This window comes from Thermostichus sp. OS-CIW-30, from assembly GCF_054060215.1.
On sequence record NZ_JBSSCZ010000002.1, the window covers coordinates 1 to 54,886 of the forward strand.

56 protein-coding genes, 1 pseudogene and 1 CRISPR repeat array (1 of these 58 cut by a window edge) are annotated in these 54,886 nt (G+C 58.5%); of the genes and pseudogenes, 33 read left to right on the forward strand and 24 right to left on the reverse strand.

The features are described from left to right. From ACVWZF_RS00890 to folD, 3 genes are all read left to right on the forward strand, one after another. On the forward strand, positions 1-573 hold a 573-nt coding region (locus tag ACVWZF_RS00890), incomplete at its 5' end, for an RNA-guided endonuclease TnpB family protein (protein ID WP_457410597.1). Between the two features lie 189 nt (positions 574-762). After that, positions 763-999, forward strand: coding sequence for an exodeoxyribonuclease VII small subunit (gene xseB, locus ACVWZF_RS00895; protein WP_414357481.1), 237 nt, complete (start codon positions 763-765; stop codon positions 997-999). 92 nt (positions 1,000-1,091) lie between these two features. Then, positions 1,092-1,973: a bifunctional methylenetetrahydrofolate dehydrogenase/methenyltetrahydrofolate cyclohydrolase FolD gene (folD, locus tag ACVWZF_RS00900; RefSeq protein ID WP_457410598.1), complete on the forward strand. Its 882-nt coding sequence runs from the start codon at positions 1,092-1,094 to the stop codon at positions 1,971-1,973. Positions 1,974-2,515: 542 nt separating this feature from the next. Here the strand turns inward: folD and ACVWZF_RS00905 are convergent. The 4 genes from ACVWZF_RS00905 to ACVWZF_RS00920 all read right to left on the reverse strand — a co-directional run bounded on the left by ACVWZF_RS00905 (position 2,516) and on the right by ACVWZF_RS00920 (position 6,159). After that, positions 2,516-2,920, reverse strand: coding sequence for a hypothetical protein (locus ACVWZF_RS00905; protein ID WP_457396255.1), 405 nt, complete (start codon positions 2,918-2,920; stop codon positions 2,516-2,518). Positions 2,921-3,329: 409 nt separating this feature from the next. Then, positions 3,330-3,947 carry an Npun_F5749 family FMN-dependent PPOX-type flavoprotein gene (locus tag ACVWZF_RS00910; protein ID WP_011431764.1) on the reverse strand — a complete coding sequence of 206 codons (618 nt, stop codon included), beginning with the start codon at positions 3,945-3,947 and terminating at the stop codon, positions 3,330-3,332. Between the two features lie 56 nt (positions 3,948-4,003). Continuing rightward, positions 4,004-5,305 carry a GNAT family N-acetyltransferase gene (locus ACVWZF_RS00915; RefSeq protein ID WP_457396257.1) on the reverse strand — a complete coding sequence of 434 codons (1,302 nt, stop codon included), beginning with the start codon at positions 5,303-5,305 and terminating at the stop codon, positions 4,004-4,006. 200 nt (positions 5,306-5,505) lie between these two features. Beyond that, the gene (locus ACVWZF_RS00920) at positions 5,506-6,159 is read right to left on the reverse strand and encodes a DUF3386 domain-containing protein (RefSeq protein WP_011431766.1); all 654 of its coding nucleotides are present in this window, start codon (positions 6,157-6,159) and stop codon (positions 5,506-5,508) included. Between the two features lie 345 nt (positions 6,160-6,504). Here ACVWZF_RS00920 and murA point away from each other — a divergent pair, with 345 nt between their 5' ends. From murA to sixA, 3 genes are all read left to right on the forward strand, one after another. Further along, the gene (murA, locus tag ACVWZF_RS00925; protein WP_202943714.1) at positions 6,505-7,827 is read left to right on the forward strand and encodes a UDP-N-acetylglucosamine 1-carboxyvinyltransferase; all 1,323 of its coding nucleotides are present in this window, start codon (positions 6,505-6,507) and stop codon (positions 7,825-7,827) included. A 193-nt stretch (positions 7,828-8,020) separates the two neighbouring features. Continuing rightward, positions 8,021-10,156, forward strand: coding sequence for a lytic transglycosylase domain-containing protein (locus tag ACVWZF_RS00930; RefSeq protein ID WP_011431768.1), 2,136 nt, complete (start codon positions 8,021-8,023; stop codon positions 10,154-10,156). 143 nt (positions 10,157-10,299) lie between these two features. Next, a complete protein-coding gene (gene sixA, locus ACVWZF_RS00935) occupies positions 10,300-10,887 on the forward strand; it encodes a phosphohistidine phosphatase SixA (protein WP_011431769.1) in 588 nt (195 codons plus the stop codon). Positions 10,888-10,948: 61 nt separating this feature from the next. Here the strand turns inward: sixA and ACVWZF_RS00940 are convergent, their stop codons facing one another. Beyond that, entirely contained in the window at positions 10,949-11,242 is a 294-nt protein-coding gene (locus ACVWZF_RS00940) for a DUF3082 domain-containing protein (protein WP_457410599.1), read from the reverse strand. 84 nt (positions 11,243-11,326) lie between these two features. Between ACVWZF_RS00940 and ACVWZF_RS00945 the strand changes: the two genes are divergently transcribed. After that, positions 11,327-12,019, forward strand: a complete 693-nt coding sequence (locus tag ACVWZF_RS00945; protein WP_457410600.1) for a J domain-containing protein — start codon at positions 11,327-11,329, stop codon at positions 12,017-12,019. On the opposite strand, the gene ACVWZF_RS00950 is transcribed toward ACVWZF_RS00945, so the two are convergent. From ACVWZF_RS00950 to ACVWZF_RS00960, 3 genes are all read right to left on the reverse strand, one after another. After that, positions 12,011-12,880, reverse strand: a complete 870-nt coding sequence (locus ACVWZF_RS00950) for an SDH family Clp fold serine proteinase (RefSeq protein WP_414350282.1) — start codon at positions 12,878-12,880, stop codon at positions 12,011-12,013. The genes ACVWZF_RS00945 and ACVWZF_RS00950 overlap by 9 nt on opposite strands. Before the next feature lie 70 nt (positions 12,881-12,950). Next, a complete protein-coding gene (locus ACVWZF_RS00955) occupies positions 12,951-13,832 on the reverse strand; it encodes a hypothetical protein (RefSeq protein WP_011431773.1) in 882 nt (293 codons plus the stop codon). Position 13,833: 1 nt separating this feature from the next. Then, positions 13,834-14,805: a fatty acid desaturase gene (locus tag ACVWZF_RS00960; protein ID WP_011431774.1), complete on the reverse strand. Its 972-nt coding sequence runs from the start codon at positions 14,803-14,805 to the stop codon at positions 13,834-13,836. A gap of 357 nt (positions 14,806-15,162) precedes the next feature. Between ACVWZF_RS00960 and psaK the strand changes: the two genes are divergently transcribed. Both psaK and ACVWZF_RS00970 read left to right on the forward strand, forming a co-directional pair. After that, complete coding sequence (gene psaK, locus ACVWZF_RS00965) at positions 15,163-15,408, forward strand: photosystem I reaction center subunit PsaK (RefSeq protein WP_011431775.1); 246 nt, start codon at positions 15,163-15,165, stop codon at positions 15,406-15,408. Between the two features lie 121 nt (positions 15,409-15,529). Continuing rightward, entirely contained in the window at positions 15,530-15,667 is a 138-nt protein-coding gene (locus tag ACVWZF_RS00970) for a photosystem II reaction center protein K (protein ID WP_041436063.1), read from the forward strand. A 338-nt stretch (positions 15,668-16,005) separates the two neighbouring features. Here the strand turns inward: ACVWZF_RS00970 and ACVWZF_RS00975 are convergent, their stop codons facing one another. Beyond that, positions 16,006-16,545 (reverse strand): DUF3611 family protein, encoded by a 540-nt coding sequence (locus ACVWZF_RS00975; RefSeq protein ID WP_414332564.1) that lies wholly within the window; start codon positions 16,543-16,545, stop codon positions 16,006-16,008. A gap of 88 nt (positions 16,546-16,633) precedes the next feature. Continuing rightward, positions 16,634-16,978 carry a DUF4168 domain-containing protein gene (locus ACVWZF_RS00980; protein WP_414418490.1) on the reverse strand — a complete coding sequence of 115 codons (345 nt, stop codon included), beginning with the start codon at positions 16,976-16,978 and terminating at the stop codon, positions 16,634-16,636. 388 nt (positions 16,979-17,366) lie between these two features. On the opposite strand from ACVWZF_RS00980, the gene bchI reads away from it, so the two are divergent. Then, the gene (bchI, locus tag ACVWZF_RS00985) at positions 17,367-18,425 is read left to right on the forward strand and encodes a magnesium chelatase ATPase subunit I (RefSeq protein ID WP_011431779.1); all 1,059 of its coding nucleotides are present in this window, start codon (positions 17,367-17,369) and stop codon (positions 18,423-18,425) included. A 3-nt stretch (positions 18,426-18,428) separates the two neighbouring features. Here bchI and ACVWZF_RS00990 read toward each other — a convergent pair whose 3' ends face one another. The 3 genes from ACVWZF_RS00990 to ACVWZF_RS01000 all read right to left on the reverse strand — a co-directional run bounded on the left by ACVWZF_RS00990 (position 18,429) and on the right by ACVWZF_RS01000 (position 20,097). Continuing rightward, positions 18,429-19,127 carry a cofactor assembly of complex C subunit B gene (locus ACVWZF_RS00990; protein WP_457396265.1) on the reverse strand — a complete coding sequence of 233 codons (699 nt, stop codon included), beginning with the start codon at positions 19,125-19,127 and terminating at the stop codon, positions 18,429-18,431. Positions 19,128-19,232: 105 nt separating this feature from the next. Continuing rightward, complete coding sequence (locus ACVWZF_RS00995; protein WP_457384643.1) at positions 19,233-19,766, reverse strand: thermonuclease family protein; 534 nt, start codon at positions 19,764-19,766, stop codon at positions 19,233-19,235. Positions 19,767-19,968: 202 nt separating this feature from the next. Further along, positions 19,969-20,097: a hypothetical protein gene (locus ACVWZF_RS01000; RefSeq protein WP_414328685.1), complete on the reverse strand. Its 129-nt coding sequence runs from the start codon at positions 20,095-20,097 to the stop codon at positions 19,969-19,971. Positions 20,098-20,589: 492 nt separating this feature from the next. Here ACVWZF_RS01000 and ACVWZF_RS01005 point away from each other — a divergent pair, with 492 nt between their 5' ends. The 3 genes from ACVWZF_RS01005 to ACVWZF_RS01015 all read left to right on the forward strand — a co-directional run bounded on the left by ACVWZF_RS01005 (position 20,590) and on the right by ACVWZF_RS01015 (position 22,941). Further along, positions 20,590-21,177, forward strand: coding sequence for a CPBP family intramembrane glutamic endopeptidase (locus tag ACVWZF_RS01005; protein ID WP_457410601.1), 588 nt, complete (start codon positions 20,590-20,592; stop codon positions 21,175-21,177). Positions 21,178-21,297: 120 nt separating this feature from the next. Beyond that, complete coding sequence (locus tag ACVWZF_RS01010; RefSeq protein WP_457410603.1) at positions 21,298-22,146, forward strand: alpha/beta hydrolase; 849 nt, start codon at positions 21,298-21,300, stop codon at positions 22,144-22,146. A 144-nt stretch (positions 22,147-22,290) separates the two neighbouring features. Continuing rightward, positions 22,291-22,941: a peroxiredoxin gene (locus ACVWZF_RS01015; RefSeq protein ID WP_457410605.1), complete on the forward strand. Its 651-nt coding sequence runs from the start codon at positions 22,291-22,293 to the stop codon at positions 22,939-22,941. Positions 22,942-23,125: 184 nt separating this feature from the next. Here the strand turns inward: ACVWZF_RS01015 and scpB are convergent, their stop codons facing one another. Together scpB and ACVWZF_RS01025 are read right to left on the reverse strand one after the other, a co-directional pair. Then, a complete protein-coding gene (scpB, locus tag ACVWZF_RS01020) occupies positions 23,126-23,623 on the reverse strand; it encodes an SMC-Scp complex subunit ScpB (protein ID WP_414399267.1) in 498 nt (165 codons plus the stop codon). Between the two features lie 171 nt (positions 23,624-23,794). Next, on the reverse strand, positions 23,795-25,951 hold the full coding sequence (locus ACVWZF_RS01025) for an NAD(P)H-quinone oxidoreductase subunit 5 (protein ID WP_457410606.1): 2,157 nt from the start codon (positions 25,949-25,951) through the stop codon (positions 23,795-23,797). A 350-nt stretch (positions 25,952-26,301) separates the two neighbouring features. Here ACVWZF_RS01025 and ACVWZF_RS01030 point away from each other — a divergent pair, with 350 nt between their 5' ends. Beyond that, the gene (locus ACVWZF_RS01030; protein ID WP_414355416.1) at positions 26,302-26,658 is read left to right on the forward strand and encodes a single-stranded DNA-binding protein; all 357 of its coding nucleotides are present in this window, start codon (positions 26,302-26,304) and stop codon (positions 26,656-26,658) included. A 25-nt stretch (positions 26,659-26,683) separates the two neighbouring features. On the opposite strand, the gene ACVWZF_RS01035 is transcribed toward ACVWZF_RS01030, so the two are convergent. After that, positions 26,684-27,532 carry a cobalt-precorrin-6A reductase gene (locus tag ACVWZF_RS01035; protein WP_457410608.1) on the reverse strand — a complete coding sequence of 283 codons (849 nt, stop codon included), beginning with the start codon at positions 27,530-27,532 and terminating at the stop codon, positions 26,684-26,686. Between ACVWZF_RS01035 and ACVWZF_RS01040 the strand changes: the two genes are divergently transcribed. The 3 genes from ACVWZF_RS01040 to ispG are packed head-to-tail and all read left to right on the forward strand — an operon-like array spanning position 27,531 to position 30,192. Beyond that, positions 27,531-28,046 (forward strand): bifunctional nuclease family protein, encoded by a 516-nt coding sequence (locus tag ACVWZF_RS01040; RefSeq protein WP_011431791.1) that lies wholly within the window; start codon positions 27,531-27,533, stop codon positions 28,044-28,046. The two genes, ACVWZF_RS01035 and ACVWZF_RS01040, sit on opposite strands and share 2 nt — an antisense overlap. 45 nt (positions 28,047-28,091) lie before the next feature. After that, positions 28,092-28,913 carry an MOSC domain-containing protein gene (locus ACVWZF_RS01045; RefSeq protein ID WP_457410609.1) on the forward strand — a complete coding sequence of 274 codons (822 nt, stop codon included), beginning with the start codon at positions 28,092-28,094 and terminating at the stop codon, positions 28,911-28,913. Between the two features lie 49 nt (positions 28,914-28,962). Continuing rightward, complete coding sequence (gene ispG / locus ACVWZF_RS01050) at positions 28,963-30,192, forward strand: (E)-4-hydroxy-3-methylbut-2-enyl-diphosphate synthase (protein WP_011431793.1); 1,230 nt, start codon at positions 28,963-28,965, stop codon at positions 30,190-30,192. Positions 30,193-30,261: 69 nt separating this feature from the next. Here the strand turns inward: ispG and ACVWZF_RS01055 are convergent, their stop codons facing one another. After that, complete coding sequence (locus tag ACVWZF_RS01055; protein ID WP_011431794.1) at positions 30,262-30,690, reverse strand: hypothetical protein; 429 nt, start codon at positions 30,688-30,690, stop codon at positions 30,262-30,264. A gap of 87 nt (positions 30,691-30,777) precedes the next feature. Between ACVWZF_RS01055 and ACVWZF_RS01060 the strand changes: the two genes are divergently transcribed. Next, positions 30,778-31,449: a transporter permease gene (locus tag ACVWZF_RS01060; RefSeq protein ID WP_011431795.1), complete on the forward strand. Its 672-nt coding sequence runs from the start codon at positions 30,778-30,780 to the stop codon at positions 31,447-31,449. A 205-nt stretch (positions 31,450-31,654) separates the two neighbouring features. Continuing rightward, positions 31,655-31,951: a DUF2470 domain-containing protein gene (locus ACVWZF_RS01065; protein WP_011431796.1), complete on the forward strand. Its 297-nt coding sequence runs from the start codon at positions 31,655-31,657 to the stop codon at positions 31,949-31,951. A 19-nt stretch (positions 31,952-31,970) separates the two neighbouring features. On the opposite strand, the gene grxC is transcribed toward ACVWZF_RS01065, so the two are convergent. Together grxC and polA are read right to left on the reverse strand one after the other, a co-directional pair. Further along, a complete protein-coding gene (gene grxC, locus ACVWZF_RS01070; protein WP_011431797.1) occupies positions 31,971-32,231 on the reverse strand; it encodes a glutaredoxin 3 in 261 nt (86 codons plus the stop codon). 92 nt (positions 32,232-32,323) lie between these two features. After that, positions 32,324-35,119 (reverse strand): DNA polymerase I, encoded by a 2,796-nt coding sequence (polA, locus tag ACVWZF_RS01075; RefSeq protein WP_011431798.1) that lies wholly within the window; start codon positions 35,117-35,119, stop codon positions 32,324-32,326. Positions 35,120-35,442: 323 nt separating this feature from the next. Here polA and ACVWZF_RS01080 point away from each other — a divergent pair, with 323 nt between their 5' ends. The 4 genes from ACVWZF_RS01080 (at position 35,443) to cpdA (ending at position 38,847) form a co-directional block, all read left to right on the forward strand. Further along, positions 35,443-36,126, forward strand: coding sequence for a polysaccharide deacetylase family protein (locus ACVWZF_RS01080; protein ID WP_011431799.1), 684 nt, complete (start codon positions 35,443-35,445; stop codon positions 36,124-36,126). Between the two features lie 64 nt (positions 36,127-36,190). Next, complete coding sequence (locus ACVWZF_RS01085) at positions 36,191-36,949, forward strand: PspA/IM30 family protein (RefSeq protein ID WP_011431800.1); 759 nt, start codon at positions 36,191-36,193, stop codon at positions 36,947-36,949. Positions 36,950-37,212: 263 nt separating this feature from the next. Continuing rightward, positions 37,213-37,737 carry a photosystem II reaction center PsbP gene (gene psbP / locus ACVWZF_RS01090; RefSeq protein ID WP_011431801.1) on the forward strand — a complete coding sequence of 175 codons (525 nt, stop codon included), beginning with the start codon at positions 37,213-37,215 and terminating at the stop codon, positions 37,735-37,737. A 315-nt stretch (positions 37,738-38,052) separates the two neighbouring features. Further along, positions 38,053-38,847 (forward strand): 3',5'-cyclic-AMP phosphodiesterase, encoded by a 795-nt coding sequence (cpdA, locus tag ACVWZF_RS01095; protein WP_011431802.1) that lies wholly within the window; start codon positions 38,053-38,055, stop codon positions 38,845-38,847. Here cpdA and ACVWZF_RS01100 read toward each other — a convergent pair. Continuing rightward, positions 38,844-39,668: an ABC transporter permease gene (locus ACVWZF_RS01100; RefSeq protein WP_011431803.1), complete on the reverse strand. Its 825-nt coding sequence runs from the start codon at positions 39,666-39,668 to the stop codon at positions 38,844-38,846. The two genes, cpdA and ACVWZF_RS01100, sit on opposite strands and share 4 nt — an antisense overlap. Next, positions 39,665-40,594 (reverse strand): ABC transporter permease, encoded by a 930-nt coding sequence (locus tag ACVWZF_RS01105; RefSeq protein WP_011431804.1) that lies wholly within the window; start codon positions 40,592-40,594, stop codon positions 39,665-39,667. Before ACVWZF_RS01105 ends, ACVWZF_RS01100 begins: the two co-directional genes overlap by 4 nt. Before the next feature lie 129 nt (positions 40,595-40,723). On the opposite strand from ACVWZF_RS01105, the gene ACVWZF_RS01110 reads away from it, so the two are divergent. Beyond that, entirely contained in the window at positions 40,724-41,878 is a 1,155-nt protein-coding gene (locus ACVWZF_RS01110; RefSeq protein ID WP_414329883.1) for a homocysteine biosynthesis protein, read from the forward strand. 155 nt (positions 41,879-42,033) lie between these two features. Here the strand turns inward: ACVWZF_RS01110 and csaB are convergent, their stop codons facing one another. The 3 genes from csaB to psbU form a co-directional block, all read right to left on the reverse strand. Beyond that, positions 42,034-43,119 carry a polysaccharide pyruvyl transferase CsaB gene (gene csaB, locus ACVWZF_RS01115; RefSeq protein WP_457410611.1) on the reverse strand — a complete coding sequence of 362 codons (1,086 nt, stop codon included), beginning with the start codon at positions 43,117-43,119 and terminating at the stop codon, positions 42,034-42,036. A gap of 77 nt (positions 43,120-43,196) precedes the next feature. After that, positions 43,197-44,090: an Rpn family recombination-promoting nuclease/putative transposase gene (locus ACVWZF_RS01120; protein ID WP_457410613.1), complete on the reverse strand. Its 894-nt coding sequence runs from the start codon at positions 44,088-44,090 to the stop codon at positions 43,197-43,199. A gap of 51 nt (positions 44,091-44,141) precedes the next feature. Beyond that, on the reverse strand, positions 44,142-44,510 hold the full coding sequence (psbU, locus tag ACVWZF_RS01125; RefSeq protein ID WP_041436072.1) for a photosystem II complex extrinsic protein PsbU: 369 nt from the start codon (positions 44,508-44,510) through the stop codon (positions 44,142-44,144). A 193-nt stretch (positions 44,511-44,703) separates the two neighbouring features. On the opposite strand from psbU, the gene gcvP reads away from it, so the two are divergent. The 9 genes and pseudogenes from gcvP to ACVWZF_RS01170 all read left to right on the forward strand — a co-directional run. Next, positions 44,704-47,670: an aminomethyl-transferring glycine dehydrogenase gene (gcvP, locus tag ACVWZF_RS01130; protein WP_457410615.1), complete on the forward strand. Its 2,967-nt coding sequence runs from the start codon at positions 44,704-44,706 to the stop codon at positions 47,668-47,670. Between the two features lie 141 nt (positions 47,671-47,811). Then, positions 47,812-48,375 (forward strand): hypothetical protein, encoded by a 564-nt coding sequence (locus ACVWZF_RS01135; RefSeq protein WP_457398072.1) that lies wholly within the window; start codon positions 47,812-47,814, stop codon positions 48,373-48,375. Between the two features lie 2 nt (positions 48,376-48,377). Continuing rightward, positions 48,378-48,815, forward strand: coding sequence for an SRPBCC family protein (locus ACVWZF_RS01140; protein WP_457410616.1), 438 nt, complete (start codon positions 48,378-48,380; stop codon positions 48,813-48,815). Between the two features lie 37 nt (positions 48,816-48,852). After that, complete coding sequence (locus ACVWZF_RS01145; RefSeq protein ID WP_414332206.1) at positions 48,853-49,434, forward strand: peroxiredoxin family protein; 582 nt, start codon at positions 48,853-48,855, stop codon at positions 49,432-49,434. 45 nt (positions 49,435-49,479) lie between these two features. Further along, positions 49,480-51,135, forward strand: coding sequence for an ABC1 kinase family protein (locus ACVWZF_RS01150; protein WP_414374385.1), 1,656 nt, complete (start codon positions 49,480-49,482; stop codon positions 51,133-51,135). Positions 51,136-51,413: 278 nt separating this feature from the next. Continuing rightward, positions 51,414-52,192: a CRISPR direct-repeat array (repeat unit 36 nt; unit sequence GTTCCCCCTTCGGGGGGATCCCTAGAAATTGGAAAC). 11 nt (positions 52,193-52,203) lie between these two features. Continuing rightward, positions 52,204-52,713: pseudogene (locus ACVWZF_RS01155) on the forward strand (class I SAM-dependent methyltransferase); the annotation flags it as partial. A 97-nt stretch (positions 52,714-52,810) separates the two neighbouring features. Beyond that, complete coding sequence (locus ACVWZF_RS01160) at positions 52,811-53,254, forward strand: SufE family protein (protein WP_457410618.1); 444 nt, start codon at positions 52,811-52,813, stop codon at positions 53,252-53,254. Positions 53,255-53,267: 13 nt separating this feature from the next. Continuing rightward, entirely contained in the window at positions 53,268-54,413 is a 1,146-nt protein-coding gene (locus ACVWZF_RS01165; RefSeq protein WP_457410620.1) for a metal ABC transporter solute-binding protein, Zn/Mn family, read from the forward strand. Next, positions 54,410-54,886, forward strand: partial view of a metal ABC transporter ATP-binding protein gene (locus ACVWZF_RS01170; protein WP_011431817.1) — the 5' portion only. It continues 324 nt past the right edge of the window; only the first 477 of its 801 coding nucleotides appear in the window; the start codon lies at positions 54,410-54,412; the stop codon falls past the right edge of the window. The genes ACVWZF_RS01165 and ACVWZF_RS01170 overlap by 4 nt, the downstream gene beginning before the upstream one ends.

The window sequence follows — 54,886 nt, forward strand, 5'->3', positions numbered from 1 at the left end:
AGTAAGGGCACACGCAGTTCGCGGCGCAGATGCCGTCAACTGCTGCAACGGCTGTCTGGCAAGGAGAGGCGCTTTCAGGCGTGGGTCAATCATCGAATCTCCAAAGCTATTGTCTCTAGGGCAAAGACCACAAACAGCGCTATTGCCCTGGAAGACTTGACAGGGATACGGGAAAGGGTCAATCAACAGCCACGCAACAAAGCCGAGCGGCGCAGGGCCAACAGTTGGGCGTTCTACCAGCTCAGGATGTTTGTGGCCTACAAGGCTGCCATCGCCGGAGTGTCTGTAGTACTGGTCCCGCCTGCCTACACGTCGCAGACCTGCCACCGGTGTTTGCATATCCATCCCGACCCTGCGCAATCCTACCGCAATGGGAAGCAGTTTAAGTGTGGGCACTGTGGATGGGAAGGGGATGCGGACTGGAATGGGGCCAACATGATTGCCAAACTTGGGGCTGTCGTAAACCAGCCTAGAGGTCCGTGGTTGGCTTGCCAACTGCAGGGCTACCGTTCGCGCCAGCGGGCCGGAGGCCTTAAGCCCGCCCTGTACTGCGAAGTAGTCAGGGTCGGGTAGTTTACAAGTGACTTTAGCCGCCCGCAGCAGTGGGATGGAGTTTTTGCTCACGGATGAAGCTCCCCTGCTCTCGGTGGGGGGAGTGTCCCGTTATTTGAAATCGCTGCTGGCCGGGGATCCCTACTTGGTCAGGCTGTGGGTGAGCGGGACTGGCCTCGGGAAGCCTATGGGTACGAGTAGAGGAGAGCCATGAGCCGCCGCAAACGTGAGGAGCCGTGGCGCTATGAAGCAGCCATTGCCGAGGTGGAAACTTTGATTGCCCAGATTGAATCGGGGGAACTGGATCTGGCAGAAGTGGTGGAGCGCTTTCAACAGGCCGCCCAAACCCTGAAAACCTGCGCGGACTTTTTAGAGCAAAAGCGGCAGCAGGTGGAGATCATCATCGAGCAATTGGGCCAAGAGGAAGAAGACTCGCAGGCGTTCTAGGGATCCCACCTGATCATTCCCCCTGCACTGCTGTCGCCATTCTGCTTCACTATGGATGGTCGTTGGATGGTTGTCTTTATCCTTGCGCCCCCATGCCCGCAAAGATCCTCGATGGCAAAGCCTTAGCCGCCCGCTTGCAAGCGGAGATGGCCGCCCAAGTGCAAGCTTGGATACCTCAGGTGGGGCGTCCACCGGGATTGGCGGTGTTGCGGGTTGGAGAGGATCCCGCCAGTGCGGCTTACGTGCGTGGCAAAGAGCGGGCCTGTGAGCGGTTGGGCATTGCTTCTTTTGGCCGACATTTTTCCGCCCAAGACTCCCCTGCCCATTTGCTCGACACCATCGACCAACTCAATCAGGACGAGCGGGTGGATGGCATCCTCGTCCAACTGCCCCTGCCCCTCGGCTGGGATCCCATCCCCCCCCTTCTGGCCATCAATCCCGACAAAGATGTGGATGGACTCCATCCCCTCAACCTGGGCCGGCTGTTGCGCGGCGAGCCCGGCCTACGCAGTTGTACCCCCTTGGGCGTGATGCGCCTGTTGCAAGCAGAAGGGATCCCGATTGCAGGCCGAAAGGCAGTGGTGGTTGGTCGCAGCATCTTGGTGGGCAAGCCCTTGAGCTTGATGTTGTTGGCCGCCGATGCGACGGTCACCCTAGCCCACTCCCGCACCCCCGACTTGGCAGAAGTGACCCGCGCCGCCGACATTGTGGTGATGGCCGTGGGCCGCCCCCGCCTATTGAGGGCAGACATGGTGAAACCCGGCGCGGTGGTCATCGACGTTGGCATCAACCGCATCGAGACCCCCACCGGAGCCGAGCAATTGGTGGGAGATGTGGACTATGAAGCGGTCAAAGAGTTGGCCGCTGCCATCACGCCCGTACCGGGAGGCGTAGGGCCGATGACGGTAACGATGCTGCTGGCCAACACCCTACAGAGCTATAAACTGCGCAGCCACTTGTGTAGTCATTATTAAACAGGAATGAAACATTTCTGTTGCATTGTTCCCTAACTTCCCTCTCTCTCTGGGAGAAGAGCTGGGGTTGGTCGCGGCAGCGGCACAGAGCGCTTGGGGAGTGTCTCAATCTAGCTTGAAATGACTATGGTTTGGAGACTGTTCTCAAAATGTTCTGTTGCTTGGATCCTGATACATTTACGCTGAACACTGCTGAACATCACTGTTCAACTATGCAGCGATAGCATTCTGTTTGTTTCCAAACAGAATGGCGGTATCCCGCAAAGCTTTGAGTAGAATACCCAAAGCGCAGTTTCCGTGTCGTCTTACTACCAATTTTCTGCTTTGCTTTGGCTACCATGTTGGCAGACTCGAAAGTAAACAGAAAGATCAACTGGTAGTAATCCGTACTGAACATATTATACATTATTTTCAGTATAGTTGAGCTTATTATTGACTAGAGTCATGCTCCGCGCGCAGCTTGGACATTTGCAGCGGTCACCTCAAACTCCTCTGGGGCAACTTCTCCATTCCTCACTCTTCTGGGCCAAAGGGGGAGCACCCTAAGGCTGCAAGATCATCGACCAGGAGCCGCTCTCCCCATCCCAAAACGGGGCCAGAGACTCTCCCACCACATTGGGCCCCCAATAGCGGCGGGTTCCATCCAGGGCGAAAGCCACCACAATGTCTCCGGGGCCGATTTGCAGCGGTTCCTCTCCCAAGCTCAGCAGCAATCCCTCGCTCCCCCCCTCTCCAGGGGCAAAGTCCCAGTGGGCCGTTTCCGGATTGATCATCCGTTCGCCGCTGCGCATCAAGATCACCAGCCGAACCGGATGGGGCGTGCGATTGCCGACCCGAAAGGGTCCCGTACGGGCGGAGGTGGGGACAGCCTGGGGGGGCAAGGCAGGTTCTGAGTGCAGAACAGGGACAACATTCCCCTCAACAGAATCTTCCAAGGCTTCCAGCATCGGTTTCTCCAGAGTTTGTGCTCTCAATCCCTGCACAAGAACCCCTACCCCAACCAAAGCGACAGACAACACTAGGGATCCCTTGCCCCTCAAAGCTCTGTTCAGCAATGGGCCGCCGGCGAAAAAAGAGGCAACAGCCTGAGCGAATGAGCAGATCAAGACGCACATCGAGACCACTGCAAGCCAAAGTGATACGTGTCGAGTTAGACAAAAGGCATCAACTGCTGCCCTACCCCTGATAGACCAGCCATACGCGTACAGAGTTCCATCAGAGGATAACGCCCCCACCGTGCAGAACACGATCGTTCAGCTACGTTAACACGTCCATTCCTCTATTCCCTGTGCTTTGGAGGAACAAGGAATAAGGGATCCCCCACTCCAGACCAGGCTAAGCAAGTTTGGATCGCCTTCAGGGATTCACGGCCCGACGCTGCCACCCTTTGGAAGTGCGCTCGTACACCGTCCGCAATTGGGGATAGATCTGATCCCCCTTAAGCTGTAGGTGATCCACCTCCGTTGGCTCCAGCAGTAAAGCCACAAAGGTCTGCGGAGGCAGCAGATCTTTCTCTTTGGGCAACTCCTGGATAAAAGCCTCTGGCGGGGCGAGCGGCCCTTTGGGTTCCGGCCAAAACCAGAGGAGCCGTCCTTTTTCCGATATCTGTTGCCACAACTGCTGCCGCTGGCGCTGGGCTTGGGGATCCGGATGATCCGCGGCGATGGCCTCAAGGGTGCCAGCGATGCGGAATTGCTCGCGGGTTTTGCAGAAATACCAGCAGATCTGGGCTTGGGGGCAGTGGGCAATTTGTCGGATCTTCTCGCTGCGACTATCCACCGCCAATTGAATGCGGTCGGTATCGCCCAAAAACCCCCGGAAAACGACCGTGCGGTTGCGCGGATGCCCCTGGGGATCCACCGTGGCCAATTGCAAATACCGCACACTGGGATCGCTACGGTTACGGTGCAGTGCCGCCTGAATCAGCGCCCGCCAAGAGGGATCCGCAGTAGAATTGCCCTTCGGGTCTTTCATCCGTTTTTCGCAAGGTGCAAGCAAGCCGGGATTGGGGTTTTCTCTCCCTGACGCGATCAGCTAGGGGGTGGAGAAGCCTCAGATTGGGAGTCTCTGGAGAGCCCTGGTGAAGACTCCACACCGCTGATGCGACCAGAGCTGGGATCCGGCTCGGTTGGGCTGATGGGATGAAAGTGGTGCTCTACCCAGCCCTCCGGCGGCCCCTCAAACCGCTCCGGCACTGGCTGCTTCACCTGTAATCCCCGCAGCATCGCGTTGAGATAAGCACTATCCCAGGTAAAGAGGCGGCTTTCGCGGATTTTGTGCCACACCGAACGCGACATCAGCAACGTCCGCTCTACATCCTGGGCTCCCAGCTTCAGCAAGAACTCCTCCCGTTCCGGCTGGTAATCGGTGGAGGCCAAGGCCAGAGATTGCGGCGGATGAGCCTGAGTAAGCTGGGCCATCTTGGCCATGAGTTCGGGGTAAAGCCAAGTGTAGGCAGGGTGAACCGTAAGCTTGGCCACATGAGGTTGCTGCCCGGTGCGATCCAACTTCAAGTTGAAGTAGCCGATGGCGGTTTTGCGTTCGGGCTCGTAAACACACACTTCCACCCGCTCCGTCTGGCTAATGGCGCATTTGGCCTGCTCCAAAAGCCAATCCAGTGGGCTAGTGCGAAAATCGTTCACCTCACGGTCGTACACCTGGCGCACAGTGGCCGGCATGGATCCCGTATCCAGTTGGTAGATGGCATAGGCATCCCGGTTGGTCACCGGCACCAGGTTGGGCAATTTGGGCTCGTGCTGGCTGAGAGCTGCCAGAATATCGGCTGGAATCGACCAGTAGGTGATCTGAGCCAAGGGTTGGAAGCCGTTGCGCCGGTAGAGCGCCATTGCCCCTTTGTTGTGGATGTTCACCTCCAGGATCCAGGTGCGAGCTTCCCGAAAGTGCTCCATGCAGTGCTTGAGCAGCCGGGATCCCACCCCCTGTCGCTGGGCAGAGGGCGCCACTGCGATATGATCGACCCGCCAGGTGCTGCGGGAATGGTTGAAGGGAGAAACCTGAATCACTCCCTGAATCTTGCCCTCCAGCTCCGCCACATGCACTGTAAACATGTGCTGAAAGCGATTGGGAAACAGGGTCAGGGTTTTCAGGGGCCCATACCACTGGCGCAACCGCCGCACTTGGCGACGAATATCCACCGAGCGGCTGCTGTACTCTTCATCAAAGGCTTGCGCCAAAATCTCTTCCACAGCCTCCAGATCCCCCAGTTGGGCGGGGCGAATGATCAGGTCAGGGGCACCAATGGGGGCTTCGGCATCCGGGTCAGGTTTTGCTGTGGTGTTGTCCATGCCAATCGCAGGCGGGAGAATATTCAAAGCATAGCTCAGGCTCTCTTGCTTTTTCTAACCGGGAGGATCGTTCTGCAACAAAGCTTGAAAGCCTACAGACTGGCTTTCCCGTTATCGAGAAAGGCTTGGCCGCCAAGAAGGGCGTGAACTCAGCCTCCCGGTAGCTGCCCAACAGTGACGAACGGGAGAGCTGGCCCCCTACCCTGCTGGGGTCAATGCCGGGTCGCTCACGCCCCAGTGTCCAGCAAGGTCAAGTTGCTGAAGGTGAAGCGCTTCTCCACAGGGCCGGTTTCCGTCTCCGTCTGGATACGCCGCTCCGAGAGGATGTAATACTTGCCCACTTTTGTATACAGATCCTCGAATTGGCTGCGCCCGCCTTTTTGCTCGCCCGTTTGGGGATCGTGATAGACGGAATCGTAGCGGTGGGAAAGATAGCCTTCGCCGGTATCGTGGCTGCTGAAGGTGTGGATGGTAACCACCACTCCGTGGATATGCCGATGCACCATGGTAACCTGGTTATCGCGCACGTGGTAGCGATCCCCTTCGGCTTTGCCCCCCACCAGGATCTCTACTGTGCCATCGGGCAGGGTTTGGCCGTAACGGAAGGTGTTGTTCCCATGGGTCTCGTCGAAGCTGCGGCGCACCCGGTGAATGGCAATCTCCCAGAGTTGGTTGTGAATGGCTTTTCGAGCTTCCTCATCTTCTACGCCCGTAACGGTGGCCTTTAGGTCTGCCCCCACTCGCACCTGCCCAACGAATGTGCGCTCCCCATCCCAATAGGTGACCTCGGCGCTGTAGCCCGGGAAAGCGGGATCCCAGGTGTAGCGGTTTTCATAGGCGGCCCGAAACAACTCTTGGGCAGAGACTTGAGTGGCGATCATCGGCTGTCTCCTTCCTGTTTTCCTTGCAAGCACTTCCCCTGAGCATCCATCATACCGCCCCCTGCTGTTGGGCTGCCCCCCAGTTGCCTTCGCTGAGAGCCTGCATCTGGTGAACTGGCCTAGCCGCTCCCCTGTCCGCTGCTGCAGGATAGAAGCACAGCCATGGGAACTTCTTCCTCACACCCAATTTGGCTTGCGAGTTTAGCCGCTGCTGTGATCCCCAGAGTATTCTCTGAGAAGGGTTCGCCTATTTTTTGTGGGTGAGGAGGGAGATTGAAAGGTTTTGACAATCGCGTCAGCGGGGCGGATCCCCTAGAGCCTGGCCTGACGCCGCCCCAGACCGGCATGGCAACCGCGCCAGAGATGATGGGGCCAGTGCTGAAAATCATTGGCAAGCAGACCCTGAGTGGCCACATCCCTATTGGCGGGGCAAAAAACTCTGCCTTGGCGCTGATGGCCGGGGCCATCTTGGCTCCTGAGGCCTGTCGAATTCACAACGTGCCGCGTCTGCTGGACATTGAACGCATGGGGCAGATCCTGGCCACGCTGGGAGTTAAGGTTTCCCATGTTGGCAATACCCTGGACCTGGATGCCAGCTCCCTCAAAACCTCTCAAGCCCCTTATGAATTGGTCAGCCAGTTGCGGGCCAGCTTTTTCATCATAGGGCCTCTGTTGGCGCGGCTGGGGGTGGCCAGAGTTCCCCTGCCCGGTGGCTGTGCGATCGGGTCTCGTCCTGTGGATCTGCATGTGCGGGGTCTACAAGCCTTGGGGGCAACGGTCCAAATCGAGCATGGGGTGGTTCATGCCTATGCCCGTAAACTGTTGGGAACCCGTATTTACCTGGACTATCCCAGCGTCGGTGCCACCGAGACCTTGATGATGGCCGCTACGCTGGCGGATGGAGAAACGGTGATCGAGAACGCCGCCCAAGAGCCGGAGGTGGCGGATCTAGCCCGTTTTTGTCAAGCCATGGGGGCCCGCATTCGCGGTGTCGGCACCAATACGGTTGTGGTGGTAGGGGTGCCCCGCTTGCATGGAACAGAGTACACGGTCATTCCCGACCGCATCGAGGCCAGCACCTATCTCATTGCCGGGGCCATTACCCGCTCTCACCTCACGGTTGGCCCTGTTATTCCCGATCATCTGCGGGCGGTGATCGCCAAGTTGCAAGCCATGGGTCTGCGGGTGGAAGAAGAGGGCCCAAACCGGTTGCGCATTGCCCCAGCTCAACTGAGCTCAGGCTGGCTCTGTCAGGCAACCGATATTCAAACGCTGCCCTATCCCGGTTTCCCCACCGATGTGCAGGCGCCGATCATGGCTTTGGCCGCCTTGAGCGAGGGCAGTTGCACCATTGAGGAGACAGTGTTTGAAAACCGCATGCACCACATTCCCGAGCTGAATCGCATGGGAGCCGATATTCGCCTGAAGAACCGAGTGGCCCTGATCCGAGGGGTGCCGTCCCTTTCCGGCGCTCCGGTGGTGGCTACCGACCTGCGGGCGGGTGCGGCCCTGGTGTTGGCCGGTCTGGCGGCTGAAGGCTGCTCCACGATCCACGGATTGCACTACATCGACCGGGGCTACGAAGCCATTGATGAAAAGCTGCGCAGTGTCGGGGCCAAGGTGTACCGCAGCGAAAGCCCGACAGGGATCCCGCAATTGGGGAAATGAGCTGTTTCACTGCTGTCTGAAATTTGAAGATTTGAGGAAAGAACTGCTCCTCTCCCTGCTTATCGTCTGGCCCCAATGCTCGGTGACCGCTTGCCAGGTGAGCTTTCCAGCCGTTTCGCAAGTATCGAGTTGTCTGGTGACTCAACGCAGTCAGGTTGAGTATCGTAGGTCAGAGGTGGTGGGGAGGTAAAGCATGGGGATTCTGACAAGCAGCCAACGACGCTGGACAAGATGGGCTGCCGGTGTGCTGGCAGCAGGAGCGGCTCTGGGTGGAGCTGTCTGGGGCTTCTACACCTCATCCTGGGCAGAAACCGTAGAAGTGGCCTCTGCACGAGAAGGCAGGGATCCGACGCAACTGCCCCAAACTTCCACAACGGCCTTTCTGCGGGCCTACGCAGCGCTGCAAGCCGGCCAAGCGCAATCTGCCTTGAAGGATTTGCAAGGGCTGGAAGAGAGCCTGCCGGTTTTGAGGGAAGAGATTTGGAAGCTCAGGGCCCAAGCCTATGAACAGTTGCAGGATAAGGAAACAGCCCAAGGGATCTGGTGGCCCCAGATTTTGCAGGAATATCCCCACAGTCCTGTGGCCGCCTACGCCCTCTGGGGGATGGGCCAGGTGGATCGGCTGCGGCAGCAATTTCCCACCCACCCGCTGACCGGACGTGCCCTCAAGCATTTGCTAGAGCTGAACCCCGACCGCTATGACCTGCTGCGGGATTTGGCCCAACATCACCCGCAAACCCCTGGGCTAACGCCGTTGCTGGATCGCTGGCGGCAGGCTCAGGAGGGATCCCTCACGGCTTCCGACTGGCAGATCCTCGCCGATGCCTACTGGGAGCAACGGGAGTACGGCAAAGCTGCCCGGGCCTATGGACGTGCCCCCGCCACCTCTCAGAACCTCTACCGCTGGGGCCGCAGCCACCAGATCTCGCGGGAGTTTCCCCAGGCCAAAGCGGCTTACCAAGCGCTGCTGGCACAGTTTCCCGATGGGCCAGAGGCTTCTCTCACCCGCCGCCGTTTGGCGGAACTGAGCGACCTGCCGACGGCGATCGACTTGCTTCGACAGGTGGGATCCGGCTCAGATAAAGAAGCTCCAGAGGCGTTGCTTAGCCTCAGCCAGCTCTATGATCGCAACGCCAGCCCCCAATCGGCCCAGGCTACTCGGCAAGCCCTTTGGGATCGCTTTCCGGCCAGCGAAGCTGCGGCCAACGCCGCCTGGACGGTGGCCTGGAGCCAAGCACAAGCAGGCAATCTCAGCCAAGCCATCGCCCTGGCCCAACAGATCGGATCTGCTCAGCGGGACACGGAAATGGGGGCACAACTGCTCTACTGGGCGGGCAAATGGCGGGAACAGCAGGGGGATGTCGCTGCAGCTCGGCAGACCTATCGGCAGGTACTGCGTCAGTTTCCCCACACCTACTACGGCTGGCGGTCGGCAGTGCAACTGGGCTGGCCGGTGGGGGATTTCTACAGCGGGCGCAAAAGGGTTGAGGTGGATTTTCAGCCGGTGCGCCAACCGTTGCCGGGGGTCTCTGCAGTTACGCAAACCCTGCATTTGATGGGAGCCAGCCAACTGGCCTGGGAACGCTGGCAGGGCGAAACTCCCGTGCAGCGGGATCCCGGCCAGATGAGCGTTGCCGAGCGCTTTGTCACGGGCATTTTGCGCAACAGCGCCGGAGATCACCTGCGGGGCATTAACCAGGTGGCTGCTTTGCGCTTCAGCGAAGAGCCGGATCCCCTGCTGGAGACGTTGAGGCAGCGCCAAGATTTCTGGCAGGCCATCTATCCGCTGCACTACTATGCGGGCCCCGACAATTCCTGGAGCGGGGATCCCTACGCCCAACCCGGCTTGGCCCACTGGTCACGGCAATTTAACCTCAATCCCTTGATGGTGGCGGCTTTGATCCGGCAGGAATCCCGCTTTGAGCCAGAGATCGTCTCGGCCTCGGGGGCTTTGGGCTTGATGCAGGTGATGCCCGCTACTGGCCGCTGGATTGCCCAGCAGATCGGCCTGGCCCAGTACAGCCTCACCAACCCCGCCGACAATCTCTACCTGGGATCCTGGTACTTCGACTACACCCACCGCACTTACCAAGACAACACCTTGCTGGCCCTGGCCAGCTACAACGGTGGCCCCGGCAACGTGGCCAGATGGCTGAACCGCTTTGGCTTCGAGGATCCGGACGTGTTTGTGGAGCAGATCCCCTTCCCCGAAACCCGGGGCTATGTGAAGTCCGTGTTTGGCAACTACTGGAACTACTGGCAGCTCTACACCCAGGAGGGGCGCACTCTGGTCAGCCAGCGACTGCATAACCCCTCGTCTTCTTCATGACTTCCGGTTTTGTCGCGGGAGTGCTGCCGTAGAGGGAGCGGGCTTTTCCCCCGACAGAGCACAGTATTCTGTGAGAGTTACAGTGATTCCAAGGTTTACTTAACAGTGCCGTTCGCGCCGGCAGGACAGAGTTTTGGAGTTCTATGGTCTCTGGGTTTGAACAACAGGAGGGCGTTTGCGTTAGCAGCGCGGAGCACCATCAGGGGGCGGCAGAAAAGCAGACTGCCCGACAGGAATTGGCCGTGGATTTTATTCGCCATGGCATAGCCGAGGAACCCCGGCCAGAAGTCGAGGATGCCTTTCGGGCCCTTACAGACGAAGGTCGCAAGCGTTGCCGCAAGGTTGCCCGCCAGCTCAAGAACATGGGCTGGAGGTGGGATCTCCTGCTCACCAGTCCCTTGGTGAGGGCTCGACAGACCGCTGAGATCTTTTTGGACGAGAACCTGGCCGAAGCTGTGGAGGTGTTTGAGCCGCTGGCTCCGGGGGGCAGTTTTGCTGACCTGGTGCGCTGGCAAGCAGAGCGGGAACCTCTGGCGTCTTTGGCTCTGGTCGGTCACCAGCCGGATCTGAGCCTGTGGGTACAAGCGGCTGTTGGTCTAAACCCGGCCAACGCCCACGCGATCACCCTCAAAAAAGCGGGCCTAGCCCAAGTGCGCTTTGCCGAAGGCCGGATTGACTACCGCCAGGGATCCCTGACTTTGTTGCTCTCCCCCAAGGTGGTGCTGCGCTGAGAAGAAGCTGGCTCATCATGATAAACGCCCAACGAGTCGGCCAGAAGTTGTGCCCCTAGGTTCAGCGCTGAGAGGAGGTCAGCCGCTCTCCCAGCAATTGCACACAATAGGCCGCCAGCCCCAACCCCACCATGGCAAACATGAAGGCAATCAGGGAAACGGAACCGACCAGCAGGTAGCGCACCAGAATGCTGATTCCGCGGGCCAACGATCCAATCTCCACATCGATCGGCGGCAACTTGGCCAACATCGAGAGCAGCAGTTGAAAAAAACCGTAGCCCAGACTGACGGCGATGGCGGCCCCCAAGAGGGCACTGAAAGGGTTGGGGGATCCCTGGGGCGAGGCGGAAGACATGGGGCAGCACCGGAAAACTCACCTTTATTCTAGGCTGCAGGTACAATGTGGAAGTTTCTTTTCTTTCCGGCAAGCCTAGGGGTTATGGAGAGCGGATCGGGAGTGGGATCCCACTACGAAGTTTTGGGCGTTTCCGTGGCGGCGACGGCGGAGGAGATCAAGTCTGCCTACCGTCGTTTGGTCAAGTATCACCATCCCGATAGCCTGCTGGCCAAAAAAGATCGGGCCACCGCTGAGCGCATCCGCCAGATCAACGCTGCCTACGCGGTGCTCAAGGATCCCCAATCTCGCCGCGAATACGATCGGCAACTGCACTCCAGCCGCACCTCACCCTGCCCTCAGCCGAGGGGATCCCCCCGTGAAACCGTCAGCCACGAAGCCATCGCCCGTGCAGCCTGGATCCAACAGGTCTACACCCCCCTAAACCGAGTGTTGGGGCCCCTGCTGTCTTCCCTAGAGCCTCAGTTGCATGCTTTGGCGGCGGATCCCTTTGATCCCAACCTGTTGCAGTCTTTTGCTGACTATCTGGAAGAGTGTGCGCAGAAACTGGCCCAAGCCCAGCAGATCTTTGGCCGCCTCCCCAATCCCAGCAGCCTGGGGGGAGTGGCTTCTCGCCTCTACTACGCCCTCAACCACCTAGAGGACGCTCTAGAGGAGCTGCAGTATTTCCCCCTGAACTTCGACGACCGCCATCTGCACACCGGACAAGAGCTGTTTCGCCGGGCAGGGGGGCTGCGCCTGGAAGCTATGGAAGCTTACGCCAAGAGTTCACCCTAAGCCAGAGCGGGATCCCCCCCTGGGCAGAGAGGGGCGAGGATCATAGGGGATAGGGATGTACTGCACGGAAGGGCGGCCCATGGTGGCCTGTGGGTACAAGTCCATCAGGGCATAGATTTGGGGTGGCAACTCAGTAGAAATGGGCAGGCCCAGCCTTTGGGCTTCTTCGGCAGTGATCGGGTAGTCGTGGGTAACTTGTCCACTGGTTAGGTACTGGATGAGGGGCTCGATGCGTTCGGGGGCAATTTTGCGCTTGGGCACATCGTCCTTCAGGAGATCCCGCACGAAGTTCTGTACCTGTTGCATCGCTTTGCGGGCCAGATCTGCCAGGATCAAGGTTTGGTCATCGATTTCGGCAATGGGTTTATCCGCCACCACCTGCAGAATACTGGCGGCAGCATACCCCCCCAACTGTGGATCCACCGGCCCCAGGACTGCATTGGCATCCATGACGATTTCGTCGGCGGCCAGGGCCAGCATCGTCCCCCCCGACATGGCGTAGTGGGGCACAAACACTGTCACTTTGGCCGGATGGCGGATCAAGGCGCGGGCAATTTGCTCCGTAGCCAGCACCAGGCCACCGGGGGTATGCAAAATCAAATCAATCGGGGTATTGGGTGGAGTGAGGCGAATCGCCCGCAATACCTGCTCGGAGTCCTCGATGCTGATGTAGCGGGAAACCGGGATCCCCAAAAAACTGATCGACTCCTGGCGGTGAATGAGCAGAATCACCCGGCTGCCCCGCTTTTGCTCCAACTCCCGAATGGCCATCAAGCGCCGGAACTCTTGGGCACGACGGTTCAGCAGAGGTTGCAAAGAGCTGAAGATCAGGAAAATCCAGAACAGGCTGCCCCAGTCCACTTTCGCACCTCAAGTGGGATCCCTTTGCTTCCAGGATAGGGGATCCAAAATCTTCGGCGATCCCTGAGCCTCATGAGTTGGGTTCAGACGCCGCAAAAAGGCGATCCAAAGCCTGCAGCAAATCCGGTACGGAAGCTTGGTCAATCCAGGATCGAATATAAGCCTGCTGCTCCGCCAAGTTTTCAATGCGGCCCAACTTTTGCATGGCCAAGTAGCGGGTTTCTGCCTCGGCGCGATTGGTTTGCAAGTCCAGCCGCTGCTCCGGGGTCAGCGGATACTCTGTTTGGGCCAACAGGTGATCGGCCACCATCATGAACAGCAGAGGCCCCGCCAATTCCACCTGGGGCTCGGCTTCTGGCTCAGAATCAGCAACAGCGAGATCTTGGAGATCTTGAAAAAGATCCTGACCCAGTTGCAGCAGCTCCTCTGCTGAAGCCGCCCGCAGCACCGTCTCGGCAGCAGCCTGCAGCGGCTCTGGGGAAACCCTGTGGTGGATGGCCAATTCCGCCAGGGCCTGTTCCCATTGATCCCGTTGGGCTTGCACCACAGCCCGCTCTTCTGGGGAAAAGTCCAACCGCTCCAGCACCACCTCCAGAGCCACAGCCCCCACCAACAGGGGGGGGAAGCGCAGCACCGTAGAGGCAGATCCCGCCTGCTCCAAAAAGGCTTCCAAATCCGGGCCAGATCCCCTGTCCAGCAAGTCCTGCAAGTAGGCCAGCACCTCTTGGGGCGAGGTCAACCTGAGGATCCCTCGCACCTGTGCCCGCAAGTCTGCGGGGATCCCAAGGAGCTGCACCTGGGCTTCGGCCCGCGCCTGTGCTTCTGCGATCAACTCCGGCAAATCCGCCGTTGCCCGACCGGCCTGCAACAAAACCTGGCTAGAGTCCTGCAACAGGCTGGCCGCCTCCACAAACAGCAGCACCTGCGGGACTTGCAGCGTTGGCCAAACCATGCTAGCCAAGCTGTGGATCCGCAGGGGATCCCTCCGATTCTGGATTGGCTGGCGCAGCGGGGTGAGCTGAAGTGGGCTTGTGCCAGTGCAGACCGATCAGAGCATCGTACAAAAAGCCCCAAAACTCTCCCTTCTCCCAGATCCCCAGCGTTTGCTGGCAGTTGCGCGCGTCCAGCTCAGGTTTGGCTGCCCAGTAGGCTGCTTGGTATTTGTACCAGGGAACAGAAGGCCAGAGATGGTGGATCAGGTGATAGTTTTGCCCCAACAGCAGAATGTTGGTCAGCCATCCGGGATAGACGCGGGCATTGTACCACCGCTCTTGGGATTGAAAAGGGCGATGGGGCAGGTAGTCAAAAAACAAGCCCAGCAAGAACCCCATGATAAAGGCAGGGGGTAGCCAATAGTTCATGATGTAGTCGGTGTAGCCGAAGTAGCTGGCCAGACCAAAGGTCAGGATAACCACCAGCCGACTCAAGCCCCACTCCAGCAGATCCCAGCGACCTTTCCGCCAGAGCTGCCGCTTAAAGAAAAACACCTCATGGTAGAAAAACCGCGGCGCGATCAGCCACAGCGGCCCTCCCGTTGAGACATAGTGATCGGGATCGTCTTCAGGATGGTTGACGTGGGCGTGGTGCTGCATGTGTACCCGCTTAAAGACGGGATAGACAAAACCCTGCAACAGGGCAGAGCCGTGTCCGAGTGCCTCGTTCAGAAAGCGGTTGCGGTGGGCCGAGCCATGGGAAGCATCGTGAATCACCGTGCCCAGAACATAGAGGGCCACAAAATTGAGCCAGAACACCATCCATTTGGGCCAGTGCCAAAAGGCGTACCCGCCAAAGCAAGAGGCCGAAAGCACCACCGCAGCCAAAAACATCAGCAAGGTGGGATTCCAAAATTCCGAGGGTGGCCCCAACAGCTCACGAGGCAATGCGAAAGGTTTTTGGGCTGGTTCAGCAGTAGCAGCAACAGTCATCGGCAGCCATCCTTAGGTGCGCACAGTGCAGACAGAGAGGATGGGTCGAGGCAGCGCGTCCCAGTCATCACACCGAAAAGAGATCGAAGAGATAAGTTTGTTAACTTTCGTTAGTATACGGCAGAGACCTGCCCAGCTTCTCAGCCCAAGCCTTATTTTCCTCACAACCCCAGCCATGGGGGCACCTTCCTCTCCTGGCCAAGGATTCCTGAAGGATCCCGGCAACGGCAAACTGCCCCTGAAGCCAGAGAAAAGCCGTAGTGTGAGGTTTTGTTGCAATTCATGTGCAGATTGCGAGGGGATCCCAGCAGGAGGGGTAATCTAAGGGTCGGTTAACCTGAGCTGAGGATGGAAACCATGATGCCTGTTGTTGCGCTGTTGGCTCTGACCGCTCAAACCAGCCCCTGGTCCCCCCTGAACGCCGTGATCATTCTGCTCTGCACAGGGCTGGCTTACTTGAGCTTCAAATCCTCCTCTGGAGTGGCCTCAGAGACTGGGCCGGTACTGGGAATGACCTGGCCAGAAGTCATCGGGGTTGCCAGCTTTGGCCATTTGTTGGGAGTGGGGGTCGTTTTGGGCCTCTCTAACATTGGCGTTCTCTAGGTCGCCACTTCCTTTACATTTCTTGAACTTAGTCCGGATCCCTGCTGGATGATGTTAAGCTCTATTTTAATTCTGAAAGAAGCAGTTTCTTCAGCCGCATTTTCCCCTGAGGTTTGTTGCTATGTCAGCGATGGTGTTCCTGGCCAGTTTGCCGGAAGGCTATGAATTGTTTGACCCGCTGATCGACATTTTGCCGATCATCCCTGTTCTGTTTTTCCTGCTGGCTTTTGTCTGGCAAGCGGCAGTGGGCTTTAAGTAAAGCCATTGCTTTTACTGAGGTCGCAAAGGTCTCAAAGGCCTGGGTGGTCTGGAGAAAACTCAAGCAAACCTAAAGGGCTTCCCCCAGCTTATCTCCCAAGTTGGGGGCTCTTTGCTTTGCCCATTTATGGTCATTTCGATTCAAACTAGGACACTGCACCCACGCCTAAAACGTTAAATGCACCGTGCCAGAAGGCCTTTCAAGGACTCCGTCCCGCTAGCGCGAACAGTAGCTCAGGTGTCTTGCCCTGAACTGGAACGACTGTAAACGACTATAAAAACAACAAGCCGTCTCGCCACTGTCCACATGACTCCCAAAGGTGGGCCAGGGATCCGGCGCTATGGTTCGCGGTCGAGGACACCGGTAATCCAGAGAACCCCTGCCAAGCAGACAAAGTGGGCAAACGTCACGTTGATGTTGGCGGCCAGCAGCAGCACTCCTGTCACCTGGTTGGCCTGGGTGCGGGAAAACATGCGCGCCAACAGCTCGCCCACTTGGGCTTCCATACCAATCAAAGCAAGGAAGGCTCCAATGAGGCTGACATAGGTGACCAACTGCAACTGCTTGGGCAGATCCAATTGGCTTAGGGCATCAGCAGAAGCTGAGCGGCGCTCCGCGTGGAGCAAGTAGCGCCAGTTGAAAAATAGACCGGCTGCCAGGGTGAGCAATGTAAACAAGGTGAACCAGAAGGCGATGACAGCCCCCAGCGAGTCATCTCGATAGACGGTATTTTGGCCGATTAAAAAGCCAAACCACAGCAGCAGCGCCGTCGCCCCCAAGATCGCCTGGAACCAAAACCCGAAGCGACGAGTCATGCGCAAACGAGACTTCATCCGCTCGATAGCCGCCCGTACTGACGGCGACATGGGCTCGTTCATCTTTTTCCCCCGCTCGCCTGGATGAACACCAACGTTCGCTTCCAGCCTATCTTCATTCTCCGGCCCCAGTCACTTTTACCAGTCACTTTTATCGGACTGGCGGTCGGGGATCCTCGCTTTGCAGGCGGAGAATTTCGGCCTCAATGCGCTGTTGCAAAGCTTTGCCCTCTTCGGAGCGGATCAAGAGTGTAATGCGGTTGTAGTCGGGCACAGTCATGCCGTGGCGAGTGATGATCTCGGTCGCGGTGCGGATGAATTCTCGCCGGATTTGATCTTTGCTGGCCGGGTCGTTTGTGGCTTGGGAGCGCTTTTGGGCCTCTTGCCGGTGGGGCTCCATCTCCAAGACGATACGGGCGTACATTGTTACCTGCTCATCGCTCAACACCACAGAGGTGGTGGGGGTTTGAGCCACGGCCAGAGAGACAGTGAGCACAGGGATCCAAGTGCAAACCCAGATCAAACCCACCAGCCCTTTTTGGACCACGCTTTGGATTGGAAATGCCGTCCACCATCTCCGACTTGCTTTGCCTGACACCGCTGATGTCTCCCCACCCGCCAACTGTTGCTCAGGTTGCCTAGGGTTTTTGTGAGCTTTCGGCCCCACGCCGGTTCAACACTCTGATGAACCCCGCGGGCTTCGATCCTATCTGCTCCTCTCTGTGAAAGCCCAGGGCGTCGTCCACGCTGACAACTGAGCTTGCTTTTCCATTTGACCGAAAACTGGTCTTTAGGTTCCAGTTCCAGTCCCTTTCCAGCCTATCTGACCCCCAGAAGGGAGTGGCCTCTGGGATAATGGGGATGAATTGTTGGTTATTGCCCCTATGCATTTGGAACGTCGCCCGGTTTTCCCGTTTACGGCCATCGTCGGCCAAGAGGAGATGAAATTGGCCTTGCTCCTCAACGTGATCGACCCGCGCATTGGCGGGGTGCTGATCATGGGGGATCGCGGCACGGGCAAATCCACCACCATCCGCGCTTTGGCCGACCTGCTGCCCCAGATCGAGGTGGTGAAAGGGGATCCCTTCAACAGCCACCCGCGGCAGCGGGACTTGATGAGCGATCAAGTGTGGGAGCGCCTGCAGGCGGGAGAAACGCTGGAAAGCACTTGGATCCAGGTGCCGATGGTGGATCTGCCCTTGGGGGCAACGGAAGACCGGGTGTGTGGCACTCTCGACATTGAGCGGGCCTTGGCTCAGGGGGTGAAGGCTTTTGAGCCAGGGCTACTAGCCAAGGCCAATCGAGGCATCCTTTACGTGGATGAAGTCAATTTGCTGGATGACCACTTAGTGGATGTGTTGCTGGACGCGGCGGCCTCAGGCTGGAACACCGTGGAACGGGAGGGCATTTCCATTCGTCATCCGGCTCGGTTTGTGCTGGTGGGATCCGGCAACCCGGAAGAGGGGGAATTGCGGCCTCAACTGCTGGATCGCTTTGGCATGTTTGTCCAGATCGAAACGGTGCGAGATGCTGCCCTGCGGGTGCGGATCGTGGAGGAGCGCAGCCAGTTCGACGCCGATCCCCAGGCTTTTTTGGCCAAGTATGCCGATTCCCAGCAGCGCCTGCGGGAGCGCATCGAAAAAGCCCAACATCTTTTGCCCAACGTGGCAGTGGATCCCGACTTGCGCTTGAAGATCTCCGGAGTATGTGCGGCTTTGGAGGTGGATGGGCTGCGCGGAGACATTGTCACCAACCGGGCTGCCAAGGCCCTGGCAGCTCTAGAGGGGCGCAGTGAGGTCACCGTCGCCGATATCCGTCGGGTGATCAGCCTGTGTTTGCGTCACCGCCTGCGCAAGGATCCCTTGGAAACCATCGACTCGGGCTACAAGGTGGAAAAAGCCTTCAGCGAAGTGTTCCAGGTGAGCCTAGAGAGCGCCGCCTAGCCCTCACCCCCCAGCCCCTCTCCCAGGGGGAGAGGGGAGTAGGGTGGCTGCTAGCTTGTCGGCAATGGCGGCAATCCAGGTTTGCTCCTGCCGGCTGAAGCTGCGTGGGGTATCGCTCCCCAAAATCAAGCACCCTCGCTGGCCGATGGGCTGGCACAGCACGGCCTGGGATCCGGGGGGCAACAGGCCATCGAACTCGGCGCGGGCCGGGAACAGCTTGAGATCCACCAAATACACGGGCCGCCCCGTCTGCAAGACCCGCTGTAAAACGCTCTTGGGCTGAATGGAGGGCATCTGGCCGGGGTTGGCCAGGATCCCCCGTTGTAGGAGGGTTCGCCCACCCACCCAGATCACCACGGTGCGGGCGGCGGTGGTGCTGAGCAGGGTATGGGAGGCCCAAGCCAGCTCCAGTTTCTCGCTTTCGGAAAGATCGGGATGCCAATCACAGCCGGGGATCCCCTGCAGGGGGGCCGTTTGGGGTGGAAGAGGCTGGACCTGCTGCCACAGCAGGCCGGTCAGGATCAAAACGGCGCTGAGGAGGATCCCCAAGGCATCTGAACGGGACTGGCTGGTAAGCAATTCCGGCGTAAAGGCCAGTCGATTAATAACCAAAAGGACGCTGCCCAAAAGGCCGGTCACCAGAGGCAGCCGCCTCACCCAGCGATTGGGATCCCTGGGGGCTGGAGTGGGTTCAACCGTCAAGGCAGGCTAGGCATAACCTAGAGGAAGTAACGGGAGAGAAGGGAGAAGCTCTTTCCTCTCTGCTCCCTTGAAGATTAAAGAACTGAAGTTCAGTATAAAGCCAACTCAGAGACGGCTCCAAATGCCAAGGCGCTCCTGCTGGGCTTTTTCTTGTAGGCCACCGTAGTAGCTGTCGTACTTGATGTTGTGGCTGTAGGGGACGATACGGGCCAGGCCATTGCGCACCAACATGGCGTTCATCTGATGGCCTTCTAACCAGACATAGGCCTCCACCAAGCCCGTAGCATCTACGTTGCGCAGCAACTTATCCCCTTCCAGCTTGACGGTGCGGTAGAGGATGCGCTCCCGCATCAGTTCAATGGCTTGCTGGTAATAGGGGTTTTCTTCCGGGCTGAGACCCTCGATCCCGGCCAACCGGATTAGGCGCATCTTCTGTTCCCCTTCGATTTGCACCACTAGGGTGTCGCCGTTGACCACCCGCACCACAACCGCATCTGGGTAGCGATCGAAGCGGTGGTTGTCGAAGTAGAACGGGGTATCGGGAACGACCCGGGGCTCTCCAAACCCGTGGCTGGGAAGGACGGGTATGGCCAGAAGCAATCCCAATGCAGCAGAGCCGAGAGCAATACGCTGGAACATGACCTTAATTCCCCACTTTGGACGCAGCCCCCTCTTCTTTTCCCGCCGGGGAGTTTCCGGTGGCAACGCTCAAAGTGTAATGGTAGCGGCAACTCTCCAGAAAACAATCCCACCGCAGATTTGAATTGGCCAGCGGTAGATCCGCCGTTGGTTGGGTTGCCCAAGGCTCCCAGGCGACTGAGCCATTCCTGCTCGCTTTTCTTCAGTTCCCCGGCTCTCCCCGCAGTTGCTGGGCAAATTTGTCGGCGAACTTGTCGCTGTCGAAGCGAGCCTGCGCGTTTTGAATGGCTTGGTGAATGCGCCGCTCGGTCGCGTCCGTGGTGCGGAGCACTTTGCACCCATCTCGGGTGTGGGTATTCGGGGTATAGCCGGGCTGAGGGTAAAAGCTTGGAAGCCCTTCTCTACTCTAAGCCTTGAATCACGTTTTTCTTTCTGCTTCTCCCAAGGCGGCTCCGGCGGTCGTTGCCAAGGTATTAAAAGTTCCACGGCTCCTGCTCTCTTTGGGAGACATTCTGAACTCAAAAAGAGGCTCTGGGGTGGTTATTTGTAGAACCCAAGCTACTACGCGGGTACAGCGGGGCAAGTTTCCGGAGAGGTTATCAAGCGCTACACAGAGGCTCAGAAGACAGAGCAAGGGGGCGATTGAGTCCCTTTGGTCACACTCAAGGCTCATATCCATGCTGGCTTACAAGCTGAGGCAGTTTTGAGGGACGCTCTGTAGCTGCTGTCAACCTGCCGTGAACCTAGGACCGCTGAGATAAACGATGATAAAAACAGCAGCTGCTGTTAACCCTCCGGACTTCGAAGCCTAGGGATCCCCTCCATGACTTCCCAGATTCAGCCCTGCACACGCGAACAGATCTTGAATGGAATGGGCATCACCACCCTGTTTTCGGCTCTCATTGTGGGTCTCTGGATCTGGCTGGGATCCTCCTTTCCCGTGCCGTTTCGCTGGGATCCCCTGGCCTTGGCGTGGGGGGCAGGGCTGGGACTGGGGGTGGCTCTGCTCAGCGGGGGGGTTTACCGGTTCTGGCCGGCTTATCGTCGGGCAGCCACTGCCTACTTACACTGGGTGGCGGATCCCTTGCAGTGGGGAGACATCCTTTGGGTGGGCCTGCTGCCGGGCTGGAGCGAGGAATGGCTGTTTCGCGGCGTGTTGATGTCCCTGCTGGTGGCCAGCCCCTTAGGGTGGACAGGCGGGATCCTGCTGAGCGGCCTCTTGTTTGGCGCCTTGCATTGGCTGGGATGGCAAGGCTGGCCTTATGCCGTCTGGGCCGGTGGGGTTGGTATCCTCATGGGGATTGGCTTGTGGCTGTCGGGAAACCTGTTGGTCACCATTGTCGCCCACACCCTTGTCAACTGGATTGGGGTTTGTGCCTGGAAATGCTTTTTCTCTCAAGCGGAGCCCTGAAGGATGCAGTTTTCCTGCTCCCCTCTTCCCTTATGGGAAAGGGGTTGCCTGTAAGCAGCGCAGAACCTTGGGCAAGTGCCGCAAATTGAGCTTAACTTACTTGTCGATGCCTTCCTGTCAATGCCCCACCGAGATCTCCTACAACTAGTTTGGGGATCCTTCCCATGGCTGCGCGTGGGGCGATCTTTGCTGCTCGTCGGGCTGGTGGTGTACGGCTACCTGCTCTGGCTGGGCTGGTTTCAATCGGAGCGAATGATCTTTTTGCCTCGTCCCGCCAGCTATCGAGATGGGGATGCCATTCTCAAGCTCACGACCTCTGATGGGCTACAGATTTCAGCGGTACATTTGCCCAATCCCGCCGCTGCCTACACCCTCCTCTACAGCCATGGCAACGCCGAAGACTTGGGGGATATCCTGCCCCGCTTGGTGCACCTGCAGCAGGCTGGGTTTGCCGTCTTGGCCTACGACTACCGCGGTTACGGCACCAGCGAAGGGATCCCTTCCGAGGCCGGCGCTTACAAAGATATCGAGGCCGCTTACACTTACCTAGTTGCCCAAGGGATCCCGCCGGAGCGGATCTTGGTCTATGGAAGATCAGTAGGGGGCGGGCCCTCGGTTTACCTGGCAGCGCAAAAACCAGTGGGCGGCCTGATCCTGGAATCTACTTTCGTGACTGCCTTCCGCGTCTTGACGCGCATCCCGCTGCTGCCCTTCGATCGCTTCGATAACCTCAGCCGCATTGCCAAGATCGATTGCCCGCTGCTGATTTTGCACGGCACCCATGATCGTTTGATCCCCTTTTGGCACGCTGAAACCCTTTATCAAGCAGCGAGGGATCCCAAACGCTTGGTGCCCATCGAGGGAGCCGATCACAACAACTTGCTGCAGGTGGCCAGAGAGCGCTATGTCACCATCCTGCACCAATTCGTAGCCGAGCTGGTGGATCCCCATGTCGTCTTCCCTCAGTAGCGGCTTAGGTGAGGACAATCTTAAAATCACCTGTAATCCGCTCGGAAAATCGGGGTTTATGTGGCAAGATCAAGAGGGATCGGATCGAAGGATTCGGATCCCTGTCTCACCGGATTGAACCCTTTTACGGAGGATCAAGAGCGTATGTCTCTCCGACTTGGCGATACTGCTCCCAATTTCACGCAAAAGTCCACCCACGGCGAAATTGACTTCTACTCTTGGGCTGGAGATAGCTGGGTGGTGCTGTTCTCTCACCCCGCCGATTACACGCCGGTCTGCACCACAGAGCTGGGCACCGTTGCCAAGCTGATGCCCGAATTTGAAAAGCGGGGTGTGAAGGTGATCGCCCTCAGTGTGGACGATGTGGACTCCCACGTCGGCTGGGTAAAAGACATCGAGGAAACCCAGAACACCACCCTGAACTATCCCATCTTGGCGGATGCAGACCGCAAGGTCTCTCAGCTCTACGACATGTTGGATCAAACCAACATCAACCAAGAAGGGCTGCCCCTGACGGTGCGCTCGGTGTTCATCATCGATCCCAACAAGAAGATACGCCTCATTCTTACCTACCCGGCCAGCACAGGCCGCAACTTCGACGAGCTCCTGCGGGTGATCGATGCCCTACAGCTGACGGATAAGTATAACGTTGTCACTCCCGCCGACTGGAAAGACGGTGACGATGTTATCATCCCGCCTTCGTTGAAAGATCCGGAATTGCTGAAAGAAAAGTTCCCGAAAGGCTACAAGGAAATTAAGCCTTATTTGCGGGTCACCCCTCAGCCCAACAAGTAGAAGTCTCAGCAATCGAACCTACTTTCGGCTGATCCCTTCTCTGCCGAAGCTGCGCTCCTCTTGATTTGGATCCCCGACCAGGGGATCCTTTTTTATTTCAAGCCAGATTGAGACACTTTCCCTTTGGGAGAGAGGAGTTAGGGATCCCTCATTTTGCAGTTGGGGAAAGTTTATTCTTCAAAGTTTATTCTTCGGGGAAAGAAGCCGCCTCTGCTGCTTTTTTGGCCAGCTCATCTACCGTGAAGTAGCGATGAAACTTATCGGTCACCCGCAACCAGGGGGAACGGCTGCCTTCTTTGCGATAGCGGGTCACAAAGCCTTTTTCCACCAACTCTGCCACGTGCTGATAAGCACCTTGGCCGCGCAACTCCACCAAATCGGCTTGCGAGAGCGGGCCACGCAGAATGATTGTAGCCAGGGTACGGGTAGCACCCACCCCAATTTCAGGGGGTAAAAGCTGGTTGGCCAGCTCCAAAAACGGCTCCCGCAACTGCAGGGCAAACCCTTCCCCCACCTGTAGGACTTCCAGGGCAGAATCGCGATGGGCATAGTCTTCCATTAATTCCAGCAGCGCATCGTAGGCTTCGTCGCGACTGCAATGGGCCAACTGGGCCAGGGCGGATAGCTCCAGGGGCTGCCCTTTTAAGTAGAGGATCGCTTCGATCTGATTTTTCAGGGCCAAGACACGCTCCCTCTGACCTTGCCTTTCCGCCAACAAGGGATGCGAAATCGACTTAAGAGAACGCGGGGCCATTGCAACAAGGGATCCGCTTAACTTGCTCCGTAGCATAGCAGCAGTTCTAGGCTGAGGGATCCCTTGGCCAAGCGGGCCGGATCCATCCTCGCCTTCGAGCTAGAACCCTACCCCTGATGCCACCACCATCACCACCACCGCTGCAAAGATAATCAAGGCGTAAAACTGGGCCTTGCCGCTCTCCAGGTATTTCATCGCCTCGCCGCTCACCATGGTCACCAAGCCCGTCAGGTTGACCACACCATCCACAATGCGGCTGTCCACCTCCAGCGCCTCCCGTGCCACGAAGCGGGTGCCCTGCACAAAGACTCGCTCATAGAGGTCGTCAATGTACCACTTGTTGAGGGAGAAGTAGTAGAGCGGCTGCAGGCTTTGGGGGAAGGTGCCCGGGTCGATGCGCTTTTGCCAGTAGATCAAGCTGGCCAAAGTGATGCCGATCAGCCCGATGCCCACGGAGCTACCCGCCATGATCAGAAACTCTGCCCAATCGAAATGGCCCGCCAGCACCTCCTGCCACTCTGCTGCCACCAGCGGTAAAATCGAGCCTGCCTCTGCCACAGACTCAGTCGGTGGGTGGATGAAAGCTTCAAAGAAGTTGGCAAAAGGGGTGCCCACCAGGCCAATCAGCACAGAAGGGACGGCCAGAGCCAACAGCGGGAAGGTCATCGACCAAGGGGACTCATGGGGCTCTGAGGCATGGGCATCTCCGTCGTGCAGGTTTTCCTGGGCTTCAGGATGGCTGCTGGGCTGGGGTTTTTCTTGAATGTTCATGGCTCCAGGGCCAAAGGCCGGTTGTTTCCCCGCAAAAACGTAGGCAAAAGCCGGCACAGGACGGCCCTGGCTGATGGCCACCTCCTGCCGCAGTCTCAGGTTGGTGCCGCGAAACTCCCCTTCGAAGGTGAGGAAGTAGATGCGGAACATGTAGAAGGCGGTGATCCCGGCGGTGAGGAAGCCCACCCCCCACAGAGCTGGGTTCCGTTCGAAAACAGCGCCCAAGATCTCGTCTTTAGACCAAAAGCCGGCGAAGGGCGGGATCCCACAAATGGCCAACGTGCCGATCAAAAACGTGATGGCCGTAACCGGCATGTATTTGCGCAACCCCCCCATCAGGCGCATGTCTTGGGCCAAAACCGGGTCATGGCCGACCACCGCTTCCATGCCGTGGATAACTGAGCCAGAGCACAAAAAGAGCATCGCCTTAAAGTAGGCGTGGGTCATCAGGTGAAACAGGCCCGCCCCATAGGCGCCGCACCCCATGGCCATGACCATGTAGCCCAGCTGGGAAATGGTGGAGTAGGCCAAGCCTTTTTTGATGTCGTTTTGGGTGATGGCAATGGTGGCCCCCAAGAAGGCTGTGCCCGCCCCCGTCCAGGCGATGATGTCCATGGCCGCCGGGATCCCTTCCAGCACCGGGAACATGCGGGCCAAGAGGAATACCCCAGCCGCCACCATCGTGGCTGCGTGGATGAGAGCGGAAATGGGCGTGGGGCCCTCCATGGCATCCGGCAACCACACATGCAGCGGGAACTGGGCCGACTTGGCCACCGGCCCCAAGAACACCAACACCGCAAACAGGGCAATCAAGCTGCTGCTCACCGCTCCGGCAGCCAACATCTCCTGCAAGTTGCGCCCGATCTCGTCAAACGCGAAGGTACCGGAAATCCAGTAAAAACCTAAGATGCCCAACAGCAGGCCGAAATCTCCCACCCGGTTGACCACAAACGCCTTTTGCGCTGCTTCTGCCGCTGCCTGCCGGTCGTGCCAAAAGCCGATGAGCAGGTAGGAGCACATCCCCACCAGCTCCCAGAAGATGTAGATCTGCACCAGGTTGGGGCTGACCACCAAGCCCAGCATCGAGGAGCTAAATAAGCTCAGGTAGGCGTAGAAACGCACATAGCCGGGATCGTGGGCCATGTAGCCGTCGGAGTAGATCTGCACCAAAAAGGCCACCGTGGTCACCACCACCAGCATCATGGCGCTCAGGTGATCCACGACAAAGCCCATATCCACCGAGAAGGATCCCGCCTGGGCCCAGGTGAGGGTTCTGAGGACGGTTTCGTGCCCTTGCACCTGGCTGACCAAAAGGGCAAAGGCATGAACCATCGCCGTCCCGGTCGCGAACACGCTCAAAAAGGCAGCCAAAGAGCGGTTGGCCCTTGTCCAGGCGTTGAACATCAGGATACCTAAGCCGAGGAGAAAGGCTGCCACCAAAGGATAGACGGGGATCAACCAGGCGTATGTGTAGATGAATTCCATGGGAAATGCTTCCGAATGCGTCCTCTCACAGCAACGAACCTGCTCTGCTAGCCCTGCAATTGGCCGGTGGGAGTGTCTGGTGGGCTGGCATTTGCTCAACTGCTTCTGCCATTGTAAACTTTTGCGACAGAGTGCGGATCCGGATCCCGAGCATCAAGTCCATCACAGCAGAGGCTTTTCCCAGAGATCAATCGGGATCCCCGCAGCTAAATCTGTAAATATCCTAAAGAAAATATCCTAAAGAATCGGCTCTGAGCCCAAGCTGACGGTCGCAAGCAAAAAGATGACAGGGATCCCTTGCGAGCGCTACAACGAAGGCTAGATCTACTGGCGGTCTGGAGAAACTACCCATGAGCTTGAACCTGGTGACCCTGGTGGGGCGAGCCGGCATGGATCCGGAGGTGCGCTACTTTGAGTCGGGCAGGGTGGTGTGTACCTTCAGCCTGGCGGTCAACCGATTCCGCAAAGGGGAAGACAAGCCTGATTGGTTTAACCTGGAGCTGTGGGGCCGCACTGCCGAGGTGGCCGGAGAGTATGTGCGCAAAGGCAGTCTTATCGGAGTAACGGGCAGCCTCAAGTTCGATCGCTGGAAAGACAAATCCACCGGAGAAGAGCGCCAGAGGCCCATCATCGCTGTAGATCGCCTAGAACTGCTGGGATCCCGTCAAGACCGCGACTCCAACCTGCCCCCCGAAGAGCCGTTTTGACCCGTTGGACTGGAGCTGGGCAACCTCAAGGTCCCGCTCCTTCCAAGCATCGCCTACAGGCCTGCACCACTGCTGTCAAATCCTGGCTGCACCAGGGATAGTCCAAGGGGGGTCGCCGGATCACCCACAGAGGGATCCCCAGTGTTTTGGCCACCGCCTGTTTGATCCCCAGCCCACCTGCTTCCCCAGAGGCTTTGCTGATCACCACCTGAGGGCTGAGCTGCTGCCAAAACTGCAGTTCCTGCTCCAAGCTGAGGGGTAAGCGCATCCCGATCACCCGCTCGACAGGGATCCCGGCTTGCACCGCTTGGGGAACCGATTCCGGCAGCACCCGTGCCCACAGTTGGCAGCGATCTTGCCAAGGTACAAACAGGGGCAGGGCCTTCACTCCCACCGTCAGCAGCACCCGCCGCCCCGCCAGCACCGCCTCTGTGAGCACCCCCTGCCAGTCCGGCACCACCTGGACCCAGGGATCCAGCTCCAGAGGAGGGCGTTCGTAGCGCAGGTAGGGGATCCTCAGTTGAGCCGTCACCTGGATGGCCAGTTGCGAGATTTGCTGGGCAAAAGGATGAGAGGCATCCACCACTACGCGGATCCGGCACTCTTGCAGGAATTGTTCCAGAGATGGCGGCGAAAATCGGGTGACCACCACCTGACCAGGCAAATCCTGATACAGTCTTCTGGCCCCTTCGGTGGTGACGGTTGCCACCCAAGGGATCCCCTGCCGGCTGAGGGCGTCGGCCAAGCTGCGGCTCTCGCTAGTGCCCCCGATCAAAGCCACTTCAACTGGACTACCAACTGAGCTCATGGTGTGTTGCCAAACTTTGACGCCCGTAGATACGATCAAGATCACCGGCTGGAGGCAATTGCTCATGATCGAGATGCATGTGGCTGGGATTGCGGTCGATGCCGTCAACCAAAACCCCATTGTCATCCTGCGCGATGGCAGTGAGCGTCGTGCCCTGCCCATTTGGGTGGGAAAAGCAGAGGCCAACGCCATTTTGCAGGCCCTGGACGACCAAAAGCCACTGCGCCCCATGACCCATGATCTCATCCTCAATTCCTGGAAGACGTGGGGGATCAAGCTGGAGCGAGTCATCATTCACGCGTTGCTGGATAACACCTTCTACGCGGTGCTCGTCACCGTGAATGGTGACAAAAAACAAGAGATCGACTGCCGCCCCAGCGACGCCATTGCCCTCGCCCTGCGGGCCCATGTTCCCATCTGGACGGTGGAAGAGGTCATTGCGGAAGCCTCGATCCCCATGAACCAGGATGCCGACGAGGCGGAGCGGGAGGCCTTTCGCAAGTTTGTAGAGAATGTAACCCCCAGAGACTTTATCCGCAGCTACCCCATGACCGACCATCCCACCGAAGCCGACAGTTAAGCAGCTAAGGCGGATCCCACCCCCAGGGATCCCGGCAGACAGGCCATGCCCCAGGTTGCCAGGTTAACGGTCTATCCCATCAAGTCCCTGGATGGGATCCCTCTGTCTGAGGTGAGGCTGACGGCAGGGGGGACTTTGGAGGGGGATCGGCGCTACGCCCTGGTGGATGCGGAGGGGAAGCGGGTGAACGGCAAACGCCATGCTGCAGTCCACCGCCTGCGGGCCCGGTTTGATCCCCAGTTGGGCCAGGTGCAGTTGTGGGGGGATGGCAAGGCGGCTCAGTTTGACCTGCAGCAGCAGCGGGATGCTTTGCAGACTTGGCTCAGCGATTGGTTCGGTTTTCCGGTGCAACTGCTGGAGGAGCCTCTCAGGGGGTTTCCAGACGATCCCTATGCCGACGGCCCCACCCTGATCAGCACAGCCACTCTGGAGACGGTGGCCGGTTGGTTCCCCAACTTGACCCTGGAAGCGGTTCGGCAGCGCTTTCGCATGAATATCGAGCTGTCGGATTGCTCTGCCTTTTGGGAGGATCGTCTCTTTGCCCGCGCAGATCAAGGGGTGCGCTTTCGCATTGGGGAAGTGGAGCTGCTGGGCCTCAACCCCTGCGCCCGCTGTGTGGTGCCCAGCCGGGATCCCCTGTGCGGAGATGCCTATCCCGGTTTTCAAAAGCACTTCGTAGCGCAACGGCAGAAAACCTTGCCACCCTGGGCCGAAGCCAGCCGCTTTGACCATTTCTATCGCCTTGGAATCAATACGTGGATCCCGAGAACGGAGACGGGCAAGCACCTGAGGGTTGGGGATCCCGTCGAAATCCTCGGGGTTGAACCCCTCAGCCTCTACCCTGAGCTGAGTCGAATCCCAGGTTAGTTTCCGACCTACAATCAAGCTAGAGCAGCTCTTTTGGCTTGACCAAGCTATGCAAACCCTGGATCGGCCCAACGCCCCCACCCAGCAGCCCTACCCAGAACCGGTCTATCCCCGTCGCCCCACCCGTACGGTGGCCGTAGCCGATGTGTTGATCGGCAGCCAGCACCCGGTGGTGGTACAGTCCATGATTAACGAGGACACCCTCGACGTCGACGCGGCAGTGGCCGGGATCCGCCGTCTGCACGAGGCGGGCTCAGAGATTGTGCGGGTTACCGTTCCCAGCATGGCCCATGCCAAGGCGATGGAGGCAATTCGGGAGAAGCTGATCCAAACCTACAAGCCGGTGCCTTTGGTAGCCGATGTCCATCACAACGGCATCAAGATCGCCCTGGAGGTGGCCAAATACGTGGACAAGGTGCGCATCAATCCAGGGTTGTTCGTCTTTGAAAAACCTCAGCCCGGTCGCACAGAATATACCCAGGCGGAATTTGAGGCCATTCGTAACAAAATCCGGGAAACCTTCACCCCCCTTGTCCAGACCCTCAAAGCCCAGAACAAAGCCCTGCGCATCGGGGTAAATCATGGATCCCTGGCAGAGCGGATGCTCTTCACCTACGGGGATACGCCTGAGGGCATGGTGGAGTCGGCCCTGGAATTTGCCCAAATCTGCGCCGAGCAAGACTTTCACAATGTGGTGCTTTCCTTCAAGGCCTCCCGCCCGCAGGTCATGTTGGCGGCCTACCGGCTGGCAGCCCGTCGCTTCGATGCCCTGGGCCTGAATTACCCCTTCCACTTAGGTGTCACCGAGGCGGGCGATGGAGAATATGGGCGCATCAAGTCGGCGGTGGGGATCGGAACCCTCTTGGCTGAAGGGATCGGCGACACGATTCGGGTTTCTCTCACGGAAGCGCCAGAGAAGGAGATCCCGGTGGCCTACGGCATTTTGCAAGCTCTGAACCTGCGCAAAACCATGGTGGAGTATGTGGCTTGCCCTTCCTGTGGCCGCACCCTCTTCAATTTGGAGGAGGTGCTGCAGAAGGTGCGCGCCGCAACCCAGCACCTGGTGGGGCTGGACATTGCCGTCATGGGCTGCATTGTCAATGGGCCGGGAGAGATGGCCGACGCCGACTACGGCTACGTGGGCAAGACGCCGGGGGTGATCTCTCTCTACCGCGGCAAAGAGGAAGTGAAAAGGGTGCCGGAATCGGAAGGCGTGCAGGCGCTGATCGATCTGATCAAAGCCGATGGGCGCTGGGTGGATCCCCCTTCTTCCCATTAACTCTGCTTCCCCCTCAAGAGGCGACCTGCCCAGCCATCCTGCCGCGCTCTTGCTTCGCTCAGAAACTGGCTAGTGGCGTTTGCCACGCAGGGCTTTGGCGCGGTTGTTCACCTGTCTTACAAATAGAGGCAGCAGGTGCGCCTGGATATATTCAAACGCTGCTTGTAGACCTTCTTTTTCGTAAACCAGGCCGATTTCCGCCTCAACCTGCGTGGGATCCCTGAAGGCCGACAAAAATTGATTGGAGGTCAGCCAAGTGAAGAGTTCTGCGCGATTCAAGTCACAACTGGGCGGGGAAGGCACTTGCCAGTCTTGAGGTGGCCCAAGCAGCCACTGCCGGGCAAACAAGCTCAACACCGCATCCCCCAGCCAAGCCTTGTCGCGACGGGATCCCTCGTCCAACTGGGCCACCTGCTGTCTGATGGTCTGGCCGGTCGAGGAGAAATGGGATCCTGTCAGCATGGAAGTGGGAAGTGTGCAAGAACTGGCAGCAGACAAGCCCGGCGGCGAAGCGCCCCTGCCTCATTTTAAGATAGGGTCTGGCCCGTTGCAGATGGAGTGTGGCATTGTGAGGATCCTTGGAGCATGTTGTTGGAGCTAACCCCAGAAGAATGCGAATCGGTGATTCCGGTGGTGCCAACGCGCCTTCAGTATGCGGCTTACTGGAGCGATGCCCTCAAGAGCACGGGCCGCATCATCACGGCCATTTTGGTGGGCGTGGCGCTGCTGGTTCTCTCTCGCGCTTTTGGCGAGGGATCCTTTCTGGGGGCGATCTCCTTTCTGGTCGGGATTCTCTCGTTGCTCTATCCCTTCCTGTGGGGGCCGCTCTATACCATCTCCCGCCGTCAGCTAGCCTTTCGCGAGATTCCCTATGGGGGATTGTTTTTTGGGCAGGTGTTGCGCACTCGCCGCTACGAGGTGGTGGTGGAAGAGCGAGAAAAGCTGGATGAAGATGGCAACTTCTACATTGAAGAGGTGCGGGAGCGCCAGTTTGAGATGGAAATTGGCGATGAGACCGGAGTCGTCTATCGTGTGCGGGCCAAGGACGATCCCCGCTACAGGCGAATTGTCAAAAAGCAATCGGTGCTCGGGTTGGTGAAAGCCTATTCCCGCGATTTGCAGCGCCGGCCCACCTTGAGCGAGGTCTATGTGGTCAAGCTGGGGGAGTGGGTGGGAGATGTCTCCTATCTGGATCGGGAGGCTTTTTTGGATATGGCAGATGAGCTGTTGGAGCTACAGGCCCAAGGACAAGCTTGATCCCCTGGATCCCTGGTGTTCTCTGGGATGGAGGGGAAGGGATCCCTGCCTTTTTATTCTGAAACCTAAACGGCTGCCTATCCGGGAGCGCCGCTTTTAACGCTGGGTTAGCCGCATTATTGTACTGGCCAGGGGTAGGGTTGGGTAGTTTACTGTGGACTGGCGGGAGCTTTAAACTGAGGGCTGTAAGCCAAAAACAACTGCCATGGGCGATCCTCTCACCCCCCAAGTTAGCGAGCGCATCTGCAAGCACATGAACGAAGATCATGCCGATGCAATAGCCCTCTACGCCAGGGTCTTTGGCCAGGTGGAAGGAGTTACCCAAGCCCGCATGCAGGCCATTGACCCGGAAGGGATGGACTTGCGGGTGCAGGTCGACGGGGCCGTACAAACGCTGCGGATCCGCTTCGACCACCCCCTGCGGGACTCCGAGGACGCCCATCAAACCTTAATTGCCATGGTGAAGCAGGCTCGCGCTCAAGTTAAACAGGCTACAAAGTGATGAGAGATACAGTTGAGGCTTAGCTGGCCTGCTGTAGGAGCAGATCCAACTGGCCGCGAGCCTCTAGCGCGTAAAGATCGTCGCAGCCGCCGATATGCTGGTCGTTGATGAAAATTTGCGGCACCGAACGGCGGCCGTTGGCCCGCTTGGCCATTTCCGCCCGTGCTGCCTCGTCTCCATCGATGGCGTACTCGATATACTTCACGCCTTTGCGATCCAGCAGTTGCTTAGCCCGGATGCAGAAGGGACAAAAACGCCAGGTGTAAATCTCAACAGTCATAAGAAAACAACAAACGCTTTTACATAGCTTAACATTTTCACGGAGCCGGGATCCCTTTCCTTGCAAACCTGGGGTTTTCTGCCTCCCATGGTCTAGTTGGCTTCCTTCCAATTGTGGCCAATTTGGATATCCACCACCAGCGGTATGGAGAGGGGCACTGCTCCTTCCATTTCCCTTTGGATCAGCGGTTTTAGGGCCTGCCATTCCGAGGGATCCACCTCAAACACCAGCTCATCATGCACTTGCAGGAGCAAGCGGGAACGAAAGTTCTGCAGCTTTTGCCGCAGGCGCACCATTGCTACTTTGATAATGTCCGAGGCGGATCCCTGAATGGGAGCATTCACAGCTGCCCGTAATTCCGCTTGTTTGCGATGGCCTGTCAGACGAGACAAATTGGGAAAATAGCGACGGCGACCCAAGATCGTTTCTACATAGCCATGCTTTTCCACAAAGGCTTCAGTGGAGCGCAGATAGGCAAAAATGCCGGCGTAGCGCTCGTTAAATCGCTGTAAAAATTGCTTGGCTTCCGACAAAGAAACCCCCGCAGTGCGGGCAAAGCGCTGTGCCCCCATGCCGTAGATCACCCCATAGTTAATCGTCTTGGCCAGGCGACGTTCTTCGCTGGTTATTTCTTGTTTTTCCAGGAGCAGGCGGGCGGTCAGGGTATGCACATCTTCCCCTGAGCGAAAGCCTTCCAGCAAGGCAGGTTCTTGGCTGAGGTGGGCCAAAATGCGCAGCTCAATTTGAGAGTAATCTGCTGCCGTCAATAGCCATCCCTCTTGGGGAATAAAAGCTTGTCGAATCCGGCGACTGAACTCGGTGCGAATGGGAATATTTTGCAAGTTGGGGTTTGAGGAGCTGAGCCTGCCGGTGGCAGTAACGGTTTGGTTAAAGTCGGTGTGGACTCTGCCGGTATCGCTTCTTACCAGGGCAGGCAGAGCATCCACATAGGTCGATTTCAGCTTGGCCAAGGTGCGGTATTGCACGATGGTTTCGATGAGAGGATGATCCCCCTCTAGCTTTTCTAAAACTGAGGCATCAGTGGAATAGCCAGTAGCCGTTTTGCGGGTTTTGCGAATGTCCAATTTCAGCTTTTCAAAGAGCAGGGATCCCAGTTGCTTGGGAGAATTGAGGTTAAAGGTTTCTCCAGCCTGGGCATAAGCTTTCTGCTCCAAACTTTGCAGCTCTTGTTCCAGCTCTTGGGAAAATTGCCTCAGAAACTCGGTATCAACGCGAATGCCGATCCACTCCATCTCTTCCAAAACTTGGGCCAAGGGCAGCTCGACTTGAATAAAAAGATCCCACAGGCGTGGATCGGTTTTCTGCAGCTTTTCGGTGAGGATTGGCACCAGACGATAGGCACAATAGGCGTCGGTTCCACAGTATTCTGCAACTTTGGAAATCGGGATATCGGCAATGGACTGTTCCTTGCCCAGCAACTTTTTGTAGCTGGTGGTCGGCAAATTCAAATGGGTGGCTGCCAAATCGGCCAAGTTGTGGCTGGCTTCTGGATCCAAAACGTAGCTGGCCAACATGGGATCAAACTGGATCCCTTGCAGGCGGATCCCGTGGGCGCGGAAAATGCTCAGGTCGTACTTACAGTTTTGTAGGCTTTTGGGTCGGTTGGGATCTTCCCAAAGGGGTTGCAGGCTTTGTTTCACCAGCTCCCAATCCAGGTTGGATCCCTGGCGGTGGCCGATGGGCAAGTAGGCGATATCTCCCTCTGACCAACAACAGCCGATCCCCACCAATTGGGCATCCCGTGGATCTAGACTGGTGGTTTCAGTATCCCAAGCTACAATCCCTGGGCAGGCCAGCAGCTCTTGCCGCAAAAGCTCCAGTTGCTCCGGCGTATCGATGATGCGCACCGCCGGCAGAGAAGGGACGGGATCGAGGGCAAAATCAAACCACAGGGCTTCGTCAGGAGCGTTTGCGGGATCCCCGGTGGGATTAAAAGCGCCAACCACCTCTGCCTCGGTTGGGATCCCCCCCAAAGCCGTTTGTATTTTGCGCACTTGGGCGATGAAGCTGTGAAACTCCAATTTTTCCAGCAGCGGCAGCAATTCTGCTTGATCAAACCCGGTTAATTTCATGCTCTCCCAGTCGGGAGAAAGAGGAACGTCGCATTTGATCCGAGCCATAAATTGCGAGTGATGGGCCGCCGGGATCCCTTCTTTGAGGTATTGCTGGACTTTTCCTTGGATCTCGTCCAGGTGGTCGAAAATTTCATCCAAACTGCCGTAGCGCTCCAGCAGCTCCACAGCTCGCTTGGGGCCGATCCCTTTCACCCCGGGAATGTTGTCGGAAGGGTCGCCACAGAGGGCCTTATAATCCACCACCTGCCAAGGCCAGATGCCCAATTTTTCTTTCACTTGTTCGGGGCCAAACTCGCTGATGCGATCTTTGCTGTTGAGGTGCAAAACCCGAACTCTTCCATCGGTATCGATCAACTGGAACAGATCTTGATCGCCACTTAAGATCTGCACCCGGTAATCTTGGGGGGCTAGCCTACTGAGGGTGCCCAAAATGTCATCGGCTTCAAAACCAGGCACCACCAAAATCGGGATGCGTAGTGCCGTCAACACCTGCTTCAGGTTCTCCACATCTTCGATAAACTCCGGTGGCGTTTCCGGGCGGCCTGATTTGTAGGTTTCGTCGGCCTCGTGGCGAAAAGTGGGCTGCCGTGTATCAAAGGCAACGGCTACATGGGTAGGGGTGTATTTGTCCAAGACTTCTAACAGCGATTTCAAAAAGCCAAAGCTGACGCTGGTGGGGATCCCAGTGGAAGTGCGCAACCCCCCCTCGCGGCTGTAGGCAAAGGCGTAGAAGGAGCGGTAAGCCAAAGAGTGACCATCCACCAGCAGCAGTGTTGGAGTTTGCCAAGCCATCAGCTGATACCTTGAGGGTGAATCTAGCCTATCGGATCTGGGCTATGGGCAGAAGGGATCCCACATCCATCATCGGCCTCAAGAACTCAGCAAGAGCGCCCGGCGGTCAACAGGACGGGATTCCAATTCCAACTTCTGTGACCCGGCTACGGCAAGATCCAAAAAGCCATCGATAGGCCCGCCACCCCTGTCTGTTTTGTTAGCTACAATGCTCATGCCCATTTTTTCAATTGGTTGGCTCAATCGGCAATACCTAAATTTGTTACCCAGTTGATCACCCAAAGCATTGCCCTCTGGTTCTGGACAAAATACAGCCCACCACAATGCTCTTCTCTTCTCGGCAAATCCTGCCCCCATCTCTCTACCCACCCCTGCATTGGGGCCTCAAGACCCTCTTTCCCGACGGCCTGTGGGAGTTGCCGGCAGATCCCCATACCCAGCGGGTGGCTCTGACCTTTGACGATGGCCCTCACCCTGAGTACACCCCTGCTTTGTTGCAGGTTTTGATGGATTTTCAGGTGCCGGCCACGTTTTTTGTGTTGGGAGAACGGGTGCAGCGCTGGCCCCACCTGGCCCGTCAGATCCGCCAACAAGGCCACCGCATTGGCCTTCACGGCTGGCAGCATCGCCCTTTTACCGAGCTTGCCCCTGGAGAGCTTTATCAGAGCCTGAAGCGCAGCCAAGCTGCCCTGGTGGCTGCCTGTGGCGGGATCCCTGACGATTATCGGGCTGTGCGCCCGCCCAATGGCTTGTTTTGGCCGCAGACGCTTGCGGATTTGCGCCGTTGGGGCTTTTGTCCGGTGATGTGGAGCGTGGTGCCTGAGGATTGGCTGATCCCACCGGTATCGGTGGTAGTGGAGCGGGTGCTGGCCCAGGTGCGGCCTGGCTCCTTAATCGTGCTGCACGATGGGGTACAAGGAGGAGCCCAAGTGGTTGAGGTAACGCGGCAGTTGATCCCAACTTTGAAGAAGCGGGGATTTGAATTTGTCCACTTGCCGGATCCCTGAGATCTTTCCAGTCAGGGAGAAAGTTAAATACAGTAGAGGCACGCACAAGCAGGAGGGTCAGGCCATGGGCGCACGCAAGATTATCTACGGCATTTTTGGGCAACGGGCCGGCAGCGTCATCGTCGGAACTTGGAACTGGCTGTGGGGGATCCCGGTGGAGAAAGGCGGCACAGGAGCGGTGATGGTGGCGGAAGAATCCCTACGCACGATGCAGGAGACGGTTCAGCGTCTCACGGAAGCCGTTGCCACCCAAGTAGCCGCCTATCAGCGGGCTGAGCAGAAGTACATGCAAAAGGTGCGGGAGTACCAGGCCCTGGAGAACAAAGCTCGCCTGGCCGCCCAACGGGGCGATCAAGAGGCTGCCCGCCTGGCTATGTCCCAAGCGCTGCAAATTGAGGCCATTCTCGGCCCCCTTAAGGAGAACGTGGAAACTGCCGAGCGCTACGTCAACGCCGCCAAGCAAAAGCTGGCCCGCGAGAAAGAACGACTGGCCGCTTACAAGAGCGAGCTGAGCAACCTCAAAGACATCAACGAGGTGAACCAAGCTCTGGAGCAGATGACCCGCGTCAACAACTCCTACAACATCGACTCGGCCAAGTCCCAATTTGAGGCGGCAAAGAATGCTATCCAGGCTCGCCAGCTCAAATCCCGAGCCATGAGCGAACTCTCGGAAGATCGCAGCGAGCAGATTGCTGCCCAACTGGATGAAATGGCCATGGACGACGAAATCTCCCGCCGCTTGGCAATGCTCACCGGCCAAGGAGGTGCCCAGGCCAACTTGCCGATGCCGGATTTGGATTTCGAGAAGCGGCTCCCCCAATAGCGGCAGTTGCTTCCAAGCTTGGGGATCCCTCGCTTTTCAACCCACGTCGGCAACCCCGCTGCTAAGTTGCAGGGGGAGTTTTCCGTTGGGAATTGACGGTCAACGGGCTAGAGGGAGTGCGCTCGTACTAGGATGATAAAGGAAGAATAGGCAACCCACCTGAGGAGAGGATCCCAGCAATGTCAGCAGCACGAGGCGCGCATTCTGCCCGATCAGGCCTGTGGCCCACTTACGCAACCAGCCCGTGGCTGTCTAGAGCGCTGTTGCTGCTCTGTGTCTGCCTCAGCTTGGTGGTCGGTGCCTGTTCCGCGGGCTCTAACCTGCGGGCCTACAGGGATCCCAGCGGAGCCTTTGCTTTTGCTTACCCCAACGGCATGGTGGCGGTCAATCTTGGGCCGGGGAAAGGGCCGGTGGTACTCCTGCGCGACCTGGTGTACGAGACCGAGAACGTCAGCCTGATGATCGCCCCGTTTGACAAGGGGGAGACGATTGCCGATTTGGGCAGCCCGGCTGAGGTGGGGCAGTTGGTGGCGGAGAAGATCATTGCTCCTGAGGGATCCGGTCGCTCGGCCAAGCTGTTGGCTGCCGAAGCCTTTGAGCGGCAGGAGCACCCCTATTACCTGCTGGAATACCAAACCGATATGGGATCCCAGCTTCGCCACGAGGTGGTGACGGTGACCGTTCGGCACCATCGCCTCTATACGCTGACGGCCTCTACCCAGGAATCCCGCTGGCCTCAGGTGCAGGCTGCTTTTAGGAACGTGGGCCGCTCTCTGAATGTTTCCTAAGGCTTTCTCAAGGGGTTGAACCGGGTTGACGGACTTGGGTAGGTTAAGGTTGAGCCCTTTAGGGCTGAGTTATGGTCATTTTAGGTTGGGGGCGAGACGCCTGGGCTACTGAGAAAAGCCTTGTGGTTCTGGGAATTATTGCTCCGCAACGCTGACGCGAAGACGCGACCAACGTTTCGGGTGTGGGTGCAGTGTCCTAGCTTGAATCGAAATGACCCTACCTACTGGTTCCAGCCGGGCCATCTGGTGTTAAAACGTAAAACGGTAGTGTTTTAAACCTGCGGAGATGGGATCCCACCCTCTTGGGCCTGCTCTATGACCGTATACGTGGTTCAGATCAGCGACCTGCATCTGTTTGCCAAGCCCCATCACCGGCTGCTGGGGGTGGACACGGAAGCCTCTTTCCTGCAGGTGCAAAAGGCCATTGCCGCTCTGGATCCCTTGCCGGATCTGCTGCTGCTTACCGGAGATCTCTCTCAAGATGGCAGTGCGGCATCTTACGCCCGTTTGAGAGCCCATTTGCAGGCTCTCCCCATCGATACTTACTGGTTGGCAGGCAACCACGATCGCCTGCACACCATGAACCAAGAGCTTCATGCCGAGCGGCTATTTGGGGACAAGAGCTTCAGCCGGGAAAATTGGAGCTTTATTTTGTTGAACTCCCTCGTGCCCGGCAAAGATAGCGGTTACCTGACGGAGCGCACGCTGCTGTGGCTGAGACAGGAATTGCAGCGGAGCAAAGCTGCCCAACACCATGTTTTGTTGGCCCTGCACCATCCCCCTTTTTCGGTGGATTCTGCCTGGCTGGATCAAAGTGCCCTGCAGCAGCCGGAGCGGTTGTTTGGGGTTCTGGACGAGTTCGACCACATCCGCCTCGTTGTATTCGGCCATATTCACCAAGACCTGCACCGCCGGCGGGAGGGGGTTGATTACCTGGCTTGTCCCTCAACCTGTGTGCAATTTCGTCCCAAGAGCCCCCAGTTTGGCCTGGAGGTAATTCCCCCTGCCCTGAGGCAGATATGGTTGGAGCGAGATGGCAGCTTCAAAACTCAGGTTCAACGGGTGGGAGCTGCTCTGCAACGGCCCAACCTGGCCCTGAAGGGATATTAGCTCTCCCCCTCTTGAACCTCTGTGGGGGGTAGCCCGATGGCCTGCCCCAAACAGACGCTGGCCCCCAGCAAGGCCAACCACCCCGGCAGCAGCGACAGGAAGGCCACTGCAGCCACCAGGGTATTGTTTCCCCCTTGCAAAAGGCTGTAGAGCAGCATTGGCAGCGTGAGAACCCGCCCACCGCCGACAAAGAAGGTGAGCAAAAATTCGTTCCAAGAGATCAAAAAGGCAAATACCGCCCCAATGGCTGCCCCAGGGGCAATGAGGGGCAACGTCACCTGCCACCACACCTGCCAGGGATCCGCCCCCAAACAGCGGGCCTGCGCCTCGTAGCCGCGGTCGAAACGGGCGAACACACTGCCCATCACCAGAGCCATGTAGGGAATGGTGGGGATCAGATGCACCAGCACCACCCCCAGCAGGGCACCGTCTAGCCGCAGGCGAATCAGCACCCCTTGGATCCCCATCAGCACAGCCAGAGGAGAGGTGATGACGGGCAACAGCAGCAGCAGGCGCAGCCAGGCAGGCACGGGACGGGTGCCCAAAACTCGCCCTGCCGGGATCCCCACCCCCAGGGCCAGCAGGGTGGTGAACAGGGCAATTTGCAAGCTCTGGCCGAAGGCTGCCCGGAACTGGGATCCCCAGCTCAGCAGTTGCTGCCAACCGGCTATGCTCCATGCCCGGGGCAGGGCATCGGGAAAATACCAGGCCCGCGTGAAGGCCCAAAGGGCCAGCACCCCAAAGGGCAAAGCCCAAAGGAGGGCCACTCCGGCCACCCCAAGGCGGAGCAGGGATCCCCCAATCCATCTGCGTCCTTTCACGGCTTTCTCCAAGGACTCCGTCCCGCTGAGCCAAACGGCAGCTGCAGAAAGGATACTCTGGCTGCAAACAGCCCTCCGATTAGGCTGACCACCGCTGCCGAGACAGCCAGCAGGATGATCCCCAGCGCCACCGCCTGCTGCCGCTGCTCCAGGTTGATGTGGGTGAAGCGCTGATAGATCAGAACGGGCAAGGTGCGCGGGTAGGTGGGCCCTAAGAGCAAGGGAACCTCAAAGGCGCTGAAGACAAAGCCGAAGATGAGAATCCCGGTGGCCAGCAGCCCCGGCCTGAGCAAGGGCAGGGTCACATACCAAAACGTTTGGGCGGCAGAAGCCCCCAGCAGCCGAGCCTGTTGCTCCAGCTCGGATCCCATCCCGCGCAGCAGCGTCAGCGCCACCAGAGCGGCAAACGGGATCTCCTTCCAAAGCCAATAGAGCAACACCCCCACATAGCCGCGGTCGTTCACCCACAAGGGAAAATCCTGATCCGAGGCAATCCAGCCCAGTTGGAAGGCCAGCCGCGCCAGCCAACCGCTGGGCCCCAGCAGCAGCAGCATCCCCGCCACCCCCACCAAATGAGGAATCGGCAGCGTCAACTGGCCAAGCCAGATGGCCCACCCCCCCACCCCCCGCAACAGCAGCGCCAGCCCCAGCCCCAAAAGCAGCGCCAACCCCGTCGCCAACAGAGCGATTCTGAGGCTGAGCAACAGGGATCCCCCGACTTCCGCATCCCGCAGCAGCTCCCCATACCCCTGCAGGGTAAACCCCCTCTCGCCCAGGCCGTAGAGGCCCACACTCTGGGCCAGAGCCAGCAGCAGCCCCCCGCCGTAGAGCAGGCCCACCAACCCCAACGCCGGCAAAAGCGGCCCATACTGCCGGATCCCCTTAAGCCCCACCGGCCCAGATCCCCGTCCATTTAAGCTATTCATTGAGCCAGTCCCAAGAGCTGCCTCACGAGAGAATTCAAGATGGGAGCGGATCCCTCGACGATCAAGCGATCAAGACTGCCTAGTGCTCCACACCGCCAACGCGACCAACCATTGCGATCTTTACATCCCATGGAGAGAACCCTAGACCAGATTAACCAACGCATTGCCAAAGGCCAGGTGCGGGTGTGGACGGCCCTGGAAGCCAAAGCCAAGCTGGCCACCTTGGGGATCCAGGAAGCCTTTGAGCAGGTGGATGTGATCACCACCGGCACCTTTGAGCCAATGGAGTCTTCAGGAGCCATTGTGAACCTGGGCCATACGGATCCGCCCATCAAGATTCGCCAAGCTTGGCTGAACGGGGTACCGGCCTATGCCGGATTTGGCGCGGTGGATCTTTACCTGGGGGCAGCCCAACCCAGCGAGCAAGCGGATCAAGCCTATGGGGGCGGCCATGTCATTGCCGACCTGGTGGCGGGCAAGCGCGTCCATTTGCGGGCCATCGGCCAAGTGACCGATTGTTACCCCCGCGCCGACTACGAGACCACCCTGACTCGGGATCAGCTCAACCAGTTTTACCTGTTCAACCCCCGCAATGCCTACCAAAACTTCATCGTCGGGGTGAACGGCGGGGATCGGCCTTTGTACACCTACTTGGGTCTGTTGGAACCGCATCTGGGCAATGCCGTCTATTCCAACCCGGGAGAGCTATCCCCCTTGTTGAACGATCCCCTGTTGCGCCGGGTGGGGATTGGCAGCCGCATCTTTTTGGGAGGCGGCATCGGCTACGTCGCCTGGGAGGGCACCCAACACTTTCCGCTGCAAAAGCGATTGCCCAACCAAACTCCCATCGGCCCGGCGGCCACTCTAGCCCTGATTGGGGATGCCAAGCAAATGCAGGCGGAATGGGTGAGGGGCTGCTACTTCCGCAACTACGGTCCCAGCTTGATGTTGGGGGTCGGGATCCCCATTCCCATCCTCGCTCCTGCGGATTTGGAGGCCATCGCCATCCGGGATGAGGAGTTGGTTGCCCCCGTGATTGACTTTTCCATTCCCCGCCGGGTGCGGCCCACCTTTGGCTTAGTGAGCTATGCCCAACTCAAATCTGGCCAGATCACCCTCAATGGCCGCAAGATTCGCACCGCTCCCCTGGCCAGCTTGCGCCGCTCCATACAAATTGCCGAAATCCTCAAGCAGTGGATAGAAAGCGGCCAATTTACCCTCACCCAACCTGTCGCCCCCCTGCCCCTGGATCGGGAGTTTCTCCCCCAAAACCCTCTCAGGTGACGTCCTCCCCTCAATGAATTGGGGGCCTCCTCAAGCGGATGCACGCAGCGCTTTGGTTCGGGGACACCGTGCCCCCCTACTTTTGGGGTAAAGCGGCTCTCCAGAAGAACCGCTACCGGAATTCGCCCTGGCAGCAACTTCTCCAGGCAACCCCATCAACCCCACTTCAGGTGCTGTCTCAACAACTGAGCGTGCTGAGCCGATTGCCTCGCCCACAGGTCAGCTTGGGCAGGGCTGAGAGCTAGGCCCTCTGAGTAGCAGGCCAGCCAAGCTTGGTGTAAGGCTTCAGGATCGGTGGGCATCTCCTGCAGATCCCAGCCAGGCATGCCCAATTCCTGGAGCAGCGTTTTCACCTTGGGATCGTAGCTGAGACCAAAACAGGCGCAGCCCTCTGCCGCCGCCATCACCAATCCGTGGTAGCGCATGGTGATCGCCAGCCTGACACCCCGAAAGACTCCTTTCAATAGACAGGGATCCCGAATTTCCAGCACTTGGCTACGGTGGGGTAGGCGCTGCTGAAGCTGCTGAGCCAAGTGGTAGTCTGGCCCAAGGTCAGGGGATCCGGGAGGAGCCAGCTGAAAGGGCACGAAGAGAAGGTATGCCCCCGTGGAAGCCTGGAGACGCTGTAAACCCTGGCTCAAAGCTTCTAGACAGGCTCCAGTCAGTTGCGGATGCGGACGCAAGACCACAGCAATGCGGGGCTGAGGCCACGTTTCCCATTCCGGCAAGGTTTTGGACGGCAAACTCCAGACGGGATCCGGAGCCACCTGGTGAGGGATCCCCCACTCTTGCAGCCATTGGGAGGCAACTCCATCCCGCACACTAATGGCCGTGCAACCTGCCAACGAGCGACGGGCTAGTGCGCGAATCCACCCCCGCTGCAGCGGCCCGATCCCCTGGGCCCAGGCAACGGTTCTTAGCCCCCATCGCTGGGCTAGGCCCATCACCCCCAGGTAGTAGAGAGGGCTGCGCCAACTGGTGCGATCCTGCAGCAGGCCACCTCCACCCCAGATGAAAGCCTGGGCCTCCTGGAGACAGCGCCGTAAAGCCAAACTGTTGAAGCGCGGATAGGCCAGCACCCCATAGGTGGCAGCCGTTTCGGCAGGGCGACGGGAGAGCACCACCGGCTGTACGGGGCTGGGCAACTGCTCTAGCTCTCGTAAGAGAGCCAGCAACAACGCCTCATCGCCGGCATTGCCGTAGCCGTAGTAGCCACAGATCAAAACCTGTGGCCGTTTCATCGAGTCCATCTGAGTAACAGGGATCCTAACTCACCCACAGAGTCCTGTGAGGTTGGAAAAGGCCGCGACGGCAAACCCTAGTTGGATGATGACTCCCTGAGCCATTGGATCAAATCGGCCAGGGTTTGGAAGTCCAACAGCGCTTCCGCCAAAGCCTCCAGTTGCTCGGTAGGTAAGAGGCGGATGGTTTCAGACAGGTCTTCCGGCAAAGATCCCAGCTTGCGCCGCAGTTGACTCAGAGTCAGTCGAGCTGCTTCTTGCTGCAGACCTTGCTGCAGACCTTGTTGCAGACCTTGCTCTAGGCCTTGTTTCAGGCCCTCCTCTCGCCCTTCTTTGAGGGCTTCTGCTCGCCACATCTGATAGATGGTCGATTCCCGCACAGCCAGACCTCCCAGTACCCTGCTAATTTCCTCTGGCGTCCATGTTAATCCTGCCAAAACAGCAGTGGCCGCTTTCACCTCTTGCCGTAGTTTTGGATCCTCTATCTCTGCTATTGCTCTGGCCACTTGGCGGAGTCGCGGCTCCGGGTTTTCCGGATCTGCCAACACGGCTAAAGGCAGGAGTCCTGGATATTGAGATAGCACCTCCGGATCTTGTTCCCACAGGCGCAAGACCTCAAAGCGATGAGAAAGGGATCCCCGTTGAAAAGAGGTTTGGTACGCCCGTTCTGACTGGGTTTTTCTCAGGTAGATGACAATCTGCCGCACCTCCTGGTCGGGATAGCGACGGAACAGGCGCAGGCAGTAGTCGGCCATGCGGAAGGGGATATCGGGATCCGGATCGGTTTGAAACTCCAGATGCAAAATCAGGTTTTGGGCCCGCAGCAGGATAAGAGAGTCCGCTCGGATGGGCTCGGTGGACAGCTCCGTCGGCTGTAGCTGAGCCAAGGAAACAGGGGATCCCAGCAGCCACCGGGCAAAGGACTCGGGGAACCATTCCACCAAGTACTTGCAGACGTTATCGTAGGCCACAGGATCCCTTTCCTACAAAAGCCGATTCTCCCGATGGCCCCTCTGCCGAGATCAGCCGTAGTACCCTTGGTTGATGCGGTTTTCCAGTTGGTTAGCCCCTTCCTGATACTCGCCAAACACGAAGTTCTCGGCGTTGGCTTTGATCAAGGCCTTTTGCTGCTCTGTCAGGCCTGAGATCTGCAACATGTCTTCCAGGCTCTTGTAGGGGGCATTTTTCACCAGGATGCGAGCTAGGGTGGGATAGAAGCCGGGCAGTTGGCGGTAGTTGCGCAAGATGGTGTTGTTCACGTCAATCGGAGTGTCCAAGTGCTTTACCGGGGGAAGCTCTGCGGCCCTGGCCACAACAGGGATCCCCAAAGGAGCGAAGCACAGACAGAGCACTAACACCACACGAACCAAGATGGACAGCAGCCAGCGCATAGCATCACTTCTCCAAGCAGAATCCAAAAGGCTCATCTGTATAGGTTGCTAACATTCTCCGACCATCTAGTGTCTCATCCCCTCCACCCCGAATCGAGGGCCAAGACAGGATTTGGATCCCGACAGAAACAATTTTTAACAACTATGATCAGGAGACAGTCTTTCTTGCTCTCCCTTTCTCGGCTATCGCACCATGTCCGACTTGGCCCTTCTCCACTCGACTCGACTTGACCCCCCCAGCCGGGATCCATCTCCAGGGATCCCACAACCCACGCCTTCTCCGGAGCTGGAGTTGCTGGGGCAGACCGAACTCTTTCTCAGACGGCACATTGGGCCGGATGCCCGGCAAATTGGGCAGATGTTGCAAGTGTTGGAGCTGAGTTCGCTGCAGGAGCTGGTGGAGAAGGCGGTGCCGCCGGCCATTCGCAGCAGCCGGCCTTTGCAATTGGGATCCCCTTGCCCTGAGCTGCAGGTGTTGGCGGAACTGCAGGCAATGGCTGCCCAGAACCAGGTGTGGCGATCCTTTTTGGGCATGGGCTATTCCAACACCCTGACGCCGCCGGTGATTCAGCGCAGCATCCTGGAAAACCCTGCCTGGTACACCCCCTACACCCCCTACCAAGCTGAGATTGCCCAGGGACGGTTGGAAGCCCTGCTCAACTTCCAGACGATGGTGATCGACCTGACGGGGATGGAGATCGCCAATGCTTCCCTGCTGGACGAGGCCACCGCAGCCGCTGAAGCCATGGCTCTTGCCTACACCTTGGCGGGCAAGGGATCCCCGGTTTTCTGGGTGGATCGGGGCTGCCATCCCCAGACGATTGCCGTGGTACAGACGCGGGCGGAACCATTGGGAATCCAGGTGCGCATAGCCGATCCAACAGAACTCTCCCTGGAAAAGGGCTTTGGGTTACTCCTGCAATATCCCAACACCTTTGGGGAAATCCGGGACTACCGGCAGTTGGTGGAGCAGGCTCACCAGAAGGGGATGGTGGTGGCGGTGGCTGCCGACCTGCTCAGCTTAACCCTATTGCAACCCCCAGGAGAGTGGGGAGCGGACATCGTGGTGGGATCCACCCAGCGCTTCGGCGTGCCTTTGGGCTATGGCGGCCCCCATGCGGCTTACTTCGCCACCCGCGAGGCCCACAAGCGGCTGCTGCCAGGACGGCTGGTGGGGATTTCTCAGGATGCTCAAGGCAAGCCAGCCCTGCGCTTGGCGTTGCAGACCCGCGAGCAGCACATCCGGCGGGACAAGGCCACCAGCAACATCTGCACTGCCCAGGTGCTTTTGGCGGTGATGGCTTCTATGTATGCCGTCTACCACGGCCCCCGCGGCTTGCGACACATAGCCGAGCGCATCCACCGCCAGGCCCATCACTTGGCCACTGGGATCTGCCAGTTGGGTTATGAGGTGGGGCCCGAGCATTTCTTCGATACCTTCTGGGTCAAGGTAGCTTCTCCAGAGCAGGTGCAGGCGATCCAGGCCGGCGCTGCCCAGCGACAGATCAACCTCCGCCAGATCGATGACCGGACGCTGGGGATCAGCTTGGATGAGGCCACCACCACTCAGGATCTGCGGGATCTGTGGGAGATCTTTGCCGGAACCCTTCCCGGCAGCGGAACGGAGTCCTTACCGCCAGCTTGGGATCCCGACAGCCCAGAGCTGGACTTGGGCCAGAGCCTGCCGCCCCAGCTCCTGCGCACCACCCCCTACCTCACTCACCCGGTATTTAACCGTTACCACTCGGAAACCGAGCTGCTGCGCTATATCCACCGCCTGCAAAGCCGGGATCTGGCTCTCACCCATTCCATGATCCCCTTGGGCTCTTGCACCATGAAGCTGAACGCCACGGTGGAGATGATGCCGGTCACCTGGCCGGAGTTTGCCCAGCTCCATCCTTTTGTGCCCCTGGAGCAGGCCCGCGGCTACCAAGCCCTCTTTGCCCAGTTGGAAAAGATGCTGGCGGAGATCACCGGCTTTGCCGGAGTTTCTCTGCAGCCCAACGCCGGATCTCAGGGGGAATATGCCGGCCTGTTGGCCATCCGCCGCTACCACCAAGCCAGAGGGGAAGGCCGACGGCAGGTGTGCTTGATCCCCACCTCGGCCCACGGAACCAACCCGGCCAGCGCCGTGATGGCGGGGATGCAGGTGGTGAGCGTAGCTTGTGATGAAGCCGGCAATATCGACATTGAGGATCTGCGGGCCAAGGTGGAGCAGCACGGGGAGCGGCTGGCCGCCTTGATGATCACCTACCCTTCTACCCACGGCGTGTTTGAGGAAGGGATCCGCGAGATTTGCCAGATCGTCCACGAGGCGGGGGGACAGGTGTACATGGATGGGGCCAACCTCAACGCTCAGGTGGGCCTCTGCCGTCCTGCCGAGCTGGGGGCCGATGTCTGCCACCTCAACCTGCACAAGACCTTCTGCATTCCCCATGGGGGAGGTGGGCCGGGGGTAGGGCCCATTGCCGTGGCCCGCCACCTTGTGCCCTATTTGCCTGGCCATCCTGTTTTGCCCGGCTGTAACGGCCCCGTCAGCGCTGCCCCGTGGGGCAGTGCCAGCATTTTGCCCATCTCCTGGGCCTACATTCGCCTTATGGGATCCGCCGGCCTCACCCTGGCCAGCCAAGTGGCCATCCTCAACGCCAACTACATCGCCAAGCGGTTGGATCCCTACTACCCGGTGCTCTACAAGGGGCCGGGGGGGTGGGTGGCCCACGAGTGTATTTTGGATTTGCGCCCCCTGAAAAAAAGCGCTGGCATCGAGGTGGAAGATGTGGCCAAGCGCCTGATGGACTATGGCTTCCACGCCCCCACCATCTCCTGGCCGGTGGCGGGGACAATGATGGTGGAGCCCACCGAGAGCGAATCTCTGGAGGAGCTAGATCGCTTCTGCGAGGCGATGATTGCCATCCGCCAGGAGATTGCCGCCATTGAGCGAGGCGAGATGGATCCGGTGCGCAATCCCCTCAAGCTGGCCCCCCACACCGCCGAGGTGGTGGCTGCCGACCACTGGGATCGCCCCTATCCTCGCTCGGTGGCTGCCTACCCGCTCCCCTGGGTCAGATCCCACAAGTTCTGGCCCAGCGTCAGCCGCATCGACAACGCCTACGGGGATCGCCACCTGGTGTGCAGTTGTCAGCCCTGGCTCGACGAATGATGGCTGCTCTGGAACTTGGCCCAGAAAGGGAGATTGGTTGTATCCAAAGGCGGGATCCGCTATAACCAGTCAGGGATCCCTGGCCAACGGATGAGAAAAAATCCCCGTCTTGAGCGGTTCACGTCAGTGGGGCCAAGTTCTTTGCCTATTCTTACTCGGCTAACCCTGGGGCTGTTGGCGGGATCCCTCGTGGCCTGCCGCAAGATGCCTGATCCGGTTGCTCAAGAAGTGGATCAGGATCCCGTGCGGCGTCACATCGGCAAAGATGGCACGCACTTTGAGGCTTCCCTAGGAGATGCCCGCGCCCTTCCCCCTCAGTTTCCCCCTCACTTGCAGTTGCCCAACGCTTCCATCATCTCTTCGGGACAGATTCGGGATCGAGAGGGGGGCCTTGCTTCCCTGATCTTGCAGACCTCTCAGCCTCTGGAGGCGATTGCCGCCTACTATCGCCGCACCCTGTGGGGCCGGGGCTGGGACATCCTCTCGGACATCGAGCAGGCCAATGGGATCCGCACCTTGGTGTTCGAGTCTCCCCCCCACCCCAAAAAGCCTCTCCAACAGGCGGTGGTGCAAGTGGGATCCCCCCGTCGCGGGCCGGATCAGGTGGAATATCGCGATATCTTGATTTTGCTGAGCACCGTATCCCCCTCTGCCACGGCAGAAGACCTCTCTGCGGCCAAGCTCGCTCCCCCAACTTTTCCCTGAGGATGCCCATCTATACCCAGTCGATTCAGATTGCGGCCAGCGTGGCCCAGGTGGATCGCTGCCTCACCGACCTGGAGTTGATGAAGCGCTGGCTCAACCCGCTGTTGGGCTGTGAGGCGGTGGGATCCCCTCTGGCGGAATTGGGCAGCCGCTACCGCTTTTTCCTTCGCTTGCCGTTTGTATCCCCCAGCTTGGATTGCGTGATTACAGAGCGGGCAGAAGGCTTGGTGCAGTGGCAGTTTAAGGGATTTTTTGAAGGAACCGACCGCTGGGAATGCCATCCCCAGCCGGGGGGTACCCTTCTAGTCAATTGCTTCAACTTCCGCATTCCCAATCCCTGGGTGGCGGCAGGGTTTTACCTGTTGGCAGCAGGGCCGACCCAGCAGGATATGCGGGCCCAGCTCCGACGGCTGAAGGCGGTGGCCGAGGCTTTGGGTTAGGCTGGTGGCAAGTAGTAAAGAAACGTAAAAAACTGCAATGACCAGCAACAGCGGACTGTTTAACCGTCGCTTTGCCGACAACTTCATCCCCCAACCAGCCAACACTTCTCTGGAAATCGGCCAGATTGCCCCCGATTTTGAGCTGCCGCGCGTGCAAGGGGATCCCGTGCGGCTATCGGACTACCGCGGCCAAAAGCCGGTGGTTCTGGCTTTTACTCGTATCTTCACCGAAAAGCTGTTTTGCCCTTTTTGCTACCCCCACATCCAAGAGCTGAAAGCCCGCTACAGGGAGATCCAAGCTCTGGGGGCGGAGCTGCTGATGGTCACCAGCACTGATCCGGTTCAAAGCCAGCAGATTCAAGCAGACCTGCAGCTGCCTTACCCGCTGCTGGTGGATCCCGAGTGCAAAACCTTCCGCCTCTATGGGGTTGGCCAAGCTCTGGGAGCACCCCTGCCGGCCCAGTTCGTTGTGGATCGGGAGGGCAAACTGCGCTTCAAGCATGTTTTCTCCTTTGCCCAGCCCAATGCCGACACCGACGAGGTGCTGCGGGTGTTGCGGGAGGGGCTGCAAACCGGCTGGGATGGAACCCGTAGGGTGGCCCCTATCCCCTTTTTCTAGGGATCGGGCTTCTCTGCCATTGGACTTCCAGGGAGAGAGACTGCGATGTTTGCCCGTCTGGCCCAGAGTGGGGCGCGTCAGGCCGAGATCCTGGAGGTGGTTTTGCGCCACGGTTGGGACTACATGCGCCGCTTGCTCTCTTTTGGCAAGGCTGGGGAACCCCAACTGCCCCCCCCAATGGTGCTGCGCAACATTTTGGTGGATCTGGGGCCGGTCTATGTCAAGCTAGGCCAGCTGCTGAGCACCCGTCCGGACCTGTTGCCGCGAGAGTACATCGAGGCCCTCAGCACTCTGCAGGCCGACGTACCTCCTGTTCCCTGGAATGCGGTGGAGATCCTGCTGCGGCAGCAGTTGCGGCAGCCGTTGGAGCAGGTGTTCAGCAGCCTGGACACAGAGTCGGTTGCGGCGGGATCCATTGCCCAGGTCCATCGGGCTTGTCTGGTCAGCGGCGAGTGGGTGGCCCTCAAGATCCAGCGGCCCGGGCTGGAGGCGGTGGTGGAGCGGGATACGCGGCTAATCCGGGGCATTGCCGAGCTGGTGGCGCAAACGGAGTTCGGCAGGTTGGCAGATGTGGTGGCCTTGGCGGATGAGTTCTGCCGGGCCATTCAAGCAGAGCTGGACTTTACCCAAGAGGCCCGCCACACCGAGCAGCTCCGCCAACAGTTGCAAAGGGGGCGTTGGTTTGATCCGGCCCAACTGGTGGTGCCGCGCATCCATTGGCCTCTCACTACGCCAAAGGTGTTGACGCTGGAGTGGATCGAGGGCCGGCCCCTGTTGGAGGCGGATCGCAGCGACGCGGACCCGGAAAACATCGCCCGCCTCTTGACCCGCGCTTTTTTCCAGCAGATCTGCATTGATGGCTATTTCCACGCCGATCCCCACCCCGGCAACCTCTTTTACTTGGGATCCGGTCGCGTAGCCCTGCTGGATTGCGGCATGATTGGGCGGCTGGATCCGCGTACGCAGCAGATTCTGCTGGAGCTGATGCTGGCCATTGTCAGCCTCGATGCCCAGCGCTGTGCCGAATTGACCCTGGAGTTGGCCCTGCCGGAAAGATCCGCGGCCCGCTCGCGGGATCAGACTGTCAGCTTGGCCCAGCTCCAAAGCGACTACGAGCGCCTTCTGCGGCAGTACTACACCCTGAGCATTGCGGAACTCAACTTCAGCCAGCTCTTTTCCGAGATCCTGCAGGCGGCCCGGCGCAACCAGATCCGCATTCCCGGCAATTTGGGCCTCTGTGCCAAGGCGCTGGCCAATTTGGAAGGGATCGCCCGCCAGCTCACCCCCGACTACAACCTGCCGGAGCAGCTTCGCCCCCTGATGGCGGATGTGTTTCGGGCGCAATTGCTGGGGGAGGCCCCTCTGCCTTCGCTGCTGCGCACGGCTTTGGATTTGAAAAATCTCTCTCTGCAATCGCCGCGCCAGATGGAGCTGCTGCTCAGCCGCATCACCTCGGAAACCCAGCGCTGGAACTTGACCATCCAAGAGCTGGACGGGATCCGCAGCAGCCTGGATCAGTCGGCCAACCGCCTTTCCTACAGCATTGTGGTCGGCTCTCTAATCGTCGGGGCCGCCATCATCTCGGCTCAGACGCAGCGGTTTCAGGTCTTTGGGCTGAGTGAACTCCTGTTCGGGGCGGCCAGCCTGTTGGGGCTGTGGCTCGTCATCAGCATCCTGCGCTCCGGTCGCCTGCGCGGCTAGATTGGCTGAGGTTGGCTTATCAGTGGACTCAGGGCCCTACTGCCCTTGTCTGGATCTCGATGTTTCCAAAAGAACACCAAAACGGTATCAACGCCTCCGCGAGCGATCCGCCAAAAGCCGCAAAGGCCGATTCTTTCGTTCGATCCCTCGACGCCTTGCGCCACAAGGCTTTCCGGCCCCAAAACCCCCTCGCCAAAACTCTTTTTGCCGACTTTTTTCCGGATCCCTCGCAAATGGGCCTTGCATTCCTTGCCCTGCTTGGGTTTAATAGGGGTGGAGTTCCCCCTTCGGGGGGATCCCTAGAAATTGGAAACAAGACTTCCTCTATTGGAAGTTGATTTTTATCTAATTCTGTTCCCCCTTCGGGGGGATCCCTAGAAATTGGAAACAGTATTGTTTACCTCCTACCTCCCGAACCACCAACTTGGGGTTCCCCCTTCGGGGGGATCCCTAGAAATTGGAAACGTGCGCGGCGTTGTGCACGGTGTGTCAGTTGAGTCATCACGTTCCCCCTTCGGGGGGATCCCTAGAAATTGGAAACAGCCCACTTTTGCCACTCAGTAAAGATTCTGTCTTTACTGTTCCCCCTTCGGGGGGATCCCTAGAAATTGGAAACGTTAGTTAGTCACTGGAATATAGAAGTTGATAATAAAACCGTTCCCCCTTCGGGGGGATCCCTAGAAATTGGAAACCGCATCATCGACACCGATGGTTGTGGCCGAACCGGCCTGTTCCCCCTTCGGGGGGATCCCTAGAAATTGGAAACCCTTTGGCGGTCACAAGACCGACCGTGGAACCAACAGCGTTCCCCCTTCGGGGGGATCCCTAGAAATTGGAAACTCTCCTGGCGTTGCTTTTCAATTACGTTGACAGCTTGTTCCCCCTTCGGGGGGATCCCTAGAAATTGGAAACTTTAGTTGGATAACGTTGCAGCCGGCCTCCGCGTCCCGTTCCCCCTTCGGGGGGATCCCTAGAAATTGGAAACCTAACAAAACGCGGCCTACGCTTACAGCCTTGGAAAGTTCCCCCTTCGGGGGGATCCCTAGAAATTGGAAACAGTCAAGGTGAATAGTAATTCGGTTAGAAGACTATCGCCAGACCCAGGGAAAGTTTGATCGCATCCTTTCTGTCGGCATGTTTGAACATGTTGGCTACCGAAACTACCGAACGTTTATGCAGGTAGCCCGCCGCTTGTTGAACGACAATGGCTTGTTTCTTCTGCACACCATCGGCAGCAACGTGGCCTACCAGGGGCGGGATCCCTGGATTGAGCGCTACATTTTCCCCAACTCGATGCTGCCCTCGCCTCATCTGATTACTGCAGCCTTTGAGGGCTTATTTGTGCTGGAAGACTGGCACAATTTTGGGATCAATTACGTGGCCACCTTAAAAGCCTGGCACGCCAATTTCGAGCAGGCATGGCCAAAATTAGCCGACCGCTACGATGAGCGCTTTCGCCGCATGTGGCGGCTCTATCTCCTGATGAGTGCCGGTAGCTTCAAGGCCCGGGCCAGCCAACTTTGGCAACTGGTCCTCTCACCACGGGGAGTAAGTGGCGGCTATCGCTCGCTTCGGTAACGACAGTCCCAAAAGTTTGCAGGTGCCCCTGCGCCCTCGCTGAGTGGGGGTGTTATGATGAGTTTGATTATCATTCTCACTCTAGACAAGCTGAGGGATGCCCGCAGCTCTGCAGCAAATTGTCAATCGCTTCCAGAAGGCCAAGACCTCGCGGCAGAAGTATGAGCTTCTCCTAGCCTATGCCAAGCACCTGCCACCCTTTCCCGAAGCGGAGAGGAAGGAGGAGAACCTAGTCAGAGGTTGCGCTTCGCGGGTGTGGCTGGCCACCGAGTTTAGGGAGGGCAAGGTCTACATCCAAGGGGATGCCGATGCTCAGTTGGTCAAGGGTTTGGTGGCCATTGTGGTGGAGGGGCTAAGTGGCCTAGCGCCGGAAGAGATTTTGGGGGTTTCCCCAGAGTTTGTGCGGGAGATGGGCCTCAATTTCAGCCTTAGCCCTTCCAGGAGCAATGGCCTGGTGAGCATGTTTTCTTTGCTTCAGCAGAGGGCTTTGGCTTTTCAAAGGTTGGGTTCTGCAAGTTCTGCTGTCTCTGTTGTTTGGTGAGGTATTTCTGCACATGACCGATAGGTTTAGCTCTCTTTCCTCTGTTCGATCCATGCGATCGCTGGTATCTCTGGTGGCCGCTCTTTCGGTCGGGATCCTGGGAAGCCTGCAGATGCGCCAAGAAGAGTCCCGGGCCCAGCAGGGATCCAGCCCCCCAAAGGTGGTGACCACGATTTTGCCGATAACGCAATTTACCCGTGCTGTGGCCGGGGATCGGGCAGAAGTCACGCCACTCCTTCCCCCTCAGATGGGGCCCCACGACTTTCAGGCTCGACCTGAGGAGGTTCGTTTGCTGGCTCAGGCGGATGTGCTGGTGATCAACGGGTTGGGTATGGAAACGTTTTTGGAAGGGTTGATTGCCAGCGCTGGGAACCCCCAATTGCAAATCGTTGACAGCAGCGAAGGGATCCCAACTTTGCGGGCTGAGGAGCCAGAGCATGGGCACTCCCACGGTCACGGCCATGGCCACTCTCATGGACACAGTCACGGACACTCTCATGGACACAGTCACGGCCATTCTCACGGGCATGGCCATGGCCACTCTCATGGGCACAGTCACGGCGAGTTTAACCCCCACATTTGGCTGGATCCCAGGCGGGCCATTCAGCAGGTGGAAAATATTCGTGATGGCCTCATCTCTGTAGATCCGGCGGGGGCAGAGATCTACCAGGCCAATGCGGCTGCTTTTATCGAGAAGCTCAAGGCTTTGGATGAGGAGATCGAGCAGCGCTTGGCTCCCTTTGCCGGCAGAAAGTTTGTAGTTTTCCACAACTTTGCCCCCTACTTTGCCGAGCGCTACAACCTCAAGGCTGAGTTTTTGGTGGAGATCCCAGAGGCCAATCCTTCTCCAGAAGATGTGCGACGGGTGATGGAGACGGTGCGGGAGTCGGGCCTGAAGACCATCTTGGTGGAACCGCAGCTGGGGAGTAACAACCCCTTTGAGGTTTTGGCCAGAGACCTAGGGATCCAAGTTCGCGTTTTCGATCCCATCGAAACCGCTGGCCCTGAGGGGATCGAGCCGGAATATTACCTGACCATCCTGCGGCAAAACTTGGAGAACCTGGTCTCCGCCTTTGAGAAGGAGACGGCCTTCCTGCCCCTGCAATTGCCGCTGCTGGGCCAAGCTGCTCTCGAACACCTGCTGGCGAGGGGGCGATGATCTCCTGCTCCGGCGAGGTTGTCCTGCGCGTGGAGGGGCTGACGGTCTATCGGGGATCCCAGTTGGCGGTGCAAAATGTGTCGTTTGAGCTGAGGGCGGGATCCCATACGGCGGTTGTTGGCCCCAATGGAGCCGGCAAAAGTACCTTGGTACAGGCGATTTTGGGGATCCTGCCGCGGCAGTGCGGCTCGGTTTGGATTCTGGGAGAGCCGGTGCGCCTGTCCGGCTATTTGCCCCCCTCGGTGCGGCAGCAGGTGGCTTACGTGCCCCAACGTTTTCAGTTCAATCCTGGGATCCCCATGGTGGTGGAGGAGTTTGTGGCTTTGGGTTGGGGGGCGTTGCAACCCCGCTGGCCCTGGCAGCAGCGCTCTGCTCGGCAGCAGGCGGTGCAAGAGGCGCTGGAACGAGCCGGCGCATCCCACCTGTCCTCCAAGGCTCTGGGCCAGCTCAGCGGCGGGGAGCTGAAACGGGTG

Excerpts from the sequence above, each read along its gene's own strand:
- xseB (WP_414357481.1), top strand. The coding sequence starts at position 763 with ATGAGCCGCCGCAAACGTGAGGAGCCGTGGCGCTATGAAGCAGCCATT.
- folD (WP_457410598.1), top strand. The coding sequence starts at position 1,092 with ATGCCCGCAAAGATCCTCGATGGCAAAGCCTTAGCCGCCCGCTTGCAA.
- ACVWZF_RS00905 (WP_457396255.1), bottom strand. The coding sequence starts at position 2,920 with ATGCTGGAAGCCTTGGAAGATTCTGTTGAGGGGAATGTTGTCCCTGTT.
- ACVWZF_RS00910 (WP_011431764.1), bottom strand. The coding sequence starts at position 3,947 with ATGAAAGACCCGAAGGGCAATTCTACTGCGGATCCCTCTTGGCGGGCG.
- ACVWZF_RS00920 (WP_011431766.1), bottom strand. The coding sequence starts at position 6,159 with ATGATCGCCACTCAAGTCTCTGCCCAAGAGTTGTTTCGGGCCGCCTAT.
- murA (WP_202943714.1), top strand. The coding sequence starts at position 6,505 with ATGGCAACCGCGCCAGAGATGATGGGGCCAGTGCTGAAAATCATTGGC.
- ACVWZF_RS00930 (WP_011431768.1), top strand. The coding sequence starts at position 8,021 with ATGGGGATTCTGACAAGCAGCCAACGACGCTGGACAAGATGGGCTGCC.
- sixA (WP_011431769.1), top strand. The coding sequence starts at position 10,300 with ATGGTCTCTGGGTTTGAACAACAGGAGGGCGTTTGCGTTAGCAGCGCG.
- ACVWZF_RS00940 (WP_457410599.1), bottom strand. The coding sequence starts at position 11,242 with ATGTCTTCCGCCTCGCCCCAGGGATCCCCCAACCCTTTCAGTGCCCTC.
- ACVWZF_RS00945 (WP_457410600.1), top strand. The coding sequence starts at position 11,327 with ATGGAGAGCGGATCGGGAGTGGGATCCCACTACGAAGTTTTGGGCGTT.
- ACVWZF_RS00955 (WP_011431773.1), bottom strand. The coding sequence starts at position 13,832 with ATGGTTTGGCCAACGCTGCAAGTCCCGCAGGTGCTGCTGTTTGTGGAG.
- ACVWZF_RS00960 (WP_011431774.1), bottom strand. The coding sequence starts at position 14,805 with ATGACTGTTGCTGCTACTGCTGAACCAGCCCAAAAACCTTTCGCATTG.
- psaK (WP_011431775.1), top strand. The coding sequence starts at position 15,163 with ATGATGCCTGTTGTTGCGCTGTTGGCTCTGACCGCTCAAACCAGCCCC.
- ACVWZF_RS00970 (WP_041436063.1), top strand. The coding sequence starts at position 15,530 with ATGTCAGCGATGGTGTTCCTGGCCAGTTTGCCGGAAGGCTATGAATTG.
- ACVWZF_RS00975 (WP_414332564.1), bottom strand. The coding sequence starts at position 16,545 with ATGAACGAGCCCATGTCGCCGTCAGTACGGGCGGCTATCGAGCGGATG.
- bchI (WP_011431779.1), top strand. The coding sequence starts at position 17,367 with ATGCATTTGGAACGTCGCCCGGTTTTCCCGTTTACGGCCATCGTCGGC.
- ACVWZF_RS00995 (WP_457384643.1), bottom strand. The coding sequence starts at position 19,766 with ATGTTCCAGCGTATTGCTCTCGGCTCTGCTGCATTGGGATTGCTTCTG.
- ACVWZF_RS01005 (WP_457410601.1), top strand. The coding sequence starts at position 20,590 with ATGACTTCCCAGATTCAGCCCTGCACACGCGAACAGATCTTGAATGGA.
- ACVWZF_RS01010 (WP_457410603.1), top strand. The coding sequence starts at position 21,298 with ATGCCCCACCGAGATCTCCTACAACTAGTTTGGGGATCCTTCCCATGG.
- ACVWZF_RS01015 (WP_457410605.1), top strand. The coding sequence starts at position 22,291 with ATGTCTCTCCGACTTGGCGATACTGCTCCCAATTTCACGCAAAAGTCC.
- ACVWZF_RS01025 (WP_457410606.1), bottom strand. The coding sequence starts at position 25,951 with ATGGAATTCATCTACACATACGCCTGGTTGATCCCCGTCTATCCTTTG.
- ACVWZF_RS01030 (WP_414355416.1), top strand. The coding sequence starts at position 26,302 with ATGAGCTTGAACCTGGTGACCCTGGTGGGGCGAGCCGGCATGGATCCG.
- ACVWZF_RS01040 (WP_011431791.1), top strand. The coding sequence starts at position 27,531 with ATGATCGAGATGCATGTGGCTGGGATTGCGGTCGATGCCGTCAACCAA.
- ACVWZF_RS01035 (WP_457410608.1), bottom strand. The coding sequence starts at position 27,532 with ATGAGCAATTGCCTCCAGCCGGTGATCTTGATCGTATCTACGGGCGTC.
- ACVWZF_RS01045 (WP_457410609.1), top strand. The coding sequence starts at position 28,092 with ATGCCCCAGGTTGCCAGGTTAACGGTCTATCCCATCAAGTCCCTGGAT.
- ispG (WP_011431793.1), top strand. The coding sequence starts at position 28,963 with ATGCAAACCCTGGATCGGCCCAACGCCCCCACCCAGCAGCCCTACCCA.
- ACVWZF_RS01060 (WP_011431795.1), top strand. The coding sequence starts at position 30,778 with ATGTTGTTGGAGCTAACCCCAGAAGAATGCGAATCGGTGATTCCGGTG.
- ACVWZF_RS01065 (WP_011431796.1), top strand. The coding sequence starts at position 31,655 with ATGGGCGATCCTCTCACCCCCCAAGTTAGCGAGCGCATCTGCAAGCAC.
- grxC (WP_011431797.1), bottom strand. The coding sequence starts at position 32,231 with ATGACTGTTGAGATTTACACCTGGCGTTTTTGTCCCTTCTGCATCCGG.
- polA (WP_011431798.1), bottom strand. The coding sequence starts at position 35,119 with ATGGCTTGGCAAACTCCAACACTGCTGCTGGTGGATGGTCACTCTTTG.
- ACVWZF_RS01080 (WP_011431799.1), top strand. The coding sequence starts at position 35,443 with ATGCTCTTCTCTTCTCGGCAAATCCTGCCCCCATCTCTCTACCCACCC.
- ACVWZF_RS01085 (WP_011431800.1), top strand. The coding sequence starts at position 36,191 with ATGGGCGCACGCAAGATTATCTACGGCATTTTTGGGCAACGGGCCGGC.
- cpdA (WP_011431802.1), top strand. The coding sequence starts at position 38,053 with ATGACCGTATACGTGGTTCAGATCAGCGACCTGCATCTGTTTGCCAAG.
- ACVWZF_RS01105 (WP_011431804.1), bottom strand. The coding sequence starts at position 40,594 with ATGAATAGCTTAAATGGACGGGGATCTGGGCCGGTGGGGCTTAAGGGG.
- ACVWZF_RS01110 (WP_414329883.1), top strand. The coding sequence starts at position 40,724 with ATGGAGAGAACCCTAGACCAGATTAACCAACGCATTGCCAAAGGCCAG.
- csaB (WP_457410611.1), bottom strand. The coding sequence starts at position 43,119 with ATGAAACGGCCACAGGTTTTGATCTGTGGCTACTACGGCTACGGCAAT.
- psbU (WP_041436072.1), bottom strand. The coding sequence starts at position 44,510 with ATGCGCTGGCTGCTGTCCATCTTGGTTCGTGTGGTGTTAGTGCTCTGT.
- gcvP (WP_457410615.1), top strand. The coding sequence starts at position 44,704 with ATGTCCGACTTGGCCCTTCTCCACTCGACTCGACTTGACCCCCCCAGC.
- ACVWZF_RS01140 (WP_457410616.1), top strand. The coding sequence starts at position 48,378 with ATGCCCATCTATACCCAGTCGATTCAGATTGCGGCCAGCGTGGCCCAG.
- ACVWZF_RS01145 (WP_414332206.1), top strand. The coding sequence starts at position 48,853 with ATGACCAGCAACAGCGGACTGTTTAACCGTCGCTTTGCCGACAACTTC.
- ACVWZF_RS01150 (WP_414374385.1), top strand. The coding sequence starts at position 49,480 with ATGTTTGCCCGTCTGGCCCAGAGTGGGGCGCGTCAGGCCGAGATCCTG.
- ACVWZF_RS01160 (WP_457410618.1), top strand. The coding sequence starts at position 52,811 with ATGCCCGCAGCTCTGCAGCAAATTGTCAATCGCTTCCAGAAGGCCAAG.
- ACVWZF_RS01165 (WP_457410620.1), top strand. The coding sequence starts at position 53,268 with ATGACCGATAGGTTTAGCTCTCTTTCCTCTGTTCGATCCATGCGATCG.